The 57,128-nt window shown below is 59.9% G+C and carries 52 protein-coding genes (1 of these 52 cut by a window edge); 40 read left to right on the top strand and 12 right to left on the bottom strand.

Annotation, left to right across the window (positions count from 1 at the left end; all coding sequences use genetic code 11):
• The first annotated feature begins 1 nt into the window (after nt 1).
• Complete coding sequence (sppA, locus tag AAFM31_RS00535; protein WP_341706135.1) at nt 2-970, top strand: signal peptide peptidase SppA; 969 nt, start codon at nt 2-4, stop codon at nt 968-970.
• Nucleotides 971-972: 2 nt separating this feature from the next.
• On the opposite strand, the gene AAFM31_RS00530 is transcribed toward sppA, so the two are convergent.
• Nucleotides 973-1,551, bottom strand: a complete 579-nt coding sequence (locus AAFM31_RS00530; RefSeq protein ID WP_341705944.1) for a Maf family nucleotide pyrophosphatase — start codon at nt 1,549-1,551, stop codon at nt 973-975.
• Between the two features lie 131 nt (nt 1,552-1,682).
• Between AAFM31_RS00530 and AAFM31_RS00525 the strand changes: the two genes are divergently transcribed.
• The 13 genes from AAFM31_RS00525 (at nt 1,683) to AAFM31_RS00465 (ending at nt 11,733) form a co-directional block, all read left to right on the top strand.
• Complete coding sequence (locus AAFM31_RS00525) at nt 1,683-2,204, top strand: YceD family protein (protein WP_341705943.1); 522 nt, start codon at nt 1,683-1,685, stop codon at nt 2,202-2,204.
• Between the two features lie 19 nt (nt 2,205-2,223).
• Entirely contained in the window at nt 2,224-2,406 is a 183-nt protein-coding gene (gene rpmF, locus AAFM31_RS00520) for a 50S ribosomal protein L32 (RefSeq protein WP_104737630.1), read from the top strand.
• Nucleotides 2,407-2,409: 3 nt separating this feature from the next.
• Complete coding sequence (gene plsX / locus AAFM31_RS00515; RefSeq protein WP_341705942.1) at nt 2,410-3,429, top strand: phosphate acyltransferase PlsX; 1,020 nt, start codon at nt 2,410-2,412, stop codon at nt 3,427-3,429.
• An 86-nt stretch (nt 3,430-3,515) separates the two neighbouring features.
• A complete protein-coding gene (gene fabD / locus AAFM31_RS00510; RefSeq protein WP_341705941.1) occupies nt 3,516-4,454 on the top strand; it encodes an ACP S-malonyltransferase in 939 nt (312 codons plus the stop codon).
• A gap of 10 nt (nt 4,455-4,464) precedes the next feature.
• Complete coding sequence (gene fabG / locus AAFM31_RS00505; RefSeq protein ID WP_341705940.1) at nt 4,465-5,205, top strand: 3-oxoacyl-ACP reductase FabG; 741 nt, start codon at nt 4,465-4,467, stop codon at nt 5,203-5,205.
• Between the two features lie 172 nt (nt 5,206-5,377).
• Nucleotides 5,378-5,614: an acyl carrier protein gene (gene acpP, locus AAFM31_RS00500; RefSeq protein WP_088275384.1), complete on the top strand. Its 237-nt coding sequence runs from the start codon at nt 5,378-5,380 to the stop codon at nt 5,612-5,614.
• Nucleotides 5,615-5,814: 200 nt separating this feature from the next.
• Nucleotides 5,815-7,056: a beta-ketoacyl-ACP synthase II gene (gene fabF / locus AAFM31_RS00495; RefSeq protein WP_341705939.1), complete on the top strand. Its 1,242-nt coding sequence runs from the start codon at nt 5,815-5,817 to the stop codon at nt 7,054-7,056.
• Entirely contained in the window at nt 7,053-7,883 is an 831-nt protein-coding gene (pabC, locus tag AAFM31_RS00490; protein WP_341705938.1) for an aminodeoxychorismate lyase, read from the top strand. Before fabF ends, pabC begins: the two co-directional genes overlap by 4 nt.
• Before the next feature lie 2 nt (nt 7,884-7,885).
• Nucleotides 7,886-8,938: an endolytic transglycosylase MltG gene (gene mltG / locus AAFM31_RS00485; RefSeq protein WP_371832997.1), complete on the top strand. Its 1,053-nt coding sequence runs from the start codon at nt 7,886-7,888 to the stop codon at nt 8,936-8,938.
• Nucleotides 8,935-9,567 (top strand): dTMP kinase, encoded by a 633-nt coding sequence (tmk, locus tag AAFM31_RS00480; RefSeq protein ID WP_341705936.1) that lies wholly within the window; start codon nt 8,935-8,937, stop codon nt 9,565-9,567. The genes mltG and tmk overlap by 4 nt, the downstream gene beginning before the upstream one ends.
• Entirely contained in the window at nt 9,560-10,555 is a 996-nt protein-coding gene (locus tag AAFM31_RS00475) for a DNA polymerase III subunit delta' (RefSeq protein WP_341705935.1), read from the top strand. Before tmk ends, AAFM31_RS00475 begins: the two co-directional genes overlap by 8 nt.
• A gap of 36 nt (nt 10,556-10,591) precedes the next feature.
• On the top strand, nt 10,592-10,948 hold the full coding sequence (locus tag AAFM31_RS00470) for a PilZ domain-containing protein (RefSeq protein ID WP_341705934.1): 357 nt from the start codon (nt 10,592-10,594) through the stop codon (nt 10,946-10,948).
• A 5-nt stretch (nt 10,949-10,953) separates the two neighbouring features.
• A complete protein-coding gene (locus AAFM31_RS00465) occupies nt 10,954-11,733 on the top strand; it encodes a TatD family hydrolase (RefSeq protein ID WP_341705933.1) in 780 nt (259 codons plus the stop codon).
• A gap of 208 nt (nt 11,734-11,941) precedes the next feature.
• Here AAFM31_RS00465 and AAFM31_RS00460 read toward each other — a convergent pair whose 3' ends face one another.
• Nucleotides 11,942-13,105, bottom strand: coding sequence for an aminotransferase class V-fold PLP-dependent enzyme (locus AAFM31_RS00460; protein WP_341705932.1), 1,164 nt, complete (start codon nt 13,103-13,105; stop codon nt 11,942-11,944).
• Nucleotides 13,106-13,290: 185 nt separating this feature from the next.
• On the opposite strand from AAFM31_RS00460, the gene AAFM31_RS00455 reads away from it, so the two are divergent.
• A complete protein-coding gene (locus AAFM31_RS00455) occupies nt 13,291-13,929 on the top strand; it encodes a TetR/AcrR family transcriptional regulator (RefSeq protein ID WP_341706134.1) in 639 nt (212 codons plus the stop codon).
• Nucleotides 13,930-14,032: 103 nt separating this feature from the next.
• Entirely contained in the window at nt 14,033-15,070 is a 1,038-nt protein-coding gene (locus tag AAFM31_RS00450; RefSeq protein ID WP_371832996.1) for an amidohydrolase family protein, read from the top strand.
• On the opposite strand, the gene AAFM31_RS00445 is transcribed toward AAFM31_RS00450, so the two are convergent.
• Nucleotides 15,040-16,692, bottom strand: coding sequence for a carboxylesterase family protein (locus tag AAFM31_RS00445; RefSeq protein ID WP_341705930.1), 1,653 nt, complete (start codon nt 16,690-16,692; stop codon nt 15,040-15,042). The genes AAFM31_RS00450 and AAFM31_RS00445 overlap by 31 nt on opposite strands.
• A gap of 209 nt (nt 16,693-16,901) precedes the next feature.
• On the opposite strand from AAFM31_RS00445, the gene AAFM31_RS00440 reads away from it, so the two are divergent.
• From AAFM31_RS00440 to AAFM31_RS00405, 8 genes are all read left to right on the top strand, one after another.
• Nucleotides 16,902-17,801: a radical SAM protein gene (locus AAFM31_RS00440; RefSeq protein ID WP_341705929.1), complete on the top strand. Its 900-nt coding sequence runs from the start codon at nt 16,902-16,904 to the stop codon at nt 17,799-17,801.
• 8 nt (nt 17,802-17,809) lie between these two features.
• Nucleotides 17,810-18,406, top strand: coding sequence for a DUF4823 domain-containing protein (locus tag AAFM31_RS00435; RefSeq protein ID WP_341705928.1), 597 nt, complete (start codon nt 17,810-17,812; stop codon nt 18,404-18,406).
• A gap of 22 nt (nt 18,407-18,428) precedes the next feature.
• A complete protein-coding gene (locus AAFM31_RS00430) occupies nt 18,429-19,010 on the top strand; it encodes a DUF1285 domain-containing protein (protein ID WP_341705927.1) in 582 nt (193 codons plus the stop codon).
• Between the two features lie 256 nt (nt 19,011-19,266).
• Entirely contained in the window at nt 19,267-21,420 is a 2,154-nt protein-coding gene (locus tag AAFM31_RS00425; RefSeq protein WP_341705926.1) for an adenosylcobalamin-dependent ribonucleoside-diphosphate reductase, read from the top strand.
• Between the two features lie 82 nt (nt 21,421-21,502).
• On the top strand, nt 21,503-22,201 hold the full coding sequence (locus AAFM31_RS00420) for an NrdJb (RefSeq protein ID WP_341705925.1): 699 nt from the start codon (nt 21,503-21,505) through the stop codon (nt 22,199-22,201).
• Nucleotides 22,202-22,366: 165 nt separating this feature from the next.
• Nucleotides 22,367-23,161 carry an alpha/beta fold hydrolase gene (locus tag AAFM31_RS00415; RefSeq protein ID WP_341705924.1) on the top strand — a complete coding sequence of 265 codons (795 nt, stop codon included), beginning with the start codon at nt 22,367-22,369 and terminating at the stop codon, nt 23,159-23,161.
• A 49-nt stretch (nt 23,162-23,210) separates the two neighbouring features.
• Nucleotides 23,211-25,289, top strand: a complete 2,079-nt coding sequence (locus AAFM31_RS00410; protein WP_341705923.1) for a PQQ-dependent dehydrogenase, methanol/ethanol family — start codon at nt 23,211-23,213, stop codon at nt 25,287-25,289.
• A gap of 218 nt (nt 25,290-25,507) precedes the next feature.
• A complete protein-coding gene (locus AAFM31_RS00405; RefSeq protein ID WP_341705922.1) occupies nt 25,508-28,222 on the top strand; it encodes a LuxR C-terminal-related transcriptional regulator in 2,715 nt (904 codons plus the stop codon).
• 182 nt (nt 28,223-28,404) lie between these two features.
• On the opposite strand, the gene AAFM31_RS00400 is transcribed toward AAFM31_RS00405, so the two are convergent.
• On the bottom strand, nt 28,405-29,778 hold the full coding sequence (locus AAFM31_RS00400) for a DUF1329 domain-containing protein (RefSeq protein ID WP_341705921.1): 1,374 nt from the start codon (nt 29,776-29,778) through the stop codon (nt 28,405-28,407).
• A 17-nt stretch (nt 29,779-29,795) separates the two neighbouring features.
• Nucleotides 29,796-31,595, bottom strand: coding sequence for a DUF1302 domain-containing protein (locus AAFM31_RS00395; protein ID WP_371832988.1), 1,800 nt, complete (start codon nt 31,593-31,595; stop codon nt 29,796-29,798).
• 218 nt (nt 31,596-31,813) lie between these two features.
• On the opposite strand from AAFM31_RS00395, the gene AAFM31_RS00390 reads away from it, so the two are divergent.
• A complete protein-coding gene (locus tag AAFM31_RS00390) occupies nt 31,814-33,286 on the top strand; it encodes a helicase HerA-like domain-containing protein (protein ID WP_341705919.1) in 1,473 nt (490 codons plus the stop codon).
• Nucleotides 33,287-33,344: 58 nt separating this feature from the next.
• Entirely contained in the window at nt 33,345-34,919 is a 1,575-nt protein-coding gene (gene rmuC, locus AAFM31_RS00385) for a DNA recombination protein RmuC (RefSeq protein WP_341705918.1), read from the top strand.
• Between the two features lie 32 nt (nt 34,920-34,951).
• On the opposite strand, the gene rnk is transcribed toward rmuC, so the two are convergent.
• Nucleotides 34,952-35,359 carry a nucleoside diphosphate kinase regulator gene (gene rnk / locus AAFM31_RS00380; protein ID WP_341705917.1) on the bottom strand — a complete coding sequence of 136 codons (408 nt, stop codon included), beginning with the start codon at nt 35,357-35,359 and terminating at the stop codon, nt 34,952-34,954.
• 288 nt (nt 35,360-35,647) lie between these two features.
• Here rnk and AAFM31_RS00375 point away from each other — a divergent pair, with 288 nt between their 5' ends.
• From AAFM31_RS00375 to AAFM31_RS00310, 14 genes are all read left to right on the top strand, one after another.
• Nucleotides 35,648-36,505 (top strand): urease accessory protein UreD, encoded by an 858-nt coding sequence (locus AAFM31_RS00375; RefSeq protein ID WP_341705916.1) that lies wholly within the window; start codon nt 35,648-35,650, stop codon nt 36,503-36,505.
• A gap of 15 nt (nt 36,506-36,520) precedes the next feature.
• Complete coding sequence (gene ureA / locus AAFM31_RS00370) at nt 36,521-36,823, top strand: urease subunit gamma (protein ID WP_088275341.1); 303 nt, start codon at nt 36,521-36,523, stop codon at nt 36,821-36,823.
• Between the two features lie 10 nt (nt 36,824-36,833).
• Nucleotides 36,834-37,139: an urease subunit beta gene (locus AAFM31_RS00365; RefSeq protein ID WP_341705915.1), complete on the top strand. Its 306-nt coding sequence runs from the start codon at nt 36,834-36,836 to the stop codon at nt 37,137-37,139.
• 22 nt (nt 37,140-37,161) lie between these two features.
• Nucleotides 37,162-38,862 carry an urease subunit alpha gene (ureC, locus tag AAFM31_RS00360; protein WP_341705914.1) on the top strand — a complete coding sequence of 567 codons (1,701 nt, stop codon included), beginning with the start codon at nt 37,162-37,164 and terminating at the stop codon, nt 38,860-38,862.
• Between the two features lie 10 nt (nt 38,863-38,872).
• Nucleotides 38,873-39,361, top strand: coding sequence for an urease accessory protein UreE (gene ureE / locus AAFM31_RS00355; protein WP_341705913.1), 489 nt, complete (start codon nt 38,873-38,875; stop codon nt 39,359-39,361).
• Nucleotides 39,354-40,043: an urease accessory protein UreF gene (locus AAFM31_RS00350; protein ID WP_341705912.1), complete on the top strand. Its 690-nt coding sequence runs from the start codon at nt 39,354-39,356 to the stop codon at nt 40,041-40,043. Before ureE ends, AAFM31_RS00350 begins: the two co-directional genes overlap by 8 nt.
• A 13-nt stretch (nt 40,044-40,056) precedes the next feature.
• Nucleotides 40,057-40,701 carry an urease accessory protein UreG gene (gene ureG / locus AAFM31_RS00345; protein WP_341705911.1) on the top strand — a complete coding sequence of 215 codons (645 nt, stop codon included), beginning with the start codon at nt 40,057-40,059 and terminating at the stop codon, nt 40,699-40,701.
• Nucleotide 40,702: 1 nt separating this feature from the next.
• Entirely contained in the window at nt 40,703-41,290 is a 588-nt protein-coding gene (locus AAFM31_RS00340) for a HupE/UreJ family protein (RefSeq protein ID WP_341705910.1), read from the top strand.
• Nucleotides 41,291-41,450: 160 nt separating this feature from the next.
• Complete coding sequence (locus tag AAFM31_RS00335) at nt 41,451-42,782, top strand: TAXI family TRAP transporter solute-binding subunit (RefSeq protein ID WP_341705909.1); 1,332 nt, start codon at nt 41,451-41,453, stop codon at nt 42,780-42,782.
• A gap of 94 nt (nt 42,783-42,876) precedes the next feature.
• A complete protein-coding gene (locus AAFM31_RS00330) occupies nt 42,877-43,794 on the top strand; it encodes an AAA family ATPase (protein WP_341705908.1) in 918 nt (305 codons plus the stop codon).
• Nucleotides 43,791-44,765 (top strand): DUF58 domain-containing protein, encoded by a 975-nt coding sequence (locus AAFM31_RS00325; protein WP_341705907.1) that lies wholly within the window; start codon nt 43,791-43,793, stop codon nt 44,763-44,765. The genes AAFM31_RS00330 and AAFM31_RS00325 overlap by 4 nt, the downstream gene beginning before the upstream one ends.
• On the top strand, nt 44,762-46,768 hold the full coding sequence (locus AAFM31_RS00320) for a DUF3488 and DUF4129 domain-containing transglutaminase family protein (protein WP_341705906.1): 2,007 nt from the start codon (nt 44,762-44,764) through the stop codon (nt 46,766-46,768). The genes AAFM31_RS00325 and AAFM31_RS00320 overlap by 4 nt, the downstream gene beginning before the upstream one ends.
• 52 nt (nt 46,769-46,820) lie before the next feature.
• Nucleotides 46,821-47,285, top strand: a complete 465-nt coding sequence (locus AAFM31_RS00315) for a DUF3429 domain-containing protein (protein WP_341705905.1) — start codon at nt 46,821-46,823, stop codon at nt 47,283-47,285.
• Between the two features lie 78 nt (nt 47,286-47,363).
• Nucleotides 47,364-48,365 carry a hypothetical protein gene (locus AAFM31_RS00310; protein ID WP_341705904.1) on the top strand — a complete coding sequence of 334 codons (1,002 nt, stop codon included), beginning with the start codon at nt 47,364-47,366 and terminating at the stop codon, nt 48,363-48,365.
• Between the two features lie 6 nt (nt 48,366-48,371).
• Here the strand turns inward: AAFM31_RS00310 and AAFM31_RS00305 are convergent, their stop codons facing one another.
• The 6 genes from AAFM31_RS00305 to tssH form a co-directional block, all read right to left on the bottom strand.
• Nucleotides 48,372-48,710, bottom strand: a complete 339-nt coding sequence (locus AAFM31_RS00305) for a zinc ribbon domain-containing protein YjdM (protein ID WP_341705903.1) — start codon at nt 48,708-48,710, stop codon at nt 48,372-48,374.
• 102 nt (nt 48,711-48,812) lie between these two features.
• Nucleotides 48,813-49,931 (bottom strand): YbaY family lipoprotein, encoded by a 1,119-nt coding sequence (locus tag AAFM31_RS00300; RefSeq protein WP_341705902.1) that lies wholly within the window; start codon nt 49,929-49,931, stop codon nt 48,813-48,815.
• Nucleotides 49,932-50,051: 120 nt separating this feature from the next.
• A complete protein-coding gene (locus AAFM31_RS00295) occupies nt 50,052-52,445 on the bottom strand; it encodes a fatty acid cis/trans isomerase (protein WP_341705901.1) in 2,394 nt (797 codons plus the stop codon).
• 106 nt (nt 52,446-52,551) lie between these two features.
• On the bottom strand, nt 52,552-53,391 hold the full coding sequence (locus AAFM31_RS00290) for a DMT family transporter (RefSeq protein WP_341705900.1): 840 nt from the start codon (nt 53,389-53,391) through the stop codon (nt 52,552-52,554).
• Nucleotides 53,392-53,452: 61 nt separating this feature from the next.
• Nucleotides 53,453-55,003 carry a sigma 54-interacting transcriptional regulator gene (locus tag AAFM31_RS00285; protein WP_341705899.1) on the bottom strand — a complete coding sequence of 517 codons (1,551 nt, stop codon included), beginning with the start codon at nt 55,001-55,003 and terminating at the stop codon, nt 53,453-53,455.
• Nucleotides 54,990-57,128: the 3' portion of a type VI secretion system ATPase TssH gene (gene tssH / locus AAFM31_RS00280; protein WP_341705898.1), read on the bottom strand. It continues 369 nt past the right edge of the window; 2,139 of the gene's 2,508 nt are visible here — the last part of the coding sequence; the start codon falls outside the window, past its right edge — the gene reads right to left on this strand; the stop codon is at nt 54,990-54,992. Before tssH ends, AAFM31_RS00285 begins: the two co-directional genes overlap by 14 nt.

The following is a 57,128-nucleotide window of genomic DNA, read 5'->3' as shown; positions in this document are numbered from 1 at the left end:
AATGGTGTCCGCTGCTGGTTCGCGAGGCGCTGATGAGGATGCGAAAGCCTGGAAGTTGCTGGAAAAGACGCTGACTGCGTCTCTCCAAGAGCAGCGTCGCTCTCGGCGCTGGGGGATCTTCTTCAAGTTGCTGACGTTTACCTATCTGTTTGTTGCGCTGTTGCTGATATCGCCGCTGGGCAAGATTGGGTCCGCTGCGGCAGTGGGGCCGCATACTGCAGTAATTGAGGTGCGCGGGGTGATTGCTGATCAGGAAGATGCCAGTGCGGACAATCTGGTTGGGGCACTGCGCGAGGCCTTTGAGGACGAGAACACCAAAGGAATCGTTCTGCGCATCAATAGCCCGGGCGGGAGCCCGGTGCAGTCCGGCTACGTTTACGACGAGATCAAGCGGCTGCGCGCGCTGCATTCCGATGTAAAGGTGTATGCGGTAATCACGGATATTGGTGCTTCCGGCGCCTATTACATCGCCTCGGCTGCGGATGAAATCTATGCCGATAAGGCAAGCCTGGTTGGCTCCATTGGCGTGACTGCTGCAGGTTTCGGCTTTGTTGGTGCGATGGATAAGTTGGGTGTGGAGCGGCGCACCTATACAGCTGGCGAGCACAAGGCGTTTTTGGATCCCTTCCAGCCCGAAAAGGCGGATGAGCGCGCATTCTGGCAGCAGCTGCTCAATACGACCCACGAACAGTTTATTCGCAGCGTGCGAGAGGGGCGCGGTGATCGCCTGAAAGAGACCCCGGACATGTTCAGTGGTCTGGTTTGGTCGGGGGAGCAGGCGTTGGAGCTTGGTCTGGTCGATGGGTTGTCGAGCACTTCTGCTGTTGCGCGTGACGTCATCGGTGCAGCAGAGCTGGTCGACTTCACTCGTCAGGAGTCGCCACTGCAGCGCTTTACTCGTCAGCTGGGCGCCAGTGCCGGTGCGGAGCTGGCGACGCGACTTGGTTTAGAGGGGCCGGTATTGCGCTGAGTTTAGGGGAGGGCCAGGCCTTCATTGGCTAACATTGCGCGCAGGCGAATCAGCGGCAGGCCGATCAGGCTGGTTGGGTCGTCACCCTGCATGCGTGCGATCAGTGTGATGCCGAACCCTTCCGATTTGAAGCTGCCGGCGCAGTCGTAGGGTTGCTCAAGTTGCAGGTAGCGCTCGATTTCTTCGGGCTGCAGGTGTCGAAAGGTCACGTGGACGTGTTCGACGCAGGTTTGCTGAGTGTCGCTGGCGCTGTTGAGCAGGCACAGTGCTGTCGAGAAGGTCAGAGTGCGGCCGCTGCTGCGCGTGAGTTGATCGACGGCTGCGGCGTGATTGAGGGGCTTGCTGACCGGCTCGCCGTCGAGGAGTAATACCTGGTCGGAGCCGATGATCAAGTGGTTGTTGAAGCGTTGGCTGAGTGCGCGAGCTTTTGCTTGTGCAAGGCGTTCGGTCAGGTGGGTTGCTGACTCGCCCGGAAGGGGTGTTTCGTCAATGTCGGGTGATACGTACTCGAACGGCTGCTGCAGGCGCTCCAGCAGGTTTTTGCGGTAGGGTGAGCTTGAGGCAAGCACCAGTTTTGGCATGGGGCGTCTCCGTCTTGGTGGGTTGCTTATGGTAGCGGCTTCGATGATCGTAGTGTGAGCCGCCGAACGGCATGCTGAAGGGTTTAAATAGTTTTGACAGGCGGGGTTTGTGCCCCTAGAATTGTGCGCTCATGTCTGGAACCATACCCTCGCACATTGAGCCGGCTCGACTGGTTGACCGCAGAATCACGCTGAAAGGCGCGGTGAAGGTGAGTAGTCTTGAGCGTTTTTCGGCTGTGTTGCAGGCCACGACTGGAGAGGTTCAGGTTGAACTGTATTTCTCCCGAGACGAGCAGCGCATAGCGACTATGCATGGCCATTACCAGGTTGATGCGCCGTTGTTGTGTCAGCGTTGTCTTGAGCAGGTTGTTGTGCCGATCGACAGTGAATGTGATGTGGGTTTTGTAACGAGCGACGAGGCAGCCAAACAGCTTCCTCGTCACTATGAACCGGTTATTGTGGGTGAGGAACCGCTCGATCTGTTTGCGCTGATCGAGGATGAACTGATTTTGGCTCTGCCTGCAGTTCCGATGCATCCGCAACAAACATGTCAGCATCCGCCAGGGTATCGCCCTGAGACGGCGGAGCTGGAGGAAAAGTCTGAGAAGCCTAATCCTTTCAGCGTGCTGGCCAAATTAAAACGCGATACCTGAGCTTAGGAGCTTATTAGTCATGGCTGTTCAGCAGAACAAAAAGTCCCGTTCCGCACGCGGCATGCGTCGTTCGCATGATGCCCTGTCCGCCGCCGCCTTGTCCGTTGACAAGACCACTGGTGAAACTCACCTGCGCCACCACGTTTCTCCTGACGGTTTCTACCGTGGTCGTCAGGTGATCAACAAGGACAACGACGAATAAGTCTTGTCCACGTCAATCCGCATTGCGATTGATGTGATGGGCGGGGACCGCGGTCCCCGCTGCATTGTCCCCGCTGCGCTACGCAGTCTCTCGCTGTACCCCTCCCTGCATATCACTCTGGTTGGCGCTGCCGACGTGGTCGAGCCGTTGCTGACGGATTCTGATCTTGCGTCTGATCGCCTCTCGTTTCGTCCTGCCCGTGAGCAAATTCTTGCTGATGATCCGCCTGCCAGCGTCCTGCGCGGTAAGCGTGATGCGTCCATGCGGGTTGCGCTTGAGTTGGTTCGCGATGGTCTCGTTGATGGCTGTCTGAGTGCTGGCAATACCGGTGCGCTGATGGTTTTGGCGCGTGCGGTGCTGGGTACGCTGGACGGAATTCGTCGTCCCGCTATCATGGCGGCATTGCCGGTATCTGGTCGTCTGTGTCATGTGCTTGATCTGGGTGCAAACGTGGACTGCCCGGCCGAGCAGTTGTTCGAGTTCGCTGTCATGGGGGCGGCTGCCGCTGGGGAGCTGAGTGGTGATCCGGCGCCCCGGGTCGGTCTGCTCAATATTGGCAGCGAGACGCACAAGGGTAATCGCCAGGTGCGTGAGGCTGCCGCTCTGTTACGGGCCTGCCCAAAGCTGAACTACGTCGGCCCGGTAGAAGGTGACGGGTTGTTTCGCGGTGAGGCTGATGTGGTTGTTTGCGATGGTTTTGTCGGTAATGTGTTGCTGAAGGCGAGCGAGGGTCTGGCGGGTTATCTGCAGGCTGAAATGCGCGGCGCTGTAGCCAGTAGTTGGTTGTTGCGCTGGCTGGCACCGATGGTGCTGCATGCGACCCGGCGTACGCGCGAGCGCCACGATCCGGCACGTTACAACGGTGCCAGCCTGCTTGGTTTGCGCGGGGTGGTGATGAAGAGTCATGGTGCTGCTGATGAAGGAGCCATGTTGGCTGCTATCGGGCACACCGTAAAGGCGTGCGAGGTGCGCTTACCGGAGCGAATTGCTGGTCGCGTCCGTGAATGCAGGGCCGCGCTGTGACCTCGTGCCTGCGGCTGGCATCCAAACTCCAATGTCACACGCATGTGTCTAGACTCTCTGCAATCTTTTGATAACAGGATGATGTTATGACTAACTCCCTTGGCTTTGTTTTCCCCGGTCAGGGCTCGCAGTCCGTTGGCATGCTGAGCGAACTCGCTGAGCAGCACGCGATTATCAAGGACACGTTTGCTGAGGCATCCGGTGCTCTGGGTTATGACCTGTGGGCGCTCAGCCAGAACGGTCCTGAGGCTGACCTGAATCGTACTGATCGAACTCAGCCGGCGATCCTCACTGGGTCTGTTGCGCTGTGGCGTCTGTGGTGTGCCGAGTCTGATGTGCGCCCGGCGTTTGTTGCAGGTCACAGTCTGGGTGAGTACTCGGCGCTGGTTGCGGCCAATGTGCTGGATTTTACCGATGCCGTTAAGTTGGTCGAGCGTCGTGGTCAGCTGATGCAGCAGGCGGTGCCCGAAGGTCAGGGCAGCATGGCGGCTATTCTCGGTCTTGAGGATCAGCAGATTATTGATATCTGTGCTGCTGCGTCGCAAGGCGATGTGGTCAGTGCGGTCAACTTCAACGCGCCGGGTCAGGTCGTGATTGCGGGGCAGGTCGATGCCGTCGCGCGTGCGATTGATGGCTGCAAAGCTGCCGGTGCCAAGCGTGCATTGCCACTGCCGGTCAGTGTGCCATCCCATTGCGCGCTGATGCAGCCCGCCGCGGAGCAACTGGCTGCGGACTTTGCGGCGCTAACCTGGCGGGCACCGGAAATTACTCTGGTTCAGAACGTGAGTGCGCGTCCGGCCTCTGATGTGACAGCGCTGCGTCAGCTGCTGGTAGAGCAACTGTATAGCCCGGTCCGCTGGGTAGAGTCGGTCGTCTATATGGCTGAGCAGGGTGTGACCGATTTGGTCGAGTGCGGCCCGGGCAAAGTTCTCGGTGGTTTGAACAAACGTTGCGCCAAAGGTGTCAACAACCACAGTCTGGAAAGCGTGGCGGGCTTTGAAGCATTCCGCGCGCAGTTTGCTTGAGGAGCAGGACATGAGTCTGGAAGGAAAGGTTGCACTGGTTACCGGTGCCAGCAGAGGGATTGGTCAGGCTATTGCGCATGCACTGGCGGCTCAGGGTGCCATTGTTGTTGGTACGGCGACTAGCGATAGCGGCGCGCAAGCCATTGCTGACAAGCTGGCTGAGGCCGGTTACAAGGGCACTGGCATGAAGCTGGATGTGCGTGATGCGGACTCGGTCAGTGCGGTGCTGTCCGCCATTACTGATGCTTACGGCGCACCAGCTATCCTGGTTAATAATGCCGGTATCACCGCCGATAACCTGCTTATGCGCATGAAAGATGACGAGTGGGATGATGTGATCGGTACTAACCTCAGTTCGGTCTACCGTTTGTCCAAGGCGGTTCTGCGGGGCATGACCAAGGGTCGCTGGGGGCGTATTATCAACATCAGCTCTGTGGTTGGTTGCATGGGTAACGCTGGCCAATCCAACTACGCTGCGGCCAAGGCCGGCATGGAAGGCTTTACCCGTGCGCTGGCGCGGGAAGTCGGCTCGCGTGCGATTACTGTGAACGCTGTAGCACCGGGCTTTATTGACACTGACATGACGCGTGCGCTTAATGACAGCCAGCGTTCGGTGATGCTGGAGCAGATTCCGCTTGCTCGTCTGGGGCAGGCTGAAGAAATTGCTGCCGCGGTTGCCTTCCTGGCAAGCGAGAGTGCGGGCTACATTACCGGTGCTACACTGCCGGTCAATGGCGGTATGTACATGTGATTTGCTGCTGTTACTGGCCTGGGCCAGGGCAGCAAGAGTTTCAATGGGTGGAAGCCGCAGGCTTTGACCTCTTTGCGTCAGAGACGATTCGCGCTTGAAACCAAGAGAATTGTTTCTATAAACTACCCGCAGTCCGGCTTCTCGGAACTGCAAATAGGAGTGAGAACAAGGTATGAGTACCATCGAAGAACGCGTCAAGAAAATCGTTGCCGAGCAGCTCGGTGTCAAAGAAGAAGAAGTAACCAACAGTGCTTCTTTCGTTGAAGATCTTGGCGCTGACTCCCTGGACACCGTGGAGCTGGTGATGGCTCTCGAAGAAGAATTCGAGACCGAGATTCCGGATGAAGAAGCCGAGAAGATCACCACTGTTCAGGAAGCTATCGACTACGTGAACGCTCACCAGAAGTAATCACGTAGCCTGCTTGCAGGACATCAAGAAAGCCGCAGTACTGGTTTCCAGTCTGCGGCTTTCTTGCATCTGGATACTTTGCACTTGTCGGCTGTGCCGCGGTTCGTGTTGCCGATGGCGGCATTTGCACGGACAATAGGGCGATTTTGCACGGGTGGTAAGCCTGTGGCGGTTTTCACGATTTGAATAAGGAGTGTGCCGTGTCGCGCAGACGCGTTGTTGTAACTGGTCTGGGTATGCTGTCTCCTCTGGGTAATACGGTAGAGAGCAGTTGGCAGGCGGCCCTGGCGGGCAAAAGTGGCATTGGCCCGATTGAACATATGGATGTGAGTGCGTTCGCGACCCGCATCGGTGGCTCGGTACGTGACTTCGACGTTGAGCTGTATATGGCAGCCAAGGAAGCGCGCAAGCTGGACCTGTTTATCCAGTACGGGCTGGCCGCGTGCATCCAGTCAATTCAAGACTCGGGTCTGGAAGTGACTGATGAGAACCGTGATCGCATCGGCGTTGTCATGGGGTCGGGTATTGGTGGTTTGACCAATATCGAGAAGAACTGTGAGCAGTTGCTGAACAGCGGCCCGCGTCGCATCTCTCCTTTCTTTGTGCCTGGCTCGATCATCAATATGGTCGCGGGCTATCTGTCCATTCAGTACGGTCTTCAGGGGCCAAACTACGCACTGACCACTGCGTGCACCACCGGCACTCACAGTATCGGTATGGCTGCGCGCAATATCGCTTACGGTGAAGCTGATGTGATGGTCGCCGGTGGCTCCGAAATGGCCACGACGGGTTTGGGGTTGGGCGGGTTTGCTGCAGCCCGTGCCATGTCGACCCGTAACGATGACCCGCAGGGCGCCAGTCGTCCATGGGATCGTGAACGCGACGGTTTTGTGCTGTCCGACGGTGCTGGCGCCATGGTGCTGGAAGAGTATGAGCATGCCAAGGCTCGCGGGGCGCGTATCTATGCCGAGCTGGTGGGCTTTGGCATGAGTGGTGACGCTTATCACATGACTGCGCCGCCGGAGGATGGTCGTGGCGGTGCCAAGTGCATGGCTAATGCGCTGAAGGATGCCGGTTTGAATCCTGACGAGGTCGACTACATCAACGCGCATGGCACCTCGACGCCGGCTGGTGATATCGCCGAGACGTGTGCGGTGAAGTCCGTGTTTGGCGCTCACGCCAATGAGCTGGCTATCAGCTCGACCAAGTCGATGACGGGCCACTTGCTGGGTGCTGCTGGTGCGGTAGAGGCTGTGTTCAGTGTGCTGGCTCTGCGCGACCAGGTCGCTCCGCCGACCATCAACCTGGATAACCCCGATGAAGGGTGTGATCTGAACTACGTTGCGCATCAGGCACAGCAACGCAAGATCGATGTCACGCTGTCCAACTCCTTCGGTTTTGGTGGCACCAACGGCAGCCTGGTATTTCGTCGCTGCGAATGAGCCACTCGATTCCAGTGGCCACGACGTGGGTAAACGGGCAGCTTGCAGATCATCTGCCCGTAACTGACCGTGGGCTGGCCTATGGTGACGGCTTGTTCGAGACGCTGCGTGCGAGTCAGGGGCGGTTGCCCCTGCTCGAACTGCACCTCAAGCGTTTGCAGCGCGGTTGTGATGTCTTGAGGATTCCCTTTCGGCGTCAGCTGATTGAGGAGGAGCTTGGCAGCGCTGCCAACGCCATAGGGGATGGCGTCGTGAAGCTGACTCTGACGCGAGGCAGCGGCCAGCGTGGATATGCGATGCCCGCTGATGCGCAACCCACCCGCGTGATTGCTGTCTTCCCGCTGCCGGAGTATCCGGCGGACCGGCGCGACGGTGTTCAATTGTATTGCTGTGCAACGCGATTGTCCGATCAACCGTTGCTTGCTGGTATCAAACACCTCAATCGGCTCGAACAGGTGCTCGCGCGTAGCGAATGGCAGGATCCTGCATTTGCCGAAGGGCTGGTCTGTGATCAGCAGGGGCGCGTTGTAGAGGGCACCATGAGCAATCTGTTTGCTCGGGTTGCCGGCGAGTGGGTTACGCCTGACCTGAGCCGTTGTGGTGTGCAAGGTGTGATGCGCGATTATCTGCTGGCTCGAATGCTGGAGCGGGGACAGCGGTTCACAGTGGGAGCGTTGACGCTTGACGCGCTGCATCAGGCGGATCAGGTTTTCTGTTGTAACAGTTTGATTGGGGTCTGGCCGGTTATCCGGCTGGGCGACCGGGCATGGCAGGTGGGTAGTGAAACCCGACTGCTGCAATCCCTCGCTGAACAGGTTTATCTGTGAAGATTTTTGGCAAGTTTCTGGCTGTTTCACTTTTCCTCGTGATTGTCGTCGGTCTGACCGGTGGTGTGTGGGGGTTCCTTACCTTGCAGCGTGCGCTGCATCAACCGTTGCAGTTGAGTGAGCCGCAAACCTTGGTGGTAGAAGCGGGCAGCTCGCCTGGTCGAGTCTTCGCTCAACTGGAACAGCAGGGCGTGCTTGAGGGGGGCAGTTGGCTGCGTCGCTATTGGCAGTGGCAGATGGAGGGGGCGGTACTGCACGTCGGTGAGTACGCTCTGGAGCCTGAAATGACCGCTGCCGAGTTGCTGCACATGATGGAGCGCGGTGATGTGGTGCAGCGCAGTCTGACCCTGGTCGAGGGGTGGAACTTTCGTCAGGTGCGCAGTGCGCTGGCATCGGCTGATCATCTGCAGCAAACCTTGCCTGCCCAACTGACCGATGCTGAGGTGATGGCGGCGCTCGGCTATGAAGGCGAACATCCGGAGGGGCGCTTCTTCCCAGATACCTATCAGTACACGCTCGGCATGAGTGATCGAGCCATTCTGCAGCGTGCGCACGAGCGCATGGCGGTGGTGCTTGAGGAGGTCTGGGCTGGGCGCGATGAGGGGTTGCCGATCAGCTCTGCGTACGAGGCGCTGATTCTGGCTTCCATTGTCGAAAAGGAAACCGGGGTGCCGTCGGAGCGCGCCGAGATTGCCGGTGTGTTCACCCGGCGTTTGCGCATCGGTATGCGTCTGCAGACCGATCCTACGGTGATCTACGGTCTGGGCTCAGATTATCAGGGCAACATTCGTCGTCGCCATCTGCAGCAGCCGACGGCGTATAACACCTATGTGATTGACGGCCTGCCGCCAACGCCTATCGCTATGCCCGGGCGTGAAGCCATTGAGGCGGCGGTGCATCCAGCTGACGGCAAGAGTCTGTATTTCGTTGCCAAAGGGGATGGATCGCACGTGTTCTCCAACTCCCTTGCAGAGCATAACCGCGCGGTGCGAGCCTATCAGCTGCAGCGCCGCAAGGATTACCGATCCAGTCCCGCTCCGGAGAGTGCGCAATGACAGGTGTATTCGTCACCCTGGAAGGGCCTGAAGGCGCAGGCAAGTCGACCAATCTCGGCTACGTTGCCGACGCGCTGCGCCGCGCTGGTTGTGATCCGCTGCTGACCCGTGAGCCGGGCGGTACACCGATAGCTGAACGGATGCGCGGTATTCTGCTTGAGCATCATGAAGAACCGATGGATCCCGACGCCGAACTGTTGCTGGTGTTTGCCGCGCGCGCGCAGCATCTGAGTCGGGTGATTCGCCCGGCGCTGGCGCAGGGGCGGGTGGTAATCAGTGACCGTTTTACCGATGCTACCTATGCGTATCAGGGCGGCGGGCGTGGCATCGATGCTGCACGCATTGCCGCGCTGGAATCCTGGACGCAGGGTGAGCTGCGCCCTGATCTGACCCTGGTGCTCGATGTGCCGGTTGAAGTGGGCATGGCGCGGGCGCGGGCGCGCAGCGCGCTTGATCGCTTTGAGAGTGAGCAGCGCGCGTTCTTCGACGGCGTGCGTTCTACCTACCTTCAGCGTGCTGCCGCAAACCCGGAGCGTTACCGGGTTGTGGATGCCAGTGGTGAGCTGGCGCAGGTGCAGCGCGATCTTGAACCGGTGATCGAGCAGATTCTGGAGCACTGGCGTGCTTGAACAGGCTCGGACACCATTACCCTGGCATGAGCCGGTGTGGGGCGCGTTGGTTGGTCAGCCGCACTTCGCTCATGCCTATCTGTTCTGCGGCCCGGCCGGGGCCGGGAAGCGCGCCTTTGCCGGTGCCTTTGCTGCCTGGTTGATGTGTGACACGCCGAGTGCTCAGGGCGCCTGTCAGCAATGTCGCAGCTGTCTGCTGCGTCAGGCCGGCAGCCACCCTGATCTGCTGTTGATTGAGCCGGAGGAGGCGGGCAAGGCAATCCGTGTCGATGCGATTCGGCAACTGGTGGATTTCATCTCTCAAACGGCCCAACAGGGCGGACGCAAGGTGGTGGTGTTGCACCCGGCGGAGGCAATGAACCAGAACGCGGCCAACGCGCTGCTCAAGTCGCTTGAAGAGCCAACTGCTGAGACCTACCTGTTGCTGGTCAGTGATCAGCCGAGTCGGCTGCTGCCGACCATTCGCAGTCGCTGTCGGGTGCAGCCACTGGGATTGCCGGCCGAGCAGGGCGCGCAGGCCTGGTTGCAGTCCGAGCTGCCCGATGTTGACGGCGCACAACGGTCTCTGCTGCTGCAGATGGCAGCCGGAGCGCCGCTCAAGGCTCTGGACCTGAAGGCGCAGGATGCGATTACCGTGCGTGAAAAGGTGGTCGAGGGCGTCAAGGCGCTGCTCAAGGGGCAGATATCGGCACCCAAACTCGCAGAGCAATGGAATGGTGTGGCTCTGGAGTTGCTGCTCGACTGGTTTGCCGCCTGGACGCTAGAGCTGCTGAAGCTCAACCAAGGGGCGCTGGAGACGGCGAACAGCGCCGACATGGACAAGGTGCTGGGTTATTTGGCGCAGCGTATCAACGTCAGCGAGCTGCTCGATTGGCAGGACTGGTTGTTGCAACATCGTCGTCAGTTTGACAACAAGGCCAACCTGAACCGCCAGCTGTTCCTCGAAAAGCTGCTCGCGCGCTGGAAAATGCTGGCCGAAAGGCGGTAATCTGGCGGGCATCGCGTTGAGTGAAAGGAATGATCAATGACTAATCCCATGGCTCCGGGTCCTCGCAACGGCATTTTGTCGCTGACTATTAAAGACAAGTCCGTTCTGTACGCTGCCTATATGCCGTTCGTGAAGCACGGCGGTCTGTTCATTCCGACCAACAAGAACTATCGCCTCGGTGACGAGGTGTTCATGCTGCTGAACCTGATGGATGAGCCGGAGAAAATTCCGGTTGCGGGCAAGGTCATCTGGGTGACGCCAAAGGGCGCCCAGGGTAACCGCGCCGCAGGTATCGGTGTCCAGTTCAGTGATCAGGACAATACCGCTCGCAGCAAAATCGAAACCTATCTGGCTGGTGCGCTGCAGTCTGACCGGCCGACCCATACCATGTAGTTTTCATGCTCATTGATTCTCACTGTCACCTCGATCGTCTCGATTTAACTCCCTACAACGGCTCTCTAGACGCTTTGCTGGATGCGGCGCGTTCGCGTGGCGTCGGCAAGTTTCTCTGTATTGGTGTGGATGCCGACAACGCGGCAACCGTGCAGGAACTGGCGGAGCGCTATGCTGATGTTTTTTGCAGCGTCGGCATTCATCCTCTTGACCTGAAAGACGGCAATGCGACTGATCTGAACTGGTTGCTGAAGGCGCTTGATCATCCACGCACCGTTGCTATTGGCGAAACCGGGCTCGATTATCACTACGAACCGGAGCTGGCCGAACAGCAGAAGGCTTCTTTTGCCATTCACCTGCAGGCTGCCCAGCAGACCGGTAAGCCGGTCGTGATCCATACCCGCGCCGCACGTCAAGATACACTGGATATGCTGCGCGAGGCGGATCTGGCCAACGCTGGCGTGCTGCACTGTTTCACCGAAGACTGGGACATGGCGCGCGCCGCGCTGGATATGGGCTATTACATTTCGCTGTCGGGAATCGTGACGTTTCGCAATGCCGATGCCTTGCGTGAGGTGGCTCGCCAGGTGCCGGCGGATCGCCTGCTAGTCGAAACCGATTCGCCGTACCTGGCGCCGATTCCGCATCGCGGCAAGCCGAACGAGCCGCAGTTCGTGTGTGAGGTCGCGGCCTTTTTGGCAAATTTGCGCGGCGAGTCGCTGGAGCGTCTGCAGCAGCAGACAACAGACAACTTCCATCGTCTATTCCCGCTGTCTCAAACCTGAAATCCGGGCAAAAAAAACCCGAATTCTGGGGGAGGAATTCGGGTTAAGACCATTAGGAGTGATACAGAGACAGGACAGGGCCTGTCTTAACAGGGCTGACACTTGGGGGATGTGCCCGTCCTGATAGCTTCAGTATTGTCGAAAATACTCGTCTTTCCACTGACCTTTGCCGCTTTTATAAACTGATTTGGAATACGCTTTGCGCATCTTATCGTGAAGCGTTGTTATCGCGCGCCTCGGCAATCAAGGTGTCCAGCCTGCTGACCGCCAGTTTCAGGTTGCCCTCGCTGCTATAGAAGTGTGGCGACCAGCGAATGCCGCCACCTCGAAGTGCGCAGATTACCCCGGCGTCCATCAGTTTTCGATGCAGCGGCTTGAGGTCTACGCCGCTTACGGAAAATGTGATGATGCCGGAGCGGCGCTCGGGGCTCAGGTCGCTGAGTATCGTTACGCCTGGGAGTGCTGACAGCAGAGTGGCGAGCAGGCAGATCCGCTTGTCGAGTTCGCTGGCAACGGTTTCCAGGCCAACGTCGAGCAGCAGTGAGAGGCTGGCAGACAGTGCCTGTTGTGCGAGCGTATTAGGGCTGCCCGGCTCGAAGCGTCGTGCCGACGCGGCGGGGCGCCAATCGCTGCGGTCGTAATCGCCCATCGCTTCGACCATATGCCAGCCGTGCTGGGTCAGTTTCAATTGTTCGCGCACGCGGGCGTGGCAATAGAACACTCCCAGGCCTTCGGGGCCTAGTAGCCATTTATGCCCGTCAGCCATGGCAAAGTCGCATTGAATGTGTTGAACGTCCAGCGGTTGGGCGCCCAAGGTCTGGATCGCATCGACGCAGAACAAAATGTTGCGCTCGCGGCAGGCCGCTCCCAGCAGTTGCAGGTTCATTCGCAGGCCTGTGCCGTATTGCACTGAACTGATGCTGAGCAGGCGCGTGCGTTCTGTCATGGCGTTGATCAGCGCCTGTTCCGGTTGTGATCCGAGCGAAACGCTGCGCAACGTGACGCCGAGTTCCAGTAAGGCTTCCCAAGGAATACGGTTGGATGGGAATTCCTGATCGCTGATCAGCACCTCGTCGCCGACATCCCAGGCGATACCTTGGGCGACGAAGGACAGTGCCTCGGAGGTATTTTTGACCAAGGCGATGTCATTGCTCGATGGGCTGTTGAGGAGCGTTTGCAGCTGCTCCCGAAGATGGCGTTCAGTGCGGCTCCAGCGAGGGTAGTCCCGTGCACCCTGTTGCAGGTTCTCGTGTGCGAAGGCGCTGACCGCCTCGGCGGCGCGCCGTGGCCAGGGTGCGACGGCGGCGTGATTGAGATAGCAGAGCCCGGTGTCTTGGGGGAACTCGTCGAGCCAGCTTTCGTTCAGGTTCATGGGCGCCTCGCGTTGGTGTCATTTCGGTCAAAAGCCGGACTGCTTCGTGGTGTCAGTCCAGAATGGCCAAAGGCTCCATATTTAGACACATCTGAACTGGATAGTCAGCTTATAAGCAAATCTGGGCAGAGGGTCATGAAGTTGGCATAATGGGGCACTTTGCCAATTTGAATCTGGGTACCTTGATGCAGAAAGAGTCACGTAAAGTTCGCGAATTTCGTCGTCGCGAACAGGAAATTCTCGACAGCGCGTTGCGTCTGTTCCTTGAGCAGGGCGAAGACAGCGTAACGGTTGAGATGATCGCCGACGAGGTCGGGATTGGCAAAGGTACCATCTATAAACACTTTAAATCCAAGGCAGAGATCTACCTGCGGTTGATGCTTGATTACGAGCGCGATCTGGCCGATCTGCTGCATTCCGAATCCATCGAACGCGACAAGGCCGCGCTCTCTCGTGAGTACTTTGCGTTTCGTATGAGCGACCCGGAGCGCTACCGGTTGTTTGACCGACTGGAAGAGAAGGTGGTCAAGTCCAACCAGCTTCCGGCCATGGTCGAGGAGCTGCACCAGATCCGCACGTCCAACTTCAATCACATCACTGGCGTGATTCAGTCGCGTATCGACGATGGCAAGCTGGAAGATGTGCCGGCCTATTTCCACTACTGCGCGGCCTGGGCGCTGGTTCACGGCGCCATGGCCATGTATCACTCGCCGTTCTGGCAAGACGTTATCAAGGACAAGGAAGGCTACATGCAATTCCTGATGGACGTCGGGGTGCGCATGGGCAATCGCTTCAAGCGTCGTAAGGATGGAGAGGAAGGGTAGGCGGCCTGAGACCACCTGAACTCCTGTCCGGGCTGGCAGTCTCAGACTGCGCAGCCGTGACAGGAGTCCTATCGTGTTCAAGTCCTCTTTCCTTGCATGCTGCGTGCTGGCTTTCAGCACGCCGTTCGTCACACTGGCGCAGGCGCGAGACTACCGCTACGCCGACGCGCATCTTCACTATGTCGACTTCTTTCAGGAGTCGGAGGGCATGGAAGCACTATTGCAGGCGATGGATGAGGCGGGCGTCGCGCACGTTATGCTCAGCGGTGTGCCGGTCGCCAAGCAGTGGCATGAGAACGAGCCGAAACGGCCACGCTATTATGCCGGCGACGATGGCGGCGCTTACTGGTTTAGCGCAACCGATGTGCTGGTAGCCAAGGCGTTCGAGTCATTGTCTCCGGCGCAGCGTCAACGTTTTCACCCTTTTCTGTCCGGCTTCAACCCCAACGACAAGAACGCTGATGCTCACGTCCGGCGTATGTTGGAGATGTATCCGGGCGTCTGGCAAGGTTTGGGCGAGGTTTTCACCCGACACGATGACCTGACGGCGTTGATTCACGGTGAGCCGCCGCGGGCGAACAGCGAGGCGATGCACCGGGTTTATACGTTGGCGGCCGAGTACGATCTGCCGGTGCTGATTCATAGCAATATCACCTCTCAGCGTGAGCGTAACCCCCTGTATCTGGCTGAAATGGAAGAGCCGCTGCGCAATCATCCGCGGGTGCGTTTTATCTGGGCTCATGCGGGCACCAGTATGGAAATTCATCGTCATCAGACGCGGTTGGATTTCTTGCTGCCGACTGTGCGGCGTCTACTGACTGCATATCCAAATCTGTATATCGACCTGTCGTGGACGGTGCGTGATCCGTATCTGCTTGATCATGACGGTCGCCCGGATCCGGAATGGGTTCAACTGGTTGAAGATTTTCCCGAGCGCTTTATGCTCGGCTCGGATGTCGTGGGGCAGTTCGGCAGTATCGAAAAATATATGAGGGGCTTTGATGCCTTTCTCGACGCGTTGCCGGAGAAAGTTGCCCGCGCCGTAGCGCGGGACAACTTTCTTGCGATCCTACCCGATGGGGCTGCGCCCGTCGGGGGTGTGCCTACCGATCAGGGTGTAAGCGGTGGCTCGGCCCAGTAGAGACAGCGGTGATAGCCGAGGAAACTCAGCGTACTCACACTGCTCGCGTTGGGCGCGTCGAGGACCTGCAGATTACTGGTGGCTGCCTGCGGCCACGCTGCGGCCACACCGTCGGTGGTGTTGGGGTCGCCGTCCTTGGCAAACTGGGTCCAGTAGTCAACCATTTCGCCGGACAGACTGGTCAGATCACCAAGATCACCGGTGTAGCGCTGCTCCATGATGCTTTGAGGGTAAAGAACATACGGGATCTCGCCTGCATGGGTAGCGCCCAGTGGGAAGGTGACAGCGAAGGGCGGCACCAGGGTCCAGGGCGCGTCTTCGTCGCGGAACCAGTATTGGAAGGTATTCATACTGGCGCTGGCGAAGGTGGTGGCATGCGAGTAGGCGTTACAGGCAAACATGAAGTCGGTCCAGATGCCTGACAGTGCTGCTTCGTACGGTTTTGCTGCGCTGTTGAAGAAGGTCAGGTAGTCGGTAGCGATCTGGTTGTCGTCGAACGGGATGCTGGCCTGATAGGGTTGGAAAAACTCCGCCACGCGTTCACGGTACTCCGCCTCGTCGTCAATCGGGTCGCCGCCGACCTCGTCCAGCGCCACAAACAGGGTGCCTTCGTTTTGGTTACTGCCGATCATGATGTCGAGTGAAGTGTTGAAGTCGCCGTCGGCGAGAGCTTGCTGAATCGACTTGGGTAACAGGTCATCAGACGCGTCTACCACGGGTATTGCTTGGGAGCCCTGAGCGGCGAGCAGCGCTGAAACCGGCAGTGCTCTCAGGCAGTCTGCGGCCGTTGCCAACTCGTTGCAGCCCAGATTAGTGGCAACGCTCATGCCAATGGCCTGGGCGGTTGCTTTGGGCATCTGGAAGGGCGCGTAGGAGCCGCTCTGGACGATGGCGCGCTGGAACAGATCTGCATCTTCGGCGCGGGGCGAGACAATGTGGCTCATCACGCTGTGGCCACCAGCGGATTCGCCGAAGATAGTGACGTTGCTTGGGTCGCCACCGAAGGCCTCGATGTTGTTCTTGACCCATGCCATCGCCAGTTGCTGGTCCATCAGGGCAAAGTTGCCCGCGTCGGACTCCAGAGACGGGTGGGCGAGGAAGCCGAGATTGCCCAAACGATAGTTCAGGGTAACAACAATGACGTCCTGCTCGACCAATCGGGTGGGGTCGTACTCGCCGCCGCCGTTGCCGAATACGAACGCGCCACCGTGAATCCAGACCATTACCGGCAGACCCTCGGCATCAGCGGGGGCGTAGACGTTCAGGTACAGACAATCTTCGTTGCCGACGGCAGCCCCGGTGTTGAGGTCTGACTGAGGGCAGCTGTTGCCGAAGGTGTCGCTCAGCCGCAGTGGGTCGGTTCGAGTGGCCGGTGGCTGGGGCGGAGCAAAGCGTAGGTCGCCGACTGGCGGAGCCGCATACGGGATGCCGCGGAAGACGCGGATGCCGTCGCTTCTGATGCCGACGACTGAACCTTCGGTGGTCTCGACAGCGAGGGGGTTGGGAGCGTCAGACCCACCGCCACCGCCTGATAGGCAGGCGGACAGCGACAGTGCGGCGACGGCAAGGCTAAGTACCTTGAAAGTTGATGGGGTAGTGGCGCACGAGCGGGCAGTACTCATTATTATTGTCCTGTACTGTGATTTTTATTGAGGCAGAAGGCGTAACTGGCCTGATTTCAGGGCGAATGTGCGTTCTGTTTATGCAGGGAAACTATATGTGAACCTTGTCACAGTCGGCTAAACACGTCCGGGTGGTTTGCTTTGCGGGGTGCACTGGCTATGATGTGCGGTTTTTCGCAGCACGTTGCCTGGGTTCGAGGAGAGTAGTTATGGCGATGCAAGAGCCGTTTCCGGTCAGTTATATCGAGCCGGTATTTCGCCCGCCGAGTGAGGCGCATTCGCTGATTCTGCCGGTTACTAATGGTTGCTCGTGGAATAAGTGCACGTTCTGCGAGATGTACACCGCGCCGCAGAAGAAGTTCAGGGCTCGCGACGAGGCGGAAGTGCTGGATGAAATCCGCCGCGTGGGGGAGCGCTATATCGTCCAGCGTATCTTCCTGGCCGATGGCGATGCCATGGTGCTGCCGACGCATCGTCTGCTACGTATTTTAGAAGCCATTCGCGAACACATCCCGAGTGTTGAGCGGGTGACGTCGTACTGTTTGCCGCGCAATCTCAAGCGCAAATCGGTTGAAGAGCTTCAAGAGCTGCGTGAGGCTGGCTTGGCAATGTTGTATGTCGGCGCCGAGTCTGGCGATAACGAGGTACTGGAGCGCGTTAATAAAGGGGAGACCAGTGCCTCTACAGCTGATGCGCTGATCAAGGCCGGCGAGGCAGGGTTGAGGCGTTCGGTGATGATTCTTAATGGGTTGGGTGGTGTATCTCTCAGTGCGCAGCACGCATTGAATTCAGCCAAGTTGCTGAACGAGACTCAGCCTGAGTTTGTGTCCACGCTGGTGGTCAGCTTCCCGCAGGGTATGGAGCGGTTCCAGCAGCGCTACCCCGATTTTACTGAATTGAACCAACAGCAACTGTTTGGCGAATTGCGTCAATTCGTTGAAGCGCTGGAGCTGGACAACAGCACTTTTCGCAGCGACCATGCCTCTAATGCGCTGGTGCTCAAAGGCGAGCTGGGGCAGGACAAAGCAAGGCTGCTGGCGCAGATAGATCATGCGATCAGTCGCCCCGATCAGGCTGGTCTGCGACCTGAGTGGATGCGCGGACTTTAGGAGGTTTTATGCGCAAGGCTTTGGTTCTGCTCGGAATTCTTGTTCTCGCTGGATGCATGAAGCCGTCCGATATGCAGGATCAGGCCAGCTACTATCTTGGTGATGCCGGCGTGCTGAACCACTACCGCATTCAGCGCAGCAGCACCTGGGTTCTGCAGTCCGACTCCAAGCTGTATATCGCTCAAGGTCACTTCCTGCCAATCGGTCATTCCTACGCTCGACCGAACGTGGTTGCCGAAGAAGCCTTCGCTGCGGCGGTAGAGCTATTCCCGATCGTGCGCCGTGCACAGCAGCCGCTAGGTCTGGAAGAGGCTCTGGCTGAGGCTCGCGGCTACGGCTACGACTACCTTCTCTACACCCGGTTTGCCTCCGCAGCTGATGCGGTCGGCAGCGTTGAGCAGTGGGAGGAATCAGGCCAGTGGGAGGATGTTGGTCTGGATAGGGCGGTGTTGCAGGTGATGGTATTTGAAGTGGGTACGCGGCATCTGGTTGATTACGCCCGCATTGAAACCCGAGGCGGATTTCTGCAGTTTTACAAGGCATCACCTGACGATCTGCTGCGCCCGCCCCTCAAGGATTACACGGGCCAGTTGCTTGGCCGCTGAATGCGCTTGATCAGGAGGAACGATGTCGTATCGTGCGCCACCACCGCAATCTCTGTTGAACAGCCTGCCTCAGCGCAGCGAATTGCAGCGTCGAGATCCTGCGCCTGTGCATCTCTGGCATCCGGAGTTGAGCGGTGAAATGGATATGCGTATTGCGCGAGATGGCACCTGGTACCACGAGGGTGACCCGATTAAACGGCTGGCGCTGGCGCAGTTATTTTCTACTATCCTGCGGCTGGATGATGACGGCCGATACTATCTTGTAACCCCGGTCGAGCGCTGGGGTATTCAAGTTGACGATGCGCCTTTCGTTGCTACCGGGCTCACCGTTAGCGGCGAGGGCGAACAGCAGCAACTGACGTTTCAGACGAATCTGGAAGATTCCGTGCCTTTGAATATGGATCATTCCTTGCGGGTTGAACTGGATCCGCAGACGGGGGAGCCTTCCCCCTATGTGCGTGTGCGTGCCAATTTGGATGCACTGATAAGTCGCACGGTTTTTTACGAGCTGGTCGATCTCGCAGTCGAGACTGAGGTCGCAGGTCAGCTGCGCACTGGCGTCTGGAGTGCTGGTCAGTTCTTTCCGATGGACGGCGCCGAATAGGTGCGCTGACTGTTCCCCCGCGCCAATGCTGGGCATGGCAACTTGCCGCTTTCCTGTCCTTAACGCTCCGCTTGAATGTCAACCCGAAAAACACAAAAAAGCGTGTTTTTTTGATATTGATATTTACCATATGTGGGTCTAGCATTGCCCGGAATGCACAACAAATAGTGTTTTGTCGGCCGGGATGCGTACAGGTCAAAAGCCTTTGCGTCAAGCCCTAGATGGTGGTTCAGGTCGCGTATTTCAGGAGACAGAAATGAGTCAAACAGCCAAGGTGCAGCGCCTGCATAATGTGGTTACCAGCATCCCCCTGCAGCCCGCGTCGGAAGATATCTGGGATACCAAATACCGACTCAAGACAAAAGATGGTCAAGCCATCGATAAATCGGTCGATGAGACTTTTCAGCGTGTCGCACGTGCTCTGTCCGAGGTAGAAGCTCCGGAGCTGCGTGAAGAGTGGTATGAAAAATTCCTCTGGGCGCTGCGTCATGGCGCGATTCCGGCTGGTCGTATCACCTCTAACGCCGGTGCCCTTGAGCACAAGCCGGCTACCTCGACCATCAACTGCACCGTGTCCGCGACCATCGGCGACTCGATGGATGACATTCTCGCCAAATTGCACGAGGCGGGTCTGACTCTGAAGGCCGGTTGCGGTATCGGTTACGAGTTTTCCACGCTGCGCCCTAAGGGCGCATACGTCTCTGGCGCAGGTGCCTATACCTCTGGTCCGCTGTCGTTCATGGATATCTACGACAAGATGTGCTTCACCGTGTCTTCTGCCGGTGGCCGTCGTGGTGCCCAGATGGCGACTTTCGACGTTGGTCATCCGGACGTGATGGACTTCATTCGTGCCAAGCGCGAAGGCGGCCGCCTGCGCCAGTTCAACCTGTCGCTGCTGATCACTGAAGAGTTCATGAAGGCGGTTGAAGCCGATGCCGACTGGCAGCTGGCATTCCCGCTGAATCAGGCCGAAATGGAAGCTGATGGCGTCGATGCCAATGATCCTGAACAGGTGATCTGGCGCGAGTGGCCGAGCAACGAGCGTTATGTAAGTCGTGAAGACGGTCTGGTTGCCTGCCGCATCTTCCGTACCATGAAGGCGCGTCGTATTTGGGACATGATCATGAGTTCCACCTACGACTTCGCCGAGCCAGGCTTCATCCTGATTGACCGCGTCAATGAGATGAACAACAACTGGTTCTGCGAAGAGATCCGCGCGACCAACCCCTGTGGCGAACAACCTCTGCCGCCCTACGGCGCTTGCTTGTTGGGGTCTATCAACCTGACCCTGTTCGTCCGTGATCCGTTCACCGACAAGGCCCGCTTCGACTGGGACGAGTATCGTCGCGTCGTGGATATCTTCACCCGCATGCTGGACAACGTGGTCGAGATCAATGGTCTGCCGCTTGAGCAGCAGCGCAACGAGATTTACCGCAAGCGTCGTCATGGCATGGGCTTCCTCGGTCTTGGTTCGACCATGACCATGTTGCGCATGAAGTACGGCGAAGCTGACTCTCTGGAGTTCACCGAGCAAGTTTCTCGCGAGATGGCTATGCAGGGCTGGCGCACCGGTCTGGCATTGGCCGAAGAGAAGGGCGCGGCGCCGATCATGGACGAAGAGTTCGTCGTGACCGAGGCCATGCTGGCCAAGCGTCCGGAAATGGTTGCTGACGGCATCAAGGCGGGCGACAAGCTAGCCGGTAAAGTGCTGTGGGCCAAGTACAGTCGCTACATGCAGCAGGTTGCCGGCGAAGACGCTGAGCTGGCTGCAGCGCTGGCTGAAAAAGGCTCGCGCTTTACTCACCACAGCTCCATTGCGCCGACCGGCACCATTTCACTGTCGTTGGCCAACAACGCTTCCAACGGTATTGAGCCGAGCTTTGCGCATCACTACTTCCGTAACGTGATTCGCGAAGGCAAGAAGTCTAAGGAAAAGGTAGACGTATTCAGCTTTGAGCTGTTGGCCTACCGTCACTTCATCAACGCTGATGCGCTGCCGAGTATGGATGCCGAGTCGCGCAACCTGCCTGAGTACTTCATCGCCGCTGATGACGTTTCCCCGACCCAGCACGTTGATGTGCAGGCCGCGGCGCAGAAGTGGATCGATTCGTCGATTTCCAAGACGGCGAACGTGCCGACCGACTACCCGTACGAGTCCTTCAAGGACATTTACATGTACGCTTTCCACAAGGGTCTGAAGGGTTGCACTACCTTCCGTTTCAACCCGGAAGCGTTCCAGGGCGTACTGGTCAAGGAGCAGGATCTGGCCAACACCACATACCGTTTCAAGCTGGACGATGGCACCTTCATTGAGGCCAAGGGCGGCGACGAGATCGAGTATGATGGCGAGCTGCACACCGCTGCCAACCTGTATGACGCCCTGAAAGAAGGCTACTACGGAAAATTCTGAACCGGTGCCGCTGCGGCGGCACCCGGTAGTTCGCAAATTTGATGAACCGGCTGCGCAGAGGCGTGGCGAGGAAGTGAAAGACATGGCACTGAAGATCAACAGCAAGATCGTCGACTATGCTGTAGTCAAACCCGATGAACCGGCCAAGGCCCCAGAAGCCAAAGCCGCTCCGGCGATCGAGGAAATGCACGAGAAGCTCAAACGCCCCGAGTTTCTTGAGGGCTCGACTTACAAGATCAAGACTCCGACTTCGGAGCATGCGATCTATGTCACCATCAACGACGTCGTGCTCAACTCCGGCAGCGACCACGAAACTCGTCGTCCCTTCGAAATCTTCATCAACTCGAAGAATATGGAGCACTACCAGTGGATTTCAGCCCTGACGCTGATTATCTCCGCTGTGTTCCGCAAGGGTGGCGATTGCACCTTCCTGGTTGAAGAGCTGCGCAGCGTGTTTGATCCCAAGGGTGGTTACATGAAGCGTGGTGGCCGCTGGAGTCCGTCGCTGGTTGCCGAGATCGGTGATGTGCTGGATCAGCACCTCAAGCGCATCGGCATGATCAAGGATGAGATGGACGAGCATCAGCAGGCGTATCTGGAGCAGAAGCGCGCCGAGTTTGCCAATCTCAAGCCTCAGGCGCAGACGGAAGCCGACTGCGACGACAGCAGTAATGCCTATCCCGAAGGCTCGCAGATGTGTGGCAAGTGCCATACCAAGGCCGCGATCCAGATGGATGGCTGTCTGACCTGCCTCGCCTGTGGCGACAGCAAGTGCGGCTGATTCAGTAGATTGTTAGCCGTGAAAAAACGCACCCCTTGGGGTGCGTTTTTTTTGCCCGCCTTCTGCTCCGTCATTCATCTTCTCCATATCCCCCAACAGGGGGGGTGAACCCACATAGCCCCTGTCTCTAGCATCAAGCTCCGACAAATACTGCGGAGCCTGAACATGGCCTACCTGACGGTGAATGATGTCCGTCTGCACTTTGAGCGCTTTCCGCAGCCCGGCAAACCGGTGCTGGTGCTGAGCCATTCGCTGTTTTTCGACTGGCGCATGTTTGAGCCCTTGATTGAGTTGTTGCATCCGCATTTCGAGATCATCGCCTACGACCATCGTGGTCAGGGGTTGAGCAGTCGAGCTGGGCTGCTCGATATGGATACCCTCGCGGACGATGCGGCGGCGCTGATCGATATGCTGGATCTGGCGCCCTGTTACTTCGCCGGCAACTCGATGGGTGGCTTTATCGCGCTGCGCCTGGCTGCCCGATATCCCGAGCGTCTGGCGGGTTGTATCGTGATGGGCAGCAGTGCGGACCATGAGTACCAGCTTGCAGAGTTCGAGCCGCTGGTGCACCGCCTGGCGCAGGAGGGGGCGGCCGACCAGGTAGACACTTTGATGTACATCATGTTCGGTGATCAGACCTTGCGTAGCCCAGAGCACGCCTCTCTGTGTGCACATTGGCGTGATCAAATGCGCAGGCTCGGCCCCGAAATCGGAGCGGCCGCCATGGGTGTTATTCATCGGCGCAGCGTGGTGAATGAGCTGCAGGCGCTGAGTGTGCCGCTGTTGGTTCTGGCGGGCGAGCAGGATCATGCGTACAGCACTGCGTTGTCCGAGCAGATCGTCGAATGCAGTGGCCACGGTGAGTGCAAGGTAATCGCTGCGGCCGGTCACTCGCTGGCGCTGGAGCAGCCGTTGCAGGTTGCAGAGGCTATTCGCGGGTTCGCGACACGTGCTGCCTGAGCAATAACGAACAGATAGTGAAAATAACGACAACAGAAGAGTTATGCCCATGAAGAAGTTGATTGCCTTTCCACTGATGGCGTCATTGCTCGGTCTTGCGACGGCGGTTAACGCTGGCGCAGTGGACACAGCCGCAATGCTGGCGGTCGAGAATGATGGAAGCGAGTGGCTGAGTTACGACCGCACTTGGTCGCAGCAACGCTTCAGTCCGTTGCAGCAGATCAGCACGGAGAACGTTGATCAGCTGGGTCTGGCCTGGTCGATAGACCTCGATAACACCCGCGGACTGGAGGCAACGCCGCTTTATCACGAAGGTGTGCTCTACACCTCTCTGTCCTGGAGCAGGGTGATGGCGGTTGATGCAGAAACCGGCAACATTCTGTGGAGCTATGATCCGGCTGTCGATAAGTCTCGCGCGCGTCATGCGTGCTGCGATGCCGTCAACCGTGGGGTGGCGCTGTGGAAGGGTAAGGTCTATGTGGGCACACTGGATGGTCGCTTGGTTGCGCTGGACGCAAAAACCGGCGAGCCGGTTTGGACGAAACAGACGACCGACCCAAGCAAGCCGTACACCATCACGGGCGCACCGCGTGTGCTCAATGACATGGTGTTGATTGGTAACGGCGGGGCAGAGTACGGTGTACGTGGCTACTTCTCGGCCTACGACGCTGCGACCGGTGACATGCGCTGGCGCTTCTACACCGTGCCATCCGATCCGGCTGAAGGGCCTCAGGCGACTCCTGCGTTGGAGGAGGCTCTGAAAACCTGGAGCGACAAGACCCGTTGGGATATGGGTGGTGGCGGAACCAGCTGGGACAGCATTGCCTACGACCCCAAATTGAACCTGCTATATGTCGGCACTGGCAACGGTTCGCCTTGGAATCGCGAGATCCGCAGTCCGGGTGGCGGTGACAATCTTTACCTGTCTTCGATTTTGGCCTTGCGCCCGGAGACCGGCGAGCTGGTGTGGTATTACCAGGTTACGCCGGGTGAGAGTTGGGATTACACAGCGACTCAGCAGCTGACTCTGGCAGAGCTTGAAATCGACGGCAAGCTGCGCCAGGTGATCATGCAGGCGCCGAAGAACGGGTTTTTCTACGTGTTGGATCGGGAAACCGGTGAGCTGATTTCGGCCGAGAAATTTGGCAAGGTCACCTGGGCAGAGAAAATTGACCTGGCCACGGGTCGTCCGGTCGAGGTTCCGGGCGCGCGCTACGAGAGCGGCGAGCCTGTGACCATTTGGCCGAGCCCGCTGGGTGCGCATAACTGGCACTCCATGTCTTACAGCCCGCTGACAGGTCTGGTGTATATCCCGTATCAGGAGATACCGGCCACCTACGCCAATGAAGGCGGCAGCTTCGTTGTGCTCAATGGTTTCAACACGGGTGCGGGTCTCGAGAACAAGGAGTTGCCGCGCGAATATGCGACCGGTGCTCTGATTGCCTGGGATCCGGTCAAGCAAGCGCCGGCGTGGCGGGTTGAGCGCCCCAATCACTGGAATGGCGGCACCCTGGTGACCGCGGGTAATCTGGTATTTCAAGGTACTTCTGCTGGCCAGCTGGAAGCCTACAGTGCTGACCAGGGAGCGCCTCTCTGGCATTTCCCGACGCAGACCGGCGTGATTGCCGCGCCCATGACCTATCAGCACAACGGCGAGCAGTACATCGCCTTGATGGCCGGGTGGGGTGGTGCTGGCGGCCTGTTCGGTGGTGACGCGGTGCAGGCGACTGGTGCCCGTAACGTGAGCCGCATGCTGGTATTCAAGCTGGGCGGCAAGGCGCAACTGTCTGCACCGCCAGCAGCTGAGCAGCTGCCTGACCGGGTGCCGCAACCGGTGGTTGCTGCTGCCAGTGATATCGATGCCGGTTCGGATTTGTACGCAACCTATTGCATGATCTGTCACGGCGTCGGCACTGTTGGTAACGGCATTCTGCCGGACCTGCGCTACTCCAGCGATGCGATTCGTGGAGCCTGGGAGGCGATTGTTTTGCAGGGGGCATTCCAGGGTAAAGGGATGGCGTCGTTTGCAGACAGTCTGACAGCCGAGCAGGCCAACCAGATCAAGCTCTACATCATGCAGCGTGAATACGAAAGCTGGATGGCTGAGAATCAGCCCGTAGCCGAGTAGGTCGCCGGTGGTCAGAGCGTGACTGATAATGCTAATTGAGTATTTACTCTAAACAGACTCGTTCGTATTATGGGGCGGCCGGCGCGAGCAGGTCGCCCCTGTTTTATTCCAGCCTGCCTTGCTTGCTGTGCACTGTGCTACCGCTCTGCTAGTGTTGGTAGTGTAAATAACAAAAAGAGGCTGTCTCAGGCAGCCCAAGCTCGGCACGGATCGACTTCATGAACAGGAAACACGTGGCCTGGATTGCGTCGCAGTCCTCCCCCGGGCAGCCCGGGGCCAACGATGTACCAGTGTTGCTGACGACCAAGATTACGCCCCCTCGCCGTGGTCGCGGTGTGCTGCCTCGTCCTCGACTTGAGCAGTTCGCCGAGCATCTGACTGAGCGCCGTCTCGCGATCCTTGAAGCACCTCCCGGATTTGGAAAAACAACTCTTGCGACCATCTGGGCAGAGCGCCTCGTTGCGCAGGGGCATGCGGTTGCGTGGCTGTCGCTGGACGCAGAGGACGACAGTGCGCACCGCCTGCTGTATTACTTGAGCGCGGCAATCAATCGCGTCTGCTCGTCGGTGGGCAAACAGGTGTTGGCGCTCGGAGACGGGGTGTCGGCCTACAGCGCTCAGGCGCTAGCCAGTTTGCTGATCGCAGAGCTGGAGCGTCACCCGCAACCGATCACCCTGATATTTGATGATTATCACTGCATTGATGATGCGGTGCTGGTGGAGGCGCTGCGCTTTCTGGTTCAGCGAGCGCCAGAGCAGGTTCACCTAGTGTTCATCGGCCGCAAGGATTTGCCAGAGGCCATTCTCGAGCACTTCTATGCGGATGAGCGGTTGGAAATAGACGGCGCTTTGCTGCGTTTTCAGCCGGAAGAAACCCGCGACTTGCTGCGAAAGGGGGGGTTGCAACCGGAGTTGGGTGGTGACCTGTGTGTCATTCAGGAGGCGGCGGACGGATGGATTGCTGCGCTACGGGCTTATCTGCTCACCACTAATACCAGTGGGGGACGCCACCTTCCGCGCAGTATCAGCAACCTTTTTGACGACATTCTTGCCCAGCTGAGTGACTCGACGCGCCGTACTCTGTGCGCGCTGGGGCTGTTGGAAAAGTTTAGCCCGGCGTTGTTGCACACGTTGTTTGGTGACGAGGCTGCAGAGGACCTTTTGCAATTGTTGCGGCGCCGGCAACTGTTCCTGAATGTGCTGGATGAGCATGACGGCTGGTTTGGTTTGCACCCGCTATTTCGTGACCATCTGCGTTCAGCCTGTCTGCGTCAGGATGAGGTGGCAGCACGGCAGTTCCTGCTGCAGGCAGCTCGATGGTTTGCGGAGCGCGAACTTTGGTTCGATGCTATTCAACTTGGCATGGACAGCGGCGATGTCGAGCAGTTGCGTGAGTGGATTCAGGACTGCGCGACGACGCTGATTGAGCAGGGCGATTTCAATACGCTGGTGGCGCTGGAGAAGCGCTGGAAGTTGCAGTCCAGTGACAATCCTCTGCCTCTCAAGGTTACTCGGGCCTGGGCCATGGGGCGTGCTCTGGAGCATGGTCCGGCGATGCGTCTGGCCGAGGAGCTGGAGGCTGAAATCGCGCAACATGAGCACAGCGAAGAAGTTGTCGCCATGCACTGGGAGGTGCAGGCGATCAAGACCATGCTGTGGGCGCTGGATGATCGATTTGGCCTGGCTGCGCCGCTTGCCGATGCCTGCTTGGCGTCTGGGCACTGCACGCCCTGGGCGACCAACGTGCTCCGTAATGTCGTTTGCGGAACCCATATCCGGGCTTGTCGTTGGGACAGGCTGTACGCATTGCCACCGACTCAAGGTGTTGCGCAGGGCAATCGCGGTTATTTTCTTCATGACTGTTACCGCAAGTCCCTGTACGCGCTGGCCGAGTTTTATCAAGGCCGCATCGTGCAGGGTATGGCGACCCTGGACGGGGTATTGGAGCAGGCGCATGAGTTGTTTGCCTGTGATTTACGTCGCCCCAATCCGGTCCTGACGGCTTTGCCGAAAGGCTTTGGCGCTGTCGGCCACTATCTGCGCGGCGAGCATTCCGAGGCGGAGTCGTTGCTTGTGGAGTCGATGTCCTACATCAAGTCGGGCAGTTTCATCGAATGTATCGCCTTTACGCACATGGTTCAGGTGCGTTTGCTGGCCCACCAAGGCCGGTTCGCCCAAGCGCGTCGAGTGCTGGATGATCTGGAGTCTCTGGCTCTGGCGCGTGAATGGCCGCGGCTGCAGGCGAGGGCGTTGCTCGAACGTGTGCGGCTACACCTGCTTGAGCGCAAGCCGCGCGAGGCTAACGTCTGCAGCAGCATGCTGCAACAGTTGGCCAGCCTGGACTGGCCGGACCAAAGTATTGATCGCGAGTACTTCGCGTTGCTGTCTCGTCTCTGGCTGGCGCTTGATGTCGAGCGTTGTGAGCCGGCGCTGCTTGATCAGGCGGTTGCTCTCTTGCAGCGCATGAAGGAGCGCGAGATTTGGCTCTACTACGTTGAGTTGGGCAGCGTAACCGGGCTGTTGCTCAGCCGCGAGCGCGGTATGAGTGAGTCGGTTGAATTGCTGGGTTCGGTTTTGACGCTGACAGCCGAAAGCGGTGTGGTGACCCTGCTGAGTGACCTGCCGACGCCGGATGCTTGCGGCCTGTTTGCCCGCCACTGTCCAGTTGCTTTGCAGCTGCAAGCCGCCGAGTTGCTGGGCATAGATGCTCAGGAATCCGCCGGGGATTGCAGTGAGGCCCTCTTGGCGCTGACTGTGAAGGAGCGTCAGGTAGTTCAGCTGGTGGCCGAAGGAAAGTCAAACAAGCAGATTGCTCGAGACCTGAACGTCACCCCTGAAACGATCAAGTCCCACATGAAGAATATCTTTGCCAAGCTCAAGGTCGACAATCGGGCGCAGGCAGCGGTAATGCTGCAGCAGCACGCGACTATCTGACTGCTAACTTCCTCAACAACCAAGCCGGGGCAGTAAAATACTGCCCCGGCTTGGTTGTGCGTGTTCGACAGTCCGGCTCTTCGCCCTGGACACTCCGTAGAGACTCAACTAATCAGCAGGCATAAAAAAGCCCCTGTCGTCCGGAGCAGCGGAAACGACAGGGGCTGGGTACTGCTCAGGTATCAGCGGATGCCGGAGGCCCGCAGAGCATTCGGGGTGTAGTCGGCAGACGACGCCTGGAAGCTGAAGTCGTAGTTCTTACGTTCTTCGTTGGTCATACCCAGTGCGACATAGCGGCCGTTCTGCAGGTCGTACAGGGTCTCCAGAGCGTAGCCCGGTACCTGACGGTCGAAGCGCTGCAGGGCGATTGCCTCTGCGACGCGCCACAGGCCACCGCGACCGTCGTAGTGGTCGATTGCACCTGCTTGCCAGTTGTCCTCGTCGATGAAGAAGTGACGCTTGGCGTAGACGTGACGCTGACCTTCTTTCAGGGTTGCCTCAACTTCCCAGACACGGTGCACTTCGTAGCGCACCAGATCCTGGTTGATGTGGCCCGGCTGAATGATTTGATCGTACTTCACGTCGCGCGAGGCGATGGCGAAGTTGTTGTAGGGAATCAGCAGCTCGCGCTTGCCAACCAGTTTCCAGTCGTAACGGTCCGGAGAGCCGTTGTACAGGTCGTAGTTGTCGGAGACGCGGGTACCGTCGGCGCTGAACGCCGGACCGTCGTAGGCAACCTGCGGGGCGCGGCGTACGCGACGCTGACCGGCGTTGTACATCCAGGCCGCGCGGGGTTCCTTGAACTGGTTGATGTTCTCGTGTACGAGCAGCACGTCACCAGCCAGGCGCGATGGCGACAGAATGCGCTGGGTGAAGTAGAACATCAGGTTGTCGGAGATCTTCGGGCCGTAGTCGGTCAGTGCCGTGGCGAAGGTGAATGCGTCCTGCAGGATCACCATCGTGTTCGAGCCGTTCGCCTGCGGAGTGGCCTGAGCCATTACGCGGGTGAAGCTGCCGCCGCGGTAGCGGGTGATGTGGTTCCAGATGACTTCCACGCCGCTCTGCGGAATCGGGAAGGGGTAGGCGGTATCAAAGTTTTCGAGACCGTTTCCGCCTTCAGCCAGCTTGGTGTTGACCGCGTTGCGGGCCACAGCATCAAACACTTCCTGCGGTACGGTAGCGCTGCGGTTGGTCTGAAATACGCGCATCCGATAGGTGTCGGGGTAGCGCTTGAGCATGGCTTTCTGGCCGTCGGTCAGCATGTCGGCATACTGATCCATATTGGCTGCGGTGACGGTGTACAGCGGTTGTTCACCGGCGAAGGGGTCGCCGAAGAAACCGTCTGCATCTACCGACGCTGCATCGGTGGCCATGCCGCCAGTCCAGGCCGGAATGGTGCCGCTGGCGTTGCCAGCGCGCTCGGCGCCCATCGGAGTCAGGGTTGTTTGCAGCTTGGCTGCCTCCTCGGGGGAGACGGCGGCGCTCACAGACAGCGCCAGCGCGCTGAGCATCGCGCCGCCGAGAAGCTGAAGGGATCTTTTATGAATCTGTTTCATCGCTTGCTCCGTTCTTATTAGAAGTTAACGCCGAAGCTGACGGCCACGAAGTCGCGGTCAGTGTTCGGGTTATAGTCACCACCGAAGAAGTTGGTGTAGTTGACGCTGGCGTTGTACTTGTTGTTGTACACGCCGGTCAGGCCAACACTCGCCGCCATTGAGCCTTCAACAAAGTTCGGGCCTGTACCGTCGACGTCATGGGAGAAGGCGAAGCTGGGCTTGAGTGCAACGCCTGCGAAGCCTTCATACTCCATGTTGACCAGCGCGCGGTAACCCCAAGAACTGCTGGTGTAGAAACCGTCGTAGGTACACTCGGACGGGTCCGCAGCGTTCAGGCCCTCACAGGCGCCAGCTACAGGCAGCGGGCCAGAACCGTAGAGCGAGTCACGGCCGTAACGCAGTTCATTGATGCCTTTCTTCACGCCGCTGATGTGGTTGTAACCAACCTCACCAATGACGGTCATGCTGCGAGCACCCCAGATGTTGTCGAAGATCTTGATCGCAGTGACCTGGGCCTGGGTAACCGGCAGGCGTTTGTAGCCTTGGATTACAGTGCCGGCAGGGATTGCAACGCCCAATGTTGCGCCCGGGACGTGGCCGCTGGTGTTGATCGGGGTTATAGAGTTGCCCAGCGCTGCACCGGTCAGGTCGTTTGAACTGATCTGTACCGGCTGGTTCGGGCGGTAGCTGATTTCACCGGATAGTGCGGTGCCGCCAACGTTGGTCTGGAAGCTCATGCCGTAGATGCGGATGTCTTCCGGATACGCCAAGAAGTAGTTACCCAGCATGGGGACGTCGATCTGGCCCGTTTGAGAGTTGGGCTCCGCGCCAATCGGCGTCTGGCCGCCAGCAGCGATGGTGTTATAGGTCGGCAGGCGACTGTGAATGTTCATGAAGTACAGACCGAATTCGGTCTGATGCAGCTGCTCGGCGTAGTAGCGGAAGGACACGCCGAACTGGCCGTCGTCGCGGGCATCGACGTCACCGGCACGCGGCACATAGACAAAGGTTGGGTCTCCGTTGGCGCCGTTCTGGCTACCGCCGACACCCACCTGGTAGCAACCGTCTGCGAGTGTGTCACTGGGCGAGAAGAAGGTGCCGCAGTTATCGATAACGGTCTGATCCCACTCCAGCTGGTAGAAGGCTTCCATCCCCAGGTTGTCGGTCAGACTCTGGGACAGATACAGCATGTTGACCGGAATCAGGCCTTCCTTGATTTCCGCGCCGGGGCGGCGGAAGGCGGCAACGTCGATTGGGTTGATGCTGTTGATGCCGTTCTGGATAAAGGTACTCTCACCCCAGCTGACAACTTGCTTACCGATACGCACGGAGCCCGGCATATCGCCAATGTTGTAGTTGTGGTAGAGGAAGGCGTCGAGCAGTTGCACGCCCGAGGCCTGGGCTGCGGTCTTGCGATTGTCGTCGCTGATGTCGTACAGATCCTGATGACCGTCCTTCAGCTCGAAGTCGTACCAGTACTTGCCGCGCAGGAACACGCCGGTGTTGCCGTATTGCAGGGACAGGTCATGGATGCCCTTGAAGATGGTCGAGAAGGCGTCGCCCTTGTCGAAGTTCAGGCGGTTGTCGTCCGTGTTGGCCGCGTTAGCGTTACCACCGTTGTTTCTCCAGATATGGTCCTTGTCAGGGCTGGCAGTTGCCCAGCTGGAACCAACGGAGATGCTTGAGTCGAACTGCCCTTCGATGTCGCCGATGTCGAAGCGCACTGCATGCGCGGGAAGCGCAGAGGCCATTGCGATCGCTACGACCATGGGTTTCAAGCTGCTGTGCAGAATCGTTCTTGTTTTTATGCTTTTCATGTTGTCCTCGCGCCGGGCGCTTGTTGTTATTGAGGATCCCAGGCTTGCAGCAGTGGTAGTAAGCCAATCTGCCGCTGGATTCGACTCTATGCCGATAGGTTGTGCGTTTATCCCCCCCTAATGGGGGAGCGGGGGGAGGGAGGGCAAGTGCTTGCAGCGTTGTGGCGCTGGTCCATAATGCGAGCGGGATGTGCAGGCGGGCCATTGGAGAGAGCAATATGACCACCAGAGCGTTGTTGATCGGCGGTAATGCGCAGGGAAAAGTAGCCATTGAGCCGCGAATGGCTAATCGGCACGGGCTGATTGCCGGCGCGACCGGTACAGGTAAGACCATCACGCTGCAGGTGCTGGCACAGGCGTTTTCCCAACAGGGAGTGCCGGTGTTGGTGCCCGACATAAAGGGGGACTTCTCCGGTATCGCGAAACCGGGTGTGGTGTCGGAAAAACTGCAACAACGCGCCCAACGGGTTGGCATCGAGACGCTTGAGCCCAAGGGCACACCGGCGGTGTTTTGGGACGTCTACGGCCAAAAAGGGCATCCGCTGCGCCTGACCATCTCGGAGCTTGGCCCGCAACTGCTTTCACGTCTGTTGGGCCTGAATGAAACCCAGAGCGGTATCGTCGATATTCTGTTCCGGGTCGCCGATGATCAGGGCTGGCTTCTGCTCGATATGAAAGACCTACGCGCGATGCTGAATCATGTGCATGAGCAGCGCACTGAAATAGGGCCACGCTACGGCAATATTTCACCGGCCAGTGTCGGCGCGATTCAGCGCTCGCTGCTGCGCCTGGAACAGCAGGGTGGTGAGCAGCTGTTTGGTGAGCCTGCCGTTGCCCTGGACGACTTTCTCCAGGTCGATGAGCACGGTCAGGGCGTAGTCAATATTCTCCACGCGGAGCGCTTGTACCGGGAAAGCCCGCTGGGCTACGCATGTATCCTGCTTTGGCTGTTGTCGGAACTGTTCGAGCAGCTGCCGGAGGTCGGGGATGCGGACAAGCCGCGCTTTGTGCTGTTCTTCGATGAGGCGCATCTGCTGTTTAATGACACTCCCAAGGCGTTGCTGGATCGTATCGAACAGGTCGTGCGACTGATTCGCTCCAAGGGCGTAGGCGTGTACTTCGTGACGCAGAGCCCGCTGGATCTCCCCGATACCGTGCTGGCGCAGCTCGGCAACCGGGTGCAGCACGCCCTGCGCGCCTTTACACCGCGTGATCAGAAGGCGGTGCGCGCCGCAGCACAGACATTTCGCGCCAATCCTGACCTCGATACCGAAGCCGTGATCACCGCCTTGGGTGTGGGGGAGGCGCTGGTCTCGGTGTTGGATGAGAAGGGCTCGCCATCGATCGTGCAGCAGATCTGGGTGCGGCCACCGGACAGTCAGATGGGGCCGCTCACTGACGCCGAGCGCGCCGCGCTGATTACAGCATCGCCGCTGAAGGGCGTGTATGACGAGCCGGTTGACCGTGAGTCTGCCTACGAACTACTGCAAAAACAGGCCGAGCGTTCGTTGTCCGAGGAAAAACCGCAGACCCGTACTCAGGGCACAGCAAGGGCTCGCAAGGAAAAGAGCATGGCCGATGAGGTCACGGACATGATCAGCTCGTTTGGCCGCAGCGCCATGCGCTCCATCGGTACTCAGCTTGGTCGGCAGATCGTGCGCGGGCTGCTCGGTTCGCTGCGCAGTCGCTGAGGGCGGTTACATTCGACCGCGCGCACAGGGATAATGGCCGCAGCCTAAGGAGAGATTCATGCCCGCGTTTGATCTGACACTGCTTTTGCCGTTGGTTTCACTTGCCCTGCTCGCTGGATGGGGGCTCACAGCCTGGCTGCTGATACGCCGCGGCGCGGCGCTACAGGAGCAACTGGCCGAGGTGCAGGTGCAGCTACGCGAGGCGCAGGCAGCTGCACAGCAAGCGCAGCTGGAATTGCATCAGCAAGGCAGTGAACGGGGGGCGCAGCTGACCCGCATCGAGCATTTGCAGGAGTCGCTGGCCGAGTTGCGCGAGCAGCAGCAAACCCTGCAAGCCAGGCTCGGTGAGCAACAGGCCCAGCAGCAGCATTGGCAACTGCAGGCCGAGCGCGCGCAAACGCTGGGGGCAGAGCAGGGGCGCCAACTGGAGGAGCTGCGCAGCGAGCGTCAGCGGCTGCAGGGCCGTTTGGATGCGGTGCAGAGTGAGTACGAAGACCTCAAGGTTCGCCACTCCACCCTCGAAAGCTCTCTGGAGCAACGTCAGCAACACTTTGCCGAGCAGCAGCAACTGCTCAAGGACAGCCGCGAGCAGCTCAAGCTGGAGTTCGAGCAATTGGCGGGCAAGATCTTCGAGTCCAAGGGGCAGGCCTTCTCGCAGACCAGCCAGGAATCGCTCAACGCGCTGCTCAAACCCTTCCGTGAACAGATCGACCAGTTCCGCGCCAAGGTCGAAGACATTCACCACAAGGACACCCTGCAGCAGGCCACGCTGTCGGCCGAGCTGAATCATCTGAAAGAACTTAATCGCCAGATCACCCAGGAAGCACATGACCTGAGTACCGCGCTGCGTGGTCAGAAAAAGACCCAAGGCAACTGGGGCGAGCTGATTCTGGAAAACGTACTGGAGCGCTCCGGGCTGCGCGCCGGGAAGGACTTTCAGCGTGAGGTCAGCATCAACAACGCCGAGGGTAAGCGTCAGCGCCCGGACGTGCTGGTCTACCTTCCACAGGACAAGCACCTGATCATCGATGCGAAGGTGTCGCTCAACGCCTACACCCGCTATATCAATAGTGAGGATGAGGCCGAGCGGCGCATCGCTTTGAGTGAGCATGTGCAGTCGGTCAGCGACCGTATCCGTGAGCTGTCGGACCGAAACTACTTTGAGCTGCCTGGGCTGAACGCGCCGGAGATGGTGTTCATGTTCATTCCCATCGAGTCAGCTTTTGTCGAAGCGCTGAAGGCCGATGAAAGCCTGTTCCAGAAGGCCATCGAGCAGAATGTGCTGGTCGCCACCCCAACCACGCTGCTGACCAGTCTGAATATCGTGCGTCAGCTTTGGCGCTTTGAGGATCAGAACCGCCACACCGCCGAGCTGGCTGACCGCGCCGGCAAGATTCACGACAAGCTGCGCACCTTCCTGGCGAGCATGGACGGCATTGAAAACAGCCTGGATAAGGCCTCGCAGGCCTATCGCAAGGCACGCGACCAACTGGTCGACGGGCGTGGCAATCTGGTCAAGCAGGTTAACGAGTTCAAGGAGCTGGGCGTCTCGGTAAAGGCGGAACTCAGTGAGGAGTGGACTGACCGCGCTGCGCTCGAGCTGTCACACGAGCGCAGCGAAGAAACGCCCTGATACGGTGCATCGCCCCGCGGAGGGGCAATCACTCAGAGGTGGAAGTCACCGTTGGCTTCCGGCTGATAGAGCACATCAATGATTTTCAGCCGCAAGGGGCGACCGGCCGGTCCCTGCCAGTTGATGCTCTGGCCGACCTTCAAACCGATCAGCGCCATGCCCACCGGCGCGAGCACGGAAATGGTGCCGGGCCGACCGGCCTGATCCGGATACACCAGCGTGAGTACAAACTCCCGATCGCTGGCTTCATCGACAAATCGCACCGTCGAGTTCATCGTGACCACGTCTTTGGCAATCTGCCGGTGGCTGATGACTCGGGCGCGTAGCATCTCGTCCTCCAGCGCTTCGAGCATTTCCAGAGGGGCCGGTATCTCGGCCATTACCTTTTCCAGACGTTGAACATCCAGACGTGTCATGACGATGGCAGGGGATTTGTTCATGGCGAACGGCACTACTCCTTAGACAGAGTTGGGTAAAAAAGAGATAAGGGAATACATCGGTAGAACACCGATTTACCGACCCTACCAGATTGGTGTGGGCTTACAAGCTCCTGTGTGTATCCAATTGTGCGCCATGATGGTGCAATCAAAAGCTGTCCAAATGGTCAGTGATCAATAATGGTGCATGTGTTGCTGCGCTGTCCTCGTGCGTCGCCCGGTTTGCGCGGCCGCTTATGTGGCACGGCACTTGCTCTGTAAACCGGGATTATTGGTTGGAATTGATTACGCATGACACACGCCTGGCATCTTGAACAGCATGACAGCGCATTGAACTGGCAGGCCGGCTTGCGGCTTGGCTTTGTTCGATCCGGCGCGCGCACCCAGCTGGCTCATACCAGTCACCGTGGCCCGCTGCGCGTACAGCGCCCCTTTACCCCCGAGGGGCTCGATTGCCCGCACCTCTACATTCTGCATCCGCCGGGTGGCCTGGTCAGTGGCGACAACTTGCGGCTGCAGGCTGATATGCAGGAGAACGCCTGCGCCGTGCTGACGACGCCTTCATCCGGCAAGTTCTATCGCGCCCGCGACAACGGCACCCTGCAAGTGCAGCACAACCGCTTTACCTTGGCTGCAGGCAGCAGCCTGGAGTATCTGCCGCAGGACACCATTGCCTTCGAAGGCTGCAACGCCCGCATGATTACCCGTATCGATCTGGCGTCAGATGCTCGCTGCGTTGCTTGGGATCTGCTCTGTCTGGGGCGTCCGGCGGCCGGTGAGGGGTTCAGTCACGGACAAGTAGATCAGCGGCTGGATGTCTGGCGCGATGGTCGACCGATTTACATCGAACGTAACCAGTTTGTCGGCGGTGACCCGCTGCTAGAGGCCCGCTGGGGCCTTGGTGGTTGTGGCGTCAGCGGTACCTGGCTGGCGACCGTGCAGTTGGATCGTCAGCAGATGGATGACCTGCGCGAGAGCCTTACCGATTGCCCCGAGCTGGCGCTGACCCAGCGCAACGGGCTGCTGATTGGTCGTTATCTGGGCCTGCATGCAGAGCACGCGCGCAACACCTTTATTCGTCTGTGGCAGCAGCTGCGTCCGTTGATCAACGGACGTGAACCCTGTGCACCACGCATTTGGAACACTTGAGATGGAGCCCTCTTCATGGAGCTGACCCCCCGCGAGAAAGACAAGCTGCTGCTGTTCACCGCCGCGCTGCTGGCCGAGCGCCGGCTGGCCCGTGGCGTGAAGCTGAATTACCCCGAGTCGATGGCCTACATCAGCGCCGCCATCATGGAAGGCGCTCGCGACGGTCGCAGCGTGGCCGAGATGATGAGCTATGGCCGCACGTTGCTGACCCGCGAGCAGGTGATGCCGGGCGTGCCGGAGCTGCTGGCCGAGGTGCAGATCGAAGCGACCTTCCCGGACGGCACCAAACTGGTCACCGTTCACAACCCGATTCCTTAAGGAGCTCAGCATGATTCCAGGAGAAGTGCAGACCCGCCCCGGCGTGCTGCAACTGAACGAAGGACGTGAAACACGGGTGATCAGCGTTGCCAATTCGGGTGATCGCCCGGTGCAGGTCGGGTCCCACTACCACTTTGCCGAGACCAACCCGGCGCTGCAGTTTGATCGTGATGCCGCACGCGGCTTTCGCCTCAACATCGCCGCCGGTACCGCGGTGCGCTTCGAGCCTGGCCAGAGCCGCGAGGTAGAACTGGTTGCGCTGGCAGGTGAGCGCAAGGTCTATGGCTTCCGTGGCGACGTCATGGGCAGTCTCTGAGCAGATCTGAGAGGAACGAAGAATGGAAATCAGCAGACAGGCCTATGCGGAAATGTATGGTCCGACCACCGGCGACCGCGTCCGGCTGGGCGATACCGAATTGTGGATCAGCGTCGAGAAAGACCTGACCCGTTACGGCGAAGAAGTGAAGTTCGGTGGCGGTAAGGTCATCCGTGACGGCATGGGCCAGAGCCAGCGCACCCGCGCCGAGACGCCGGATACCGTCATCACCAATGCCCTGGTTGTGGATTGGTGGGGCATCATCAAGGCCGACGTGGCGATCAAGGATGGCAACATCCAGGCCATCGGCAAGGCGGGTAACCCGGACATCCAGCCCGGTATCGATATCATCGTCGGCCCGAGTACCGAAGTCATCGCGGGCGAGGGCATGATCCTCACCGCTGGCGGTATCGACGCGCACATTCACTTCATCTGCCCGCAGCAGATTGACGAGGCGCTGATGTCGGGCGTTACCACCATGATCGGTGGCGGCACCGGCCCGGCGACTGGCACTAACGCCACAACGTGTACGCCGGGTGCCTGGCACATTGGCAAGATGCTGCAGTCGGCCGAATGCTTCCCGATGAACCTGGGCTTTCTCGGTAAGGGCAACGCCAGCTTGCCGGACCCGCTGGAAGAGCAGATTCAGGCCGGTGCCATGGGCATGAAACTGCACGAAGACTGGGGCACCACCCCGGCGGCGATCGACTGCTGCCTGAGCGTGGCCGATGCCTTCGACGTGCAGGTTGCGATCCACACCGACACCCTGAACGAATCCGGCTTCGTTGAAGACACCCTGGCGGCCATCAACGGCCGGGTGATTCACACCTATCACACCGAAGGTGCTGGTGGCGGTCACGCGCCGGACATCATCAAGGCCTGCGGCGAGTCCAACGTGCTGCCGTCCTCGACCAACCCGACCCGGCCCTACACCATCAATACCGTCGACGAGCACCTCGACATGCTGATGGTGTGTCACCACTTGGATCCGGCTATTGCCGAAGACGTCGCCTTTGCCGACTCGCGCATTCGCCGCGAAACCATCGCCGCCGAAGACATCCTCCACGACCTGGGTGCCTTTTGCATGATCTCCTCCGACTCCCAGGCCATGGGCCGCGTCGGTGAGGTGATAACTCGTACCTGGCAGACCGCACACAAGATGAAAGTGCAGCGTGGCCCGCTGGAAGGTGACGATGATTGGTCCGACAACGCGCGGGTCAAGCGCTACATCGCCAAGTACACCATCAACCCGGCCATCACCATGGGTGTGGGGCATGTGGTTGGCTCGATTGAAGTCGGCAAGCTGGCGGACCTGGTGCTGTGGAAGCCGGCCTTCTTCGGCACCAAGCCGAGCCTGATTCTCAAGGGCGGTGCCATTGCGGCTGCACCCATGGGCGACCCGAATGCGTCCATCCCGACGCCGCAACCGGTGCACTACCGGCCGATGTTCGGTGCCTTCGGCCGGGGCATGGATACCACTTGCCTGACCTTTGTCTCGCAGGCGGCGATTGATGGCGGCGTTGCCGAGAAACTGGGCCTCAAGCGTCGTTTAGAGGCCGTTCGCAACACCCGCAATATCAGCAAGGCTGATATGAAACTGAATGACTATCAGCCGGACATTAGCGTTGATCCGCAGACCTACGTGGTCAAGGCCGACGGCGTTGAGCTGCTCTGCGAGCCGGCCGATGAGCTGCCGCTGGCGCAGCGTTATTACCTGTTTTAAGGAGAGCACGATGCTGGAATGTCATGCCTGGCTCGAGGACGAGTCCGGCCCCCATGACCACGTACTGGAACTGACCTACGAGCTGCGTACCCGCAGCCGCCTGCGAGCCAAGACGGTTGCCGGTGACGAAGTGGGTCTGTTTCTGCCCCGTGGCCGTGTGCTGGCGCAGGGTGATCGCTTGCAGTGCCTCGATGGCAGCGTGCTGATGATTGCTGCTGCGCCGGAGAAGCTCTCGCGCGTGGTCTGTGACGACACTCTGAAACTGGCCCGCGCGGCCTACCACATGGGTAACCGCCACGTAGCGCTGGAAGTGCACGCCACCGAGCTTCGCTATCAGTGCGATCACGTGCTGGACGCCATGCTGGTCGGGTTCGGGCTGGAGGTCGATCAGATCACCGCGCCGTTCAACCCGGAGAAGGGCGCGTACCACAACCATAGTCACAGCGTAGCGACGCCCGCCGCGCCGCTACTGCGATTGGCAGGCCACGCCCATGACTGAGCAGAACCCGGTCGCCGATCTGGCCTTGCTGCGCGTGCTGCAGTTGGCCAGTCCTGCGCTGCCGATTGGCGCCTATGCCTACTCGCAAGGGTTGGAATACGCCATCGAACAGAACTGGGTGACCGACATCGACAGCGCCGCGCACTGGCTGGGCGGCTTGCTGGGGCACTCGTTGGCGCGGCTGGATATTCCGCTGCTGCTGCGCCAGTACGAGGCGCTGGAACGGGGCGACGAGGGCGCACTGTTCTCCTGGAATGACTGGCTGCTGGCCAACCGGGAAACTGCTGAACTGTACCTTGAAGACAGTCAGCAGGGCGGGGCGCTGCTGCGTCTGCTCAAGTCGCTGGCAGTGCCGGCGGCGCTGGAATGGCCGCAGGGCGAGCCGATTGCGCTGATGACCGCGCTGGCGATGGCCGGGCAGCACTGGCAGACCGGTGCCCGCGCGCTGGCCCTCGGTGCGCTCTGGAGTTGGCTGGAAAACCAGACCGGCGCCGCCACCAAGCTGATTCCGCTGGGGCAGACCGACGCCCAGCGCCTGCTTGACCGCATGTTGCCCGATCTGCCGGCGGTGGTGGATACCGCCGCCACATTGTCCGCCGATGACCTCGGCGCAGGATTACCGGGCCTGGCCTTCGCCAGTGCCCGCCATGAACATCAATACACCCGATTGTTTCGATCATAAGGAGCACTGACACATGACTTCCAGACCTGCACTGCGGGTAGGCATCGGCGGACCGGTCGGGTCCGGCAAGACCGCACTGGTTCGCACCCTTTGCGAGCGCCTGTATCCGCACTACAACCTGGGCGTGATCACGAACGACATCTACACCCGCGAAGACGCTGATTTTCTGCTACGCCACCAGGCCCTGCCGGAAGATCGCATTCTCGGGGTGGAAACCGGTGGTTGCCCGCACACCGCGATTCGCGAAGACGCCTCCATGAACCTGGCCGCGGTTGCCGAACTGCAGGAGCGCTTCCCGGAAATGGAACTGGTGCTGGTAGAGAGTGGCGGCGACAACCTCGCCGCAACCTTCAGCCCCGAGCTGTCTGATCTGACCCTCTACGTGATCGACGTGTCCGCAGGCGACAAGATTCCGCGCAAGGGCGGCCCGGGCATTACCCGTTCCGACCTGCTGATCATCAACAAGACCGATCTGGCGCCGCTGGTCGGTGCCGATCTGGATGTGATGGATCGCGATGCGAAGAAAATGCGCGGCGAGCGTCCGTTCGTATTCTCGAACCTGAAGAGTGGCAAGGGCGTAGATCAGATCATCGAATTCATCGTTCGCCAGGGCATGCTCAAAGCTCTGCCGGACACTGCACAGCAACAAGGAGCCTGACATGACACAACTCAACAAACGCCTTGGCCTGATTGCCGCGCTGGCCCTGCTGCCGGGTCTGGCGCAGGCGCACCCCGGCCACGAAGTTTCTGGGCTGGCTGCCGGCCTCGGGCACCCGTTGATGGGTATGGATCACCTGTTGGCCATGGTGGCTGTTGGCCTGTGCGGTGCCAAGCTGGGTGGTGCTGCCCGTTGGCTGCTGCCACTGCTGTTCGTTGCCGTGATGCTGGCTGGTGGCACGCTGGCGATGGCGGGCGTGCATTTGCCGGGTGTTGAGCTGGGCATCGTCGGGTCTGTCATCGTGCTCGGCGCGTTGCTGGTTGTCGCCCAGCGTGGCCACACCGCGCCGGTGGCGCTGCTGGTTGCCGGCTTCTCGCTGTTTCACGGCTATGCGCATGGCGCTGAAATGCCGGCCGCCGCTGGTGCTCTGAGTTATGCGCTGGGCTTTGCCGTGGCAACCGCTGCGCTGCACGCGGCTGGGCTGTTTGGCGGCCTCTGGCTGCAGGAACGCAAGGCCGCGCGGGTGATCATGGGCAGCCTCGGTGCGTTGATCAGTCTGGCCGGCCTGGGCATGGCTGTAAGCATGTAACACTCTGCAGTACCGGCGGGCCTGCTCGCCGGTACTGCGATCTGTTTGGCAACCCTGTCGTTCCCTCCCGCGCTTCTCCTTACCGACCGAAATAGCGCGTCGCGCTCAACGGCCATCGCGATTAGACTGGACTCCGACCATTTGATCACGGAGTTGCAGGATGCGCAGAATCAGGCAGGTCGCGCTCTTCATTCGCACCAATTTTTGGATTGTTCCACTGGCGCTGCTGCTTTGCTGGCTGCTCGTTCGCTATCTCGACCCCGCGCCTCCGCGCCACCTGGTCATGACGACCGGCAGCGAGACCGGCGGCTATCACCAGTTTGGCCTGTCGCTACAGCGTGAGCTGAAAACCCAAGGGCTGGATCTGGAGTTGCGCACCAGTCGCGGATCACTGGATAACCTTGATCGCCTGACCGATGGTTCCGGTGATGTGCAACTTGGCCTGATTCAAAGTGGTACGGAGAAGCTGTTGCCTGCTGACCAGCGTCAGCAACTGCAGGGGCTGGCGGCTCTCTACCACGAGCCGCTGTGGCTGTTTCAGCGCAAGGGAAACGATATCAAGAGCCTTGCTGACCTGAGCGATAAACGGGTATCCGTCGGCAGTGAAGGCAGCGGCACTTGGGCTGTTGTGCGCGGCTTGTTTGAGCAGCAGCAGGACGTCGCGCGGCTTGAGTCGCTGAACGACGGGTTGTGGGTGCAAAAGGGCGCAAGTGCCTCTGCGGCTGCGCTGCTGGCCGGAGATCTGGATGCCGCGTTCTTCGTGTTACCGGTCAATAATCGGGTCATTATCAGTCTGTTGGCTGACCCGGGCGTGGTGCTGGTGAGCGCGCAGCAAGCGCATGCCTTCGCTGCGCGGCTGCGCTACGTCGGCGAGTTGAAGGTCAGTCAGGGCCTGCTCAGCATCCCGCTCAATCTACCTCCGCGTGACCTCACACTGCTGGCGCCGGTCGCCACGCTGGTTGCCAACGAGAGCTTCCATCCAGCGCTGGCGGCACAGGTTTTGGAAGCAACCCGTAAGGTCCTGCGTGACGGCAATCTGCTTGATCCTCCCGGCACCTTTCCGGCTGCCAAGCCGATGGGGCTGGAGCTGAGCCCTGAGGCGGAGTACTACCACCGTCAGGGTATGCCGGTGTTGCAGCGCTACCTGCCGTTTCAGCTGGCGTCGATGATTGATCGCTATGTGGTGTTGGTGATCCCGTTTCTGGCCATCATGTTCCCACTGCTGCGCAGCATGGGGCCGATCTACCGTTGGCGGGTTCGGGCGCGGGTCTATCGCTGGTATGAGCATTTGCGTCGGGTTGATCGGCTCATTTACTCCGGTCGTATCAAGGGGCATTACGACGAGGAGGTCGCCAAGCTGCGACAGCTCGAAAGCGAACTTAATCATGTGGATGTACCCCTGTCGTATGCCCATGAGCTTTACAGCCTGCATTTGCATGTGCGGTTCATGATCTACCGCCTGGGTTTGATGCAGGAAGAAGAGAGCGATTAGTCAGACGGCGCATGAAGCTGTTACAAGCCATTGCTCGGCGCTGTTGTTGCTCTGATGCAGCGCTTAGCATGGGTTAGCGGATAACGAGGTAGACATGAAGGACGTATTGCAGCGGGCCCAGGCGGCAATGGATCAGGTGCTGCTTGGCAAGCCACAGGCAACCAAGCTGGCGCTGACCTGCATTCTGGCGCGTGGTCACCTACTGATAGAGGATCTTCCCGGTATGGGTAAGACCACACTGTCGCAGGGATTGGCCAAGGTCCTGGGGATGAGTTACCAGCGTATTCAGTTCACCAGCGACCTGTTGCCAGGCGACATTCTCGGCACCTCGGTGTTTGACCGTAACACCGCCCAGTTTGTCTTCCACCCGGGGCCGATTTTTGCAGAACTGGTGCTGGCTGACGAGATCAACCGTGCGACACCGAAGAGTCAGAGCGCGCTGCTTGAGGCGATGGAGGAGGGGCAGGTGACGGTTGACGGGGCAACTCGCCCGCTGCCGGATCCGTTCTTCGTTATCGCCACCCAGAATCCGGTTTCCCAGGCCGGCACTTTTGCCTTGCCTGAATCCCAGTTGGACCGCTTCCTTATGCGCTTGTCGTTGGGTTATCCGAGCGAGGCAGCAGAGAAGAGTTTGCTGCTTGGCAGCGAGCGGCGCACACGGCTGGAGCAAATTGAGACGGTGCTGGGCCGTGAGCAGCTCTGCGCCCTGCAAGCGTTGGTACCGCAGGTGACGGCCAGCGAAGCGTTGGTCGACTACATTCTGCGTCTGGTCAATCACACCCGTAACAGCGACGCCTGTGCCTGGGGGTTGTCGCCTCGAGCGAGTCTTGGTCTGCTTGCGGCTGCGCGCGCCTGGGCGCTTCTGGAACAGCGCAATTATGTGATCCCGGAAGACGTGCAGGCGGTACTGCCGTCGGTGGTCAGTCACCGTTTGCGGGCCACCCATGACCCGGCCGGGCATGGCGGTGACAGTCTGGCACGGTGGTTGTTAGCCGAGGTGTCACCAGTGTGAGCGAGGGCCTGCGCAGTCGTTTGCGCCAGTGGCACCGGGGCTGGCTGCGTCGCCGGATTCCACCGGCGCGGCAGATTCGGCTGGATCACCGGCGGATTTTCATTATTCCCAGCCGAGCTGGCGGTGCGTTCCTGCTTTTGCTTACGGTCATGCTGGTCGGCGCGATCAACTACCAGAACAGTCTGGTTTACGGGCTGACCTTTGCGCTGCTGGGGCTGTTCTGGGTCGCCCTGCATCACACCTACCGTAACCTGGCCGGCGTGCAGCTCAAGGCAACCGGCGGGCGAGCGGTATTTGCCGGTGAGCAGGCGCCGCTGGGCATGGTGTTGGTCAGTGAACGGCGCGAGCATCAGGCGTTGCGCCTCAGCTGGCCTCAGGTTGTTACCCATACTGTTGATGTTCCGGCGGGAAGCGAACAGGCGTTGACCCTGTATCACCCCACTAGCCGCCGTGGCTGGCTGGCACTGGAGCGACTGCGTATTGAAACCCGCTTCCCACTTGGCTGGTTTCAGGCCTGGAGTCTGATTGATCTGGACTGGCAGGTACTGGTGTACCCCAAACCCATCCAGCGCGCATTGCCGCGAGGCAGTGCGCCCGACGGCGCGGAACACGACCAGGAGCAGGCGTTGATTGAGGGGGTGGACGATTTTCAGGGGCTGCGCGCCTATCAGCCGGGGGATTCGCGCAGGCGTTTGGACTGGCGCGCCTGGTCACGCGGTCAAGGGCTGCATAGCAAGGTGTTTGCAGAACCGCAGCAGCAAAGTCTCTGGCTCGACCTGTCCAGTGCGCCGGGACGCGACCTGGAGGAGCGGTTGGGCGTTATGACCGGTTGGGTATTGGCGCTGGAGAACGCGCGGCGCCCCTATGGTTTGATTCTGCCCGGCCAGCGGATCGAGCCGGTGTTGGGGGAAGGGCACCGCGAGCGCTGCCTGCGCGCGCTCGCCCTGTTTGGGCAGGAGGGCGAGCGATGAGCGCGCTGATTCCGCGCAACAGCCTGGCCTGGTTGCTGATCGCCCAACTGGTGGTTCTGGTTCCGCATCTGCCGCGCCTGCCTTGGTGGCTGGCGGGCCTCTGGCTTGGGTGCGCGCTCTGGCGGGTACAGATCCAGCGCATGCGCTGGGGTTATCCGGGTCGGCTGCTGCGGGTGGGCGGCTTGCTGTTGACCGGTGTGGCGGTGTTTGTAACGCAGGGCACGTTGATCGGTCTGGATGCGACGGTGATGCTGCTGCTGTTGCTATTCATGCTCAAGCTGCTGGAGATGCGCAGCCCGCGTGATGCACTGGTGGTGATCTACCTGGGGTTCTTCATCGTCGCCACCGCATTTTTGTTTGATCAAGGCATTCCGCTGGCGTTGTACCAGTGCTTCTGCGTGTTGGTGTTGGTTGCTGCGCTGGTGGGGTTACAGCAAAGCCCGGCGCGCAATGACCCGGCGGCGGCGCTGCGTCGAGCTGGCGGCATGTTGCTTCAGGCGCTGCCGTTGATGCTGGTGCTTTTCCTGTTCTTTCCCAGGCTAGCGCCCCTATGGTCAGTCAATCTGCCGAGCAGCACCGCGCGCACGGGGCTGTCGGAGTCTATGTCGCCCGCTGATATTGCCAATCTGGCACAGTCGCCGGAGCTGGCATTTCGGGTCCAGTTCGATGGGCCTGCGCCGCCTGCCGCCACTCTGTATTGGCGAGCGATGACCATGAGCCGTTTCGATGGCCGCGCCTGGTCACAGGACCGGCGTCTTGAGCAGCGCGTCGCACCCTCGCTGGAGACGGTTGGAGAGCCGTTAAGTTACGAAGTGATCGCCGAACCGAGTGGTCGCAATTGGCTCTACAGTCTGCGGGGTAGCAGCAGTGATACGCCGCAGGTGCGACGCTTGGCCGATGGTACCTTGCGGGCCGCGTCACCACTGAGCAGTCCCTTTGCCTACAACGCCACCGCCTACAGTGACAGTCAGCTGCAACCTGAGGGACTGTCGCCGAGCGAGCAGGCCCGTGAATTACAGTTACCCGCCAGCGGTGATCCGCGCACGCGTGAGTGGGCCCAGCGCCTGCGGGCGCAGTACCGCGGCGATGCCGAGCTGATACAGGCGGTCTTGCGCCACTTCGCCGACCAGCCCTATTACTACACCCTGCAACCACCGCCGCTGGGGCAGCACGCCAATGACGAGTTCCTGTTCGACTCCCGGCGCGGGTTCTGTGAACACTATGCCGGTGCGATGTCGTTCGTCCTGCGTGCGGCAGGCATTCCTGCGCGGGTCGTTACCGGGTATCAAGGCGGAGAGCTGAATCCGCGCGGCGGGTACCTGCTGATCCACCAATTCGACGCGCACGCCTGGGTTGAAGCCTGGTTGCCGGGCAGCGGCTGGACGTCTTTTGATCCGACATTTCAGGTTGCTCCCATGCGTATCGAACGCGGGCTGGAAGAGGCGATGCGTGACGAGGGCAGCTTTCTCGCGGAGTCGCCTCTGTCAGGTGCGCGCTATCGCGGCGTCAGTTGGCTCAACAGCCTGCGCCTTGGGTGGGATGACTTGAACTACCAATGGCAGCGACGCGTACTTAACTTTCGCTCGGAAGAGCAGCTTGCGCTGTTTCGGCGCTGGCTGGGAACGGCAGACTGGCAGCGGGTTGGCGCCATTGTGCTGGGTCTGGTGTTCAGTCTGATGGCGCTGCAGGCGCTGATCTGGCTCAGACCGCGGCGCCTGACCGGCACGCCCGCGCAGCGGGCCTGGCAGCGACTGGATCGCCGCTTGCAGACGCTCGGGTTGGGCGCCTTGGCGGGAGAGGGGCCGCGTGATTGGCAGCGTCGTATCAGCCGAGCGCTGCCGTCGCAGGAGGCGGCTTTGGCGGCCTTCTTTGACTGCTTCGTGGCCCAGCAATACGCAGGGGATGCCGCCGATAGCGCGGCCTTGCGCGTTCAGTTGCGCCAACTGCTGCGCAGCCTCCCGCGGCGACGGTCTGCATCACGAGGCTTGTCGGCAGGAGGCTAGCCCCTATACTGCAGGAAGGCTTTTCTCAGGATACTTTTGCTGCGGAGTTTGCATGCATCCATTCAGTGCGACACGTCCCCCGCGACTGGCGTTGGGGCTGGGATTGGCTGGGGTAATTCCCTTTGTATCAGGCGCGCTGGGTCTCTGGGTTACCCCTGATGCCTGGCGTGACCGGGTGCTCGAAGAGCTGATGGCCTACGCCGCGATTATTCTGGCGTTCATGGGGGCTATCCACTGGGGTTTGGCGATGCGCGCTGAAGAGAACAGCGACAAGGCGCCAGTGCAGCTGGGGCTCTCGGTGATTCCGCCTCTGCTTGGCTGGGTGGCGTTGGCACTGCCCACGTTTCTTGGCTTGCCGGTCTTTCTGGTTGCGTTCGCGGCCTTGTATTTTGCCGATATCTGGGCGGTCGACCATGGTGTTGCGCCGGTCTGGTACCCGGCGCTGCGCAAGCCCTTGAGCATTATCGTAGTGTGTTCACTGCTGGTAGCCTGGCTGGCGACGGTGTTTGTCGGTTAGGTATCACCACTTCGGGTGATGGGCGCCTGGGGTGGGCTGTGATCAAGTGAGCAGCACAGCCATTACCACGGATTTCCTGTGTACTCTGACTCGTCTTTCCACTGCGTCGATGGGCGTTGGTTGCTGGCGCTCTACGCCGTTATCCCCGTGTCCTTCCTCGTTGTCGCGCTGGATGTGCTGCTACTGCAGCGTGCGCTGCTCCACTCGTTACTGCCGGACGACCCGAATGACTGGGCTCTGTGGGCGTTGCTGTTTGGCTTGCCACACATCATTGCCAGCGCGCTGACCCTGTCTGATCGCCGCTACTTGCAGCACTTCCGCTGGCGGCTATTGCCCGCTATCCCGATCTTTCTGTTGCTGTGTCTGGCCGGGTGGTACGGTCCTCAGCCGTTGAGCTACCAGTTGCTGTTTGTGTTCTTCGCCGGTTTCACTGTGTTTCATGTGCTGTCGCAGCAATTGGGTATTGCGCTGGTGTTGAGTGGGCGCAGGCCGGGGCGGCTGTTTCGCCTTTGGAAGTGGGTGGCGATTGTCGCGGGCATGGCGATCTATCTGAACGTCTACGGCGGGCAGTTCCTCGGGCGCGTTCAGCTGGCCGGGACGGACGCCTATGCGCTGCTGGCTGGTCTGGCAGCAGTGCTTTGTGCGATTTTGCTGCTGTTGAGTTGGCAGTTGGCGCGCGAGTGCGAGGGACGTCTCGGGCGCTGGTATATCTGGGCTAACGGGGCGTTGCTGGCCAGTGCGCTGGCGCTGAATCAGCTGGGTTATGTGCTGCTGGTCATCCTGATGCCGCGGCTGATTCATGACCTGACGGCGTTCAGCGTCTACATCACCCACGACCGCAATCGACGGACGCAGCGGTCGTCTGGCTGGCTCTACCGTTGGCTTCCATCCACGGGCGTTGCGCCGTTCGTGGTCTTGCCTGCGGTGTCAGTTGCGATTGCCTGGCTGCTAAACACGCATCAACAGCACGCGCTCATCGGCATCGCGATCCTGCTGATTTCATTTATGCATTACTACTGGGAAGGCTTTGTCTGGCGTGGCGAAAGCCCACTGCGCGAGCACGTGCGCTTTCGCCGCTGAGGTATCTCAGACCTTCTTGACGAACTCGGACTTGAGATTCATCGCACCGATGCCGTCGATCTTGCAGGCGATGTCGTGGTCACCGTCGACCAGACGGATGTTCTTGACCTTGGTGCCGACCTTGACCACCAGGGAAGAGCCTTTGACCTTCAGGTCCTTGATCACGGTAACGGTGTCACCATCCTGCAGCGGGTTGCCGTTAGCGTCCTTGATGCCAGAGTCGCCTGCATCGTTCTGATCGGCGTCAGCAGACCATTCGTGGGCACATTCCGGGCAGATGAGCATCAGGCCATCCTGGTAGGTGTAGGGAGACTGGCAGGCGGGGCAGTGCGGCAGGTCACTCATGCGGGTACCTCTGATATGACGGGATTGACCCTGCTAAGCACAGGGTCATTGGCGCCGGCATGATGCACGATAGCCGGCGCGCTGTCCACGCTATAGAGGGTATTACTGGGCTTTTGCTACGACCGTGCGGCCATCTGCAGTGATCAGCTGGAGCTGGCCCTGCTCGTCGATATCAAAGCGCGACAGGTGTTGCAGGACGTCGAACATCTTCTGATCCTGCTCCATTCGCCCGCCAAAACACGCCCGCTGGGTCGCCGCGATCATGCGCGTGCTGAGCCCCTCGCCGGTCAGTTCATAACCGGTGGTGAAGGCGTTGCAGGCGCCTTGGCCGCCCAGCTTGCCGTCTTCACTGAAGCTCATAGTGACCACACTCTCGGACATGGCGGCTTCGCCGTTAATGCTCAGCACTTGCCAAGTCTTGCCGGTCAGCAGTTTGGCAGGATCCCCACCGCAGCCTGACAGTTCGCCGCTGCTGGTCTGCACCTTCACGGTGTAGGGGTAGGGCATACCGGTCATGCTGTCGTGGCAGAGCGCCGGGGTAACGTCGACCAGCATCTGATGCTCTGCAGCCGCATCAAAGCGCAGCGCACCACCCTGCCGCGTTGCAGTTGGGGTGGGAGTCAGTTGCACGGCACTGCTGCCTTGGCGGGTCAGGCTCATGCGTTCGCTGTCAATCTGCAAGGTCCAACCCGGCTCGTTGCCTTGTGCCTTCAGTGGCAGCATGGCGCTGACGTCAACAACCTGCGAATTCTGCGGAACGCGGCCACTCACCTTGACCATCATCAGGACGCCCATGTCGTTGACTTCCTGGGTCAGGTCGACGGGGTAGCGCGTGTCGGTCGTCCACAGCAATTGGCCTTCGGCGCTACGGATCTGGCCTGAAACGCTGTAGCTCATGCGAGGCTGGAACATGCGTGGCTCGACCGTCAGCTCAAACGGGACGGGAACCTGGGAGCCGATCAGTCGGGTGGTCTGCTCAGCCAGCACGGTAGAAGGAGCGTCAGCCCGCGATACATCGAGGAGCTTGACCTGGGCAACGCTGCCCGGCGGCAGAGCAATGCGCTCGCGGTAGCCGATCGCACCGACCACCATTCGGGTTTTCGGAGTCATATGTTCTTCCGCCTGCGCAGTGGATGAGTCGTTACTGCTGTTGTGGGCACAGCCCGCGAGCAGGCTGCCGAATGCCACGGCAAGAACAAAACGTGAAGGGGTTTTCAGCATAAGGGGGCCCTCTAGCGGGGTCGGCTTTGGCCGACGCTTTCCATTAACGGTGATTTGAGTGTAAACCAGATTCCTGATTTGGCTTGCCCACCGCCAGATCATGCGCGGTGGGCTCTTGGTTCAGAGATTCTGGTAGCGATTGACGTCGAATAGACCCGCCTGAGAGGGATCGGTTTCCTCGGCGTAACGACGAAAATCAGCCATCACCTCCCAGAACGCCGGATTGGTGCGACGTACCCCCCAGCGTTCCACCACGCGGGTCAAGCCTGCGCTATCAGATGCAGCACGCAACGCCGCGACAAACTCGGGCAATTGCTCAAGGCGCACATCGAAGCTGAAGTTCGGGTAGCTGCCCAAAGTGCCGCGCATGACCGTCAGCGTGTCGCGTTCAGGTTGCAGTCGCGTATCTTCACCGAACATGAAGGCAACGTTGGTGTGCGAGCGGTTGTGGATCAGGCTGTATACCCATCGTTCATCGCCGTTGGTGATGCGCAGGAAGCTCACCTCCGGCAGCAGCGGAATGATCGGCAGGGTTCTCCCGGTTTCGCGGCTGAAGGTGCTCAGCGTCTGGTCTATCTGGCGTTGCTCGGGGGTCAGCTCCGGGCGTTGGCAGTTGCCCTGCGGGCAGCGGTTAAGTGTGTCCGGGCCGCTACTGACGGCCGCAGCGTGATCCATCAGCAGGTTGGCAAAGTGGGTCATGACACTGCGGTTGTTTTGCTTGTCAGCGCCGCTGTAATCCTCAGCCACTGGCACATCAAGATTGACGTCGGTGTAGATGATCCGGTCTTTCAATTGAGCACGGCCCTGATACCACTGGGTGTAGAGTGCTGTCCGGCTTTGCTGCGGCACAAAACGCAGGAAGTTGAGCTCGGAGCCGTTGCGAATCAGGTCGAAATACAGGCGTGTCTGTGCTTGGTGGGACAGACTGCCAAAGACGTTGAAGTTGACCACCAGCTCGTAATAGGTGCGCTCCAGTAAGGGATAATCCATTACCCAGATGGTGTCGGGCACCTGGCCCCACAGGCCGCGTCGTACGGAGGCGCTGTCGTGGTGGCGGAAGATGGTCAGCAGCGCATCACGGTTGTAGCCGTCGCCATCCCAGATCTCGCTCATGTCAGCGCCGCCAGGTTTGCGCTTGGCGTAGTAGTCGTGGCGCAGTTGCAGATACTGGTTGCGTCGGTCAGCGTATTCCAGCCATTCGCCACCTAGCGCAGAGAGGTCACTGTCCTGGCCGGGCAGGCCGAGTAGCGGGGTGGCTTGGCTGCGATACATCGGGTCATTGACGTAGGCTTCCTGAGCCGGGTCTTCGAACACGGTCCAGAACTGGTCACGGATGACGTCGGTCGCCACTTGGCCGCGACACACCGGGCCACGGATAAAGGTGCGCACAAAGTATTCGGCTGAATCCAGCATGAACTGATAGCGTGCCTTCGCCGGTATGGCGGTGAAGGTGAGGAACGGGTTAGAGCGTTCCGTGTAGTCGTAGCCGGGTGGCGTCGCAACCGCCCAGTCTTTCTGGAAGAACAATGCCTGCCAACGACGCATGCGCATGTCGTCCAGGCCGTAGGTGATATGGGTTTTCTCGACCAGGGTTTCGCGCAGTGGGCGCAGGCGATAGTAAAAACGCTCACCCGGGTCATCGTTCGGGCGCACCGTGCGCAGCGGTTTGACCGGCAGGCCCGGTGGAGTGCTGGAGCGCACTAGCTCATAAAAGCTGCTGCCTGAGATGGTAGGGAAGTGCAGATGGGCGACGAACAGGTGCTCAAACAGGTAGCGAGATACCAGTTGCTCGCGCGCGCCGCTCTGATTGAAAAACGCCTCCCAGCGTTCAATGGCTGCCTTCTCTGCGTCCGATGGCTCCCAAGGCTGCGGCGCGGTAACGGCTCCCTCGCTGATCCAGCGGCTGAGGGTGGCGAATTCCTCGTCACTCAGCCCACTGACTGCGTAGGGCATGCCGCCGTGAGGGTTATCCTTGGCGTAGCTCTTGAAATCATCGATGGTCGGGCAGGTGAACGCATGTGCGGTACCGATCTTCACTTCTTCGGGCAGCAGTGCATTGGCCGGTAGCGGGTTGCTGTGACCCAGTTCGATCATGCGATACAGCAGGGAGCCGTCCAGCCGATCAGCCTTGCCCTCATCCGCGTCACGCAGCACGGAGAAGAAGTCCTTCTCTCGCCACTCTTCAGTGGTGCTGGCATCGATACCCAGGCGCGTTGGCTCCGCATCGTCGATCCGGGCAGCGTCGTACACCTGGCGCTCCGATGCGCCGCGTTCCACGCCATCTGCACTGGTCAGCTTTAACTGGCAGGGCGCGTCGTAGCAGCCGTGGCAGGCCATGCACTTGGTTTCCAGAATCGGCTTGATGTCGCGTTGATAGTCGAGTAACTGACCGGGAGCGGTTACCGGTTCGGCGTGGGCCGTGTTCTGAATGCTGCTGAAGGCCAGAACCAGCAGAGTCGCGAGTATGGCAATAGTGGTAATACGCAGGGGGGCACGGCGTGCGGGTTGTTGCATGGAGTCCTTCCTCGGAGACAGGCCACAGACTGCGTGGCTCGCATTCATCTTGCACTAAGCCAAAGCAAATTGGCCAGGTATTGCGACTGCTGGTGTTGGGGAAGGTTCAGCCCGCCTTGCGTGGTTTGGTAAGCACCAGAGCAATGCCGCCAAGGATCATGGCAGAGGTCAGCAGCAGCCTCAGCGTAAGCGGCTCGGCCAGCAACAGTGCGCCACCGAGCGTGGTAATCACTGGCACGCTCAATTGCACGGTTGCGGCAACACTGGCACGCAACAGCGGCAGCGCTGCATACCAGATGGCGTAGCCGAGGCCTGAGGTGATAGCGCCGGAAGCCAGCGCATAGAGCACGCCCTGGGTATCCAGATTCTGGCTCTGCAGCATCGCCAGACTGAGGATAATCGCCAGCGGCGCCGCGCGCAGAAAATTGCCGGCGGTAACCGCAGTAGGGTTGCTGGCGCCACGCCCGCGCAGCGAGTAAACGCCCCAGGCAATTCCCGCCGCCAACATGCTCAGCGCCGCAGGCAGCGGCGGGGCGCTGGTGCCGGGCAGCAGCAAGGCAATCAGGCCCAGCATCGCCAGCGCCATACCCGCCTGCTGCGGCAATGCCAGCCGCTCACCACGCACAATCCCCGTGCCGATCATGGTGACCTGCACCGCAGCAAACAGCAGCAGCGCACCCATGCCCGCATCAAGATGGATATATGCCCAAGAGAAGCCGGCCGCGTAGGCAAACAAGGCAAAGGCAGACGGCCAACTGCCGTGACTAAACGCACCGCCACCGCGCAGACTAACCAGCAGCCAAAGCGTCGCCGCGCCGGAGACCAGCCGCAGACTGGTGAAACTGGCCGGATCAATCTCGGTAGTGCCCAGCGCCAGCCGGCACAGCACCGAATTACCAGCGAAGGCCAGCATGGCGAGTACAGTCAGCAGCATTGCCTTGGGCATGGGCACAACTCCAGCGCAGAGGGGGTGACCATCAAACCCGGATTCGTCGGGGATCGCAATGCTACTTTGGCGCGGACTCCGTCTGACGCTGGGGACGTGGTGGCAAGCCGAGGCGTTGCATTCGGTACAGCAGGGTTCGTCTTGGCAATCCCAAGACTTGAGCGGTCAAGGTCTGATTCCCGTTGTGTTGCTGGAGGGCTTCGCTGAGCAGGTTGCGCTCGACTTTGTCGAGCTGCTCGCGCAGGGTCAGACGATGGGCGTGGGTTGGAGTGTTGGGGAGCTGCAGATGCTCGGGGAGCAGAACCTTACCGTCGCACAGCAGTAGCGCTCGCGCGATCAGTCCTTTCAGCTCCCGAACGTTCCCGGGAAACCGGTGGCTGGCCAGATAAGCAAGAGCGCTGTCGGACCAGCGACAGTCGGAACGCTGCAGGAACGCGCAGGTCTCGCGGGTGAAGTGCAGGGCCAATTGGCGAATATCCGCACCGCGTTCGCGTAGCGGTGGCAGTGCGATAGGGAAGTGGCTGAGACGGTAGTAGAGATCCTCACGGAAGCGCCCCTGCTCAACCTGATCAAACAGGTTCTGGTGTGTCGCGGCGATGATGCGCACGTCCACTCGGTGGCTGTGGTTGCTGCCGAGCGGGCGTACTTCACCTTCCTGCAGCACCCGCAACAGCTTGGCCTGCAGTGCCAGCGGCATATCGCCGATCTCGTCGAGAAACAGGGTGCCGCCATTGGCTGCGTCGAACAGTCCCTCGCGGTCCTGATTAGCCCCGGTGAAGGCACCTTTTCGATAGCCAAAGAGCTCGCTTTCCAGCAGTTGCTCGGGCAGCGCGCTGCAGTTCTGGGCAATGAAGGGCTGGGTTCGGCGTGATCCATAGTCGTGGATGGCGCGTGCTACCAACTCTTTGCCGGTGCCGGTCTCGCCACCTAGCAGAACCGTCACGGGGTTATGCAGTACCTTGCTGACCAGCCGGTAGACGCCTTGCATTGCTGCGCTTTCACCGATCAGGCCAAAGTTGCCGTGTTCACTTGTGGTCATGGTTTCGGTCGGAACGGAGCAGGGTGTCTGCTGTGCCAGGTCTGCTTGGTGCATTGCCTTCAGCTGCGCCATCGCGATCGTGCTGATCATGGCGAGTTGCGTCGCCAGCGCTTCGTTGATGACGCGACCTCGGTTTGCCAGTACCAGAAGGCCGGCCACCTGCTGCCGGCAATCCAGCAAAGGTTGACACAGCAAGCTACGCCAGGGTGTTGGGGCGGCAGGTAGAAAGGACGTTGAGTGCAGGCTGCTATCGAGTTCGTTCATATGCAGCGCGGCGTTCTGGCTGAGGCTGTAGCCGAGCATGGGGTCGGTGAAGCCGTCTCGCTCGGCATCGCTGCTCAACGCACCGTCCAGCCATTGGCAGCACAGCGGCAGCCGACTGTGGCTGTCATCAAGCAGGTACAGCTGAACCAGCGCGCAGTCACTCAGCTCGGCAAGCCAGATGACTAACGCCTGCTGCAGTTCGGCAGGGCGCTGGCAACCTGCGAGCAGAGTCAGGCCTGAGAGCACAGACGTCACGTCCGGTAGCGGCTGGGCAAGGGTAGCGAAGGGCAGTGCGTTAGGCGAGTTCAACGTCAACCTCCCGATCTGGTCGCAGGCTGACCCGAACTTTCGTTTTCGCGACAGAGGATTGTTTGGTTTCAAGCAGCAGGTCAGCGATTGGGCTGACCAAGTGGTCTTCAATCCACCGCTCAATCTGCCGGGCCCCGCCTTGCTGCTGGCAGCATTCGGCAATCTGCGCTGGCAGTAGATCATCGATGTGGATCTCGATAGCGCGGGTTTGAAGGCGCTGTTTTAGCGCGTCGAGACGCTGGCCTGCAGCGCGCTGCAGGCTGTCCGCAGAGATCGGGTAGTAGGGCAGGATGCGCATACGCGCGAGCAGTGCCGGTTTGAAGTGGGCTTCAAGACGCGGACGAATGGCCTCAATCAGTTGCTCCGGGGTCGGGCGCTCTGCAGCTTGGCAGAGGCTACTGATTTGTTCACTCCCCAGGTTGGATGTGAGCAGAATCAGCGTGTTGCGAAAGTCGATTTCACGACCTTCACCATCGTTTGCGAGCCCTTTGTTGAATATCTGATAGAACAGACTCAGCAGCTGCGGGTCGGCCTTTTCAACTTCATCAAGAAGCACTACTGAATAGGGGCGACGGCGCACGGCCTCGGTCAGTTGGCCGCCTTCACCGTAACCGACATAGCCGGGTGGAGCGCCAATCAGTCGCGCGAGGCTGTGGCGCTCCTGATACTCGCCCATGTTGATGATGGTAAGAAAGGCGTCGCCGCCGTATAGCAGGTTGGCAATCGCTTCCGCTGTGGCGGTCTTGCCGACCCCGCTGGGTCCGGTAAGCAGGAAGACGCCGGCGGGGCGGTCACCTCTAGTTAGACCCAATGCGCTGGCGCGCAGGGCTCGGTCAAGCTGCTCGATGGCCTCGGGCTGACCATGCAGTTGGCTGCCAAGACGTTTGGCAAAGTGGGCGATGCGCTCGTGATAGTGCCCGCTTAACTGCTCGGCCGGAATGCCGGTCCACTCGCTAACTACGTCGACGACGGCGTTGCGATCTACCTCGGCGCGGACTAGGTCCTGCATCTGCTCTGTTTGCAGGCGCTGCAGCGCTTGTCGGTAATCGGCATGGGGCGCGTCGGGCACCTTGCGCTGATTAACCAGCTGCATTGCCAAGTCGCGCTGGGTTGCCCAGCATTGATGCAGATCATTCAGCACATCACCGCTGGCTTGTTGCTCGCTGTGCAGACGGTTCAGGAGATCGTTGTCAGTTGGCAGTCCCAGTATTCGATCGCGTTCGATTGCGGTGTGATGACGAGTCCGGTCAGCCTGTACTGCCAGCAGCTCATCCATCGCTGCTGGCGGAGCGGCGAGGTTAACGCGGGTCCTGGCACACGCAGTATCGAGAAGATCGATCGCCTTGTCTGGAAGTTGACGGTCTGGCAAATACCGATCGGCCAACTCGACAGCGGCGACCACTGCATCGTCACACACATGCAGGTTGTGGCTTTCGGCATAGCGTGAAGCGAGACCGCGCAGCAGGGTGACTGCCTGCGCCGGGGTCGGTGCGCGCAGTTGCAGTGGTTGGAATCGGCGTGCCAACGCGGGGTCTTTTTCAATATGGCGGCGATACTCGCTCCAGGTACTAGCAGCGATGGCCTTGAGGGCTCCGCGGGCCAGAGCGGGCTTTAGCAGGTTGGCGGTATCGGCGGTGCCAGCGTCACCCCCATGGCCGATCAAAGTGTGCGCTTCGTCGATAAACAGAATGATCCGGTTGGCAGGATCGCTGGCCGCGCTGAGGACGCCCTGCAGGCGCCGCTCAAGCTCTCCGCGCATGCCTGCGCCGGCCCGGAGCAGGCCCAGATCAAGACTCAGCAGGCGCCAGCCCTGCAGGCTGTCCGGTACCTCACCTGCTATCAAGCGCTGGGCGACCCCCTCAACCAGTGCACTTTTGCCGACGCCCGCATCGCCAATGATGACCGGGTTGCTTTTTCGGCGGCGGCAGAGAATATCGATCAGTTGGCGAATCTCGCGTTCACGACCAAGCACCGGATCGAGTACTCCGTTAGCGGCCTGTCTGGTGAGGTCGTGAGTAAACGCTTCGAGTAGCGACGTTGACGCGTCATGGGTTGCCTGCTCGTCGCCAGTCAGGCTCAGTAATTGATCAGGGCTGATACCAGCCAGCGGGTCGGGGTGTATCAG

Origin of the sequence: Halopseudomonas sp. (genome assembly GCF_038130085.1) — a bacterium.
In the GTDB taxonomy this organism is placed as follows: Bacteria; Pseudomonadota; Gammaproteobacteria; order Pseudomonadales; family Pseudomonadaceae; genus Halopseudomonas.
The sequence above is the reverse complement of the archived record's forward strand: the minus strand, read 5'-3'. Positions and strand labels throughout refer to the sequence as shown.

Excerpts from the sequence above, each read along its gene's own strand:
- AAFM31_RS00375 (WP_341705916.1), top strand. The coding sequence starts at position 35,648 with ATGACACACGCCTGGCATCTTGAACAGCATGACAGCGCATTGAACTGG.
- AAFM31_RS00465 (WP_341705933.1), top strand. The coding sequence starts at position 10,954 with ATGCTCATTGATTCTCACTGTCACCTCGATCGTCTCGATTTAACTCCC.
- AAFM31_RS00320 (WP_341705906.1), top strand. The coding sequence starts at position 44,762 with ATGAGCGCGCTGATTCCGCGCAACAGCCTGGCCTGGTTGCTGATCGCC.
- AAFM31_RS00455 (WP_341706134.1), top strand. The coding sequence starts at position 13,291 with ATGCAGAAAGAGTCACGTAAAGTTCGCGAATTTCGTCGTCGCGAACAG.
- fabG (WP_341705940.1), top strand. The coding sequence starts at position 4,465 with ATGAGTCTGGAAGGAAAGGTTGCACTGGTTACCGGTGCCAGCAGAGGG.
- ureC (WP_341705914.1), top strand. The coding sequence starts at position 37,162 with ATGGAAATCAGCAGACAGGCCTATGCGGAAATGTATGGTCCGACCACC.
- AAFM31_RS00350 (WP_341705912.1), top strand. The coding sequence starts at position 39,354 with ATGACTGAGCAGAACCCGGTCGCCGATCTGGCCTTGCTGCGCGTGCTG.
- ureG (WP_341705911.1), top strand. The coding sequence starts at position 40,057 with ATGACTTCCAGACCTGCACTGCGGGTAGGCATCGGCGGACCGGTCGGG.
- AAFM31_RS00415 (WP_341705924.1), top strand. The coding sequence starts at position 22,367 with ATGGCCTACCTGACGGTGAATGATGTCCGTCTGCACTTTGAGCGCTTT.
- sppA (WP_341706135.1), top strand. The coding sequence starts at position 2 with ATGGTGTCCGCTGCTGGTTCGCGAGGCGCTGATGAGGATGCGAAAGCC.
- AAFM31_RS00400 (WP_341705921.1), bottom strand. The coding sequence starts at position 29,778 with ATGAAACAGATTCATAAAAGATCCCTTCAGCTTCTCGGCGGCGCGATG.
- AAFM31_RS00290 (WP_341705900.1), bottom strand. The coding sequence starts at position 53,391 with ATGCCCAAGGCAATGCTGCTGACTGTACTCGCCATGCTGGCCTTCGCT.
- AAFM31_RS00405 (WP_341705922.1), top strand. The coding sequence starts at position 25,508 with ATGAACAGGAAACACGTGGCCTGGATTGCGTCGCAGTCCTCCCCCGGG.
- rmuC (WP_341705918.1), top strand. The coding sequence starts at position 33,345 with ATGCCCGCGTTTGATCTGACACTGCTTTTGCCGTTGGTTTCACTTGCC.
- AAFM31_RS00530 (WP_341705944.1), bottom strand. The coding sequence starts at position 1,551 with ATGCCAAAACTGGTGCTTGCCTCAAGCTCACCCTACCGCAAAAACCTG.
- AAFM31_RS00390 (WP_341705919.1), top strand. The coding sequence starts at position 31,814 with ATGACCACCAGAGCGTTGTTGATCGGCGGTAATGCGCAGGGAAAAGTA.
- AAFM31_RS00295 (WP_341705901.1), bottom strand. The coding sequence starts at position 52,445 with ATGCAACAACCCGCACGCCGTGCCCCCCTGCGTATTACCACTATTGCC.
- AAFM31_RS00305 (WP_341705903.1), bottom strand. The coding sequence starts at position 48,710 with ATGAGTGACCTGCCGCACTGCCCCGCCTGCCAGTCTCCCTACACCTAC.
- AAFM31_RS00315 (WP_341705905.1), top strand. The coding sequence starts at position 46,821 with ATGCATCCATTCAGTGCGACACGTCCCCCGCGACTGGCGTTGGGGCTG.
- ureA (WP_088275341.1), top strand. The coding sequence starts at position 36,521 with ATGGAGCTGACCCCCCGCGAGAAAGACAAGCTGCTGCTGTTCACCGCC.
- rpmF (WP_104737630.1), top strand. The coding sequence starts at position 2,224 with ATGGCTGTTCAGCAGAACAAAAAGTCCCGTTCCGCACGCGGCATGCGT.
- AAFM31_RS00410 (WP_341705923.1), top strand. The coding sequence starts at position 23,211 with ATGAAGAAGTTGATTGCCTTTCCACTGATGGCGTCATTGCTCGGTCTT.
- pabC (WP_341705938.1), top strand. The coding sequence starts at position 7,053 with ATGAGCCACTCGATTCCAGTGGCCACGACGTGGGTAAACGGGCAGCTT.
- tmk (WP_341705936.1), top strand. The coding sequence starts at position 8,935 with ATGACAGGTGTATTCGTCACCCTGGAAGGGCCTGAAGGCGCAGGCAAG.
- AAFM31_RS00460 (WP_341705932.1), bottom strand. The coding sequence starts at position 13,105 with ATGAACCTGAACGAAAGCTGGCTCGACGAGTTCCCCCAAGACACCGGG.
- AAFM31_RS00300 (WP_341705902.1), bottom strand. The coding sequence starts at position 49,931 with ATGCTGAAAACCCCTTCACGTTTTGTTCTTGCCGTGGCATTCGGCAGC.
- AAFM31_RS00420 (WP_341705925.1), top strand. The coding sequence starts at position 21,503 with ATGGCACTGAAGATCAACAGCAAGATCGTCGACTATGCTGTAGTCAAA.
- AAFM31_RS00470 (WP_341705934.1), top strand. The coding sequence starts at position 10,592 with ATGACTAATCCCATGGCTCCGGGTCCTCGCAACGGCATTTTGTCGCTG.
- fabD (WP_341705941.1), top strand. The coding sequence starts at position 3,516 with ATGACTAACTCCCTTGGCTTTGTTTTCCCCGGTCAGGGCTCGCAGTCC.
- AAFM31_RS00430 (WP_341705927.1), top strand. The coding sequence starts at position 18,429 with ATGTCGTATCGTGCGCCACCACCGCAATCTCTGTTGAACAGCCTGCCT.
- AAFM31_RS00365 (WP_341705915.1), top strand. The coding sequence starts at position 36,834 with ATGATTCCAGGAGAAGTGCAGACCCGCCCCGGCGTGCTGCAACTGAAC.
- AAFM31_RS00435 (WP_341705928.1), top strand. The coding sequence starts at position 17,810 with ATGCGCAAGGCTTTGGTTCTGCTCGGAATTCTTGTTCTCGCTGGATGC.
- AAFM31_RS00445 (WP_341705930.1), bottom strand. The coding sequence starts at position 16,692 with ATGAGTACTGCCCGCTCGTGCGCCACTACCCCATCAACTTTCAAGGTA.
- AAFM31_RS00440 (WP_341705929.1), top strand. The coding sequence starts at position 16,902 with ATGGCGATGCAAGAGCCGTTTCCGGTCAGTTATATCGAGCCGGTATTT.
- AAFM31_RS00425 (WP_341705926.1), top strand. The coding sequence starts at position 19,267 with ATGAGTCAAACAGCCAAGGTGCAGCGCCTGCATAATGTGGTTACCAGC.
- ureE (WP_341705913.1), top strand. The coding sequence starts at position 38,873 with ATGCTGGAATGTCATGCCTGGCTCGAGGACGAGTCCGGCCCCCATGAC.
- AAFM31_RS00340 (WP_341705910.1), top strand. The coding sequence starts at position 40,703 with ATGACACAACTCAACAAACGCCTTGGCCTGATTGCCGCGCTGGCCCTG.
- acpP (WP_088275384.1), top strand. The coding sequence starts at position 5,378 with ATGAGTACCATCGAAGAACGCGTCAAGAAAATCGTTGCCGAGCAGCTC.
- AAFM31_RS00335 (WP_341705909.1), top strand. The coding sequence starts at position 41,451 with ATGCGCAGAATCAGGCAGGTCGCGCTCTTCATTCGCACCAATTTTTGG.
- rnk (WP_341705917.1), bottom strand. The coding sequence starts at position 35,359 with ATGAACAAATCCCCTGCCATCGTCATGACACGTCTGGATGTTCAACGT.
- AAFM31_RS00525 (WP_341705943.1), top strand. The coding sequence starts at position 1,683 with ATGTCTGGAACCATACCCTCGCACATTGAGCCGGCTCGACTGGTTGAC.
- AAFM31_RS00395 (WP_371832988.1), bottom strand. The coding sequence starts at position 31,595 with ATGAAAAGCATAAAAACAAGAACGATTCTGCACAGCAGCTTGAAACCC.
- AAFM31_RS00330 (WP_341705908.1), top strand. The coding sequence starts at position 42,877 with ATGAAGGACGTATTGCAGCGGGCCCAGGCGGCAATGGATCAGGTGCTG.